This window comes from Allobosea sp. ASV33 (assembly GCF_016428755.1).
In the GTDB taxonomy this organism is placed as follows: domain Bacteria; phylum Pseudomonadota; class Alphaproteobacteria; order Rhizobiales; family Beijerinckiaceae; genus Allobosea.
In genome coordinates this window covers 1-41266 of the sequence record NZ_JAELTI010000042.1, presented here as the reverse complement: position 1 = coordinate 41266, position 41266 = coordinate 1, and the positions used below count along the sequence as shown (strand labels likewise).

Sequence of the window (41266 nt, the reverse complement as noted above, 5' to 3'; positions counted from 1 at the left end):
CCCCCCCCCCCCCCCCCCCCCCCCCCCCCCCCCCCCCCCCCCCCCCCCCCCCCCCCCCCCCCCCCCCCCCCCCCCCCCCCCCCCCCCCCCCCCCCCCCCCCCCCCCCCCCCTCTTTTCACGCAGAAGCCGGCATACGCGATCGCGCCTAGAGTCTCGTGGGCTCGGAGATGTGTATAAGAGACAGGCCTCGTTCGTCCGATAGTTGACGATGACGATCCCGCCCTCGGTCGCAAAGGCCTTCGCGATCGCGGCGCCGATGCCACGGCTCGCGCCGGTGACGAGGATGGCCCGGTCGCGGAACGTCACGGCGCGCCGTCCTTCGCGGGGATCAGGTCGCTTTTCACGACGGCCTTCATGTCGATCTGGCTACCGATCAGGCCGAGGCTGCGGAACGTGTCGGCGCCCTTCTGCAGCGCGTCGAGATCGAAGCGGCCGAGACCCTCACGCTCCGTCGTCTGCGAGATGCTGGACGCGTTGCGCAGCTTGATGATCTCAAGGTTCACAGCCTCGTCGCGGCCGTTGATCGCGCGGGTGACGGCGATGCGCGCGGCCTCGTCCGGCTTGGCAATCATCCAGGCAGCCGAGTCGCGATAGGCGGCGAGGAAGCGCTTCAGCAGCGGCTTGTTCTGCTCGTAATAGCTTGCCTTCACGACGAAGATGTCGCTCGGCAGATTGAGCTGGTCGCGGACCTCGATGACATTGGCCTCGCCCAGCCCCTTGGCGCGGGCGACGAGCAGGCCGGTGTCGGTCGCGGCGGTGGCGTCGACGGCGCCTTGCATCAGCGGCGCGAAGTTGAGCAGGCCGGTCGGCTGGATCGTGACGTCCTTCTCGCCCAGGCCGACCTGATGCAGCAGCACGAGCAGGTTCTGATAGGTGCCGCTGGCAAGACTGTAGACACCGATGCGCTTGCCCTTGAGATCGGCGGCTGTGCGAATGCTGCTGCTCTTCAGCGCGACCACGTTGAAGACGTTCTGCGGATAGATATTGTAGATCGTGACGAGCTTCTCGCCCTTGTCGAGCGCGAGATAGAGCGCGGCCGGATCGGTGAAGGCCACGTCAGCCTGCCCCGCGAGCATGTTCTGCAAGGCGGCGCCGCCGCCATTGCCGGGCACATAGTCGAGCGCGATGCCCTTGGCCTTGAAGAAGCCCTTGTCCGGCTCGGCCAGGAGGTTGGTGATCTCGCTGATCGGCTGGCTCCAGCCGGCGACGGTTACCTTGTCGAGCGGTTGGGCCTGAGCCGAAATCCAGGCGGACAGCAAGAGCGCAGTCGCGGCGACCACCCTCGCCGTCATCCCGGACAAGCTGCGAAGCAGCGCCGATCCGGGATCCATCGTAGAACGCGGCGCCCGCTGATGGGTCCCGGCGCTCCGCTTCGCTGCGGTCGGGATGACGAGCCCTGTTCTCGGAAGGCGGGCGATCGTGAGGAAAAGGGGCATGGGAATCTAGCCTTTCGAGAAGCGATGCAGGACGCGGCGCTCGATCAGGAGCACGGCCTCGTAGAGCAGCATTCCAAGGGCGGTGATGACGATGAAGAGCGCGAAGATCAGGCTCGAATCCATCACGCTCTGCGCCGCGATGATCGAGGCGCCGAGCCCGATCCGCCCGCCGATGAACTCGCCGACGACGGCTCCGACCAGCGCCAGCACGACGGCGACGCGCAGGCCCGCCATGATGACGGGCAGCGCCGCCGGCAGCTTCAAACGCAGCAGCGTCTTGAGGCGGCCGGCGCCGAGCATGCGGAAGAGCTCGCGCCGGGAGGCATCGACCTCGTTGATCCCGGTCAGCGTGTTCTCCATCAGCGGGAAGAAGCAGATCAGCGCGGTGATGACGACGGTCGGCGTCATGCCGAAACCGAACCAGATGATGAAGAGCGGCCCGAGCGCGAGCTTGGGCACGAGCTGGCTCGCCAGCACATAGGGCCGCAGCAACCGGCTGAGCGCCGGAAATTCCGCCAGCAGAATACCGGTGCCGAGCCCGACGACGGCGCCGATGCCGAGGCCCAGCGCCATTTCCGAGGCCGTCATCGCCAGATGCGGCCAGAGCCGTCCGGTGGCGATCTCGCTCCACAGCGTCGCGAATACGGCGGAAGGCGCAGGCAGGACGAGCGGCGAGAGCCCGCCCAGCCGGCACCAGGCCTCCCAGCCGGCGAGCAGGGCGACCAATAGCAGCAGCGAGGGCAGGCGCGCGATCATGCCGCCGGCCTCCGGCTGGCCGCGGCGGCGCCATCCATCGCGTCCCGCAAGCCGCGGCAGGCGGCGACGAAGCCGGGCGCATAGCGCATGTCGCGGTGGCGCGGGCGAACCAATTCGACCCGGCGCACATGCGTCACGCGGCCGGCCGCCATCACCGCGACCGTGTCGGCGAGATAGACGGCCTCGCCGATATCATGGGTGACGAAGAGCGCGGTCGTGCCGTTGAGCGCGCAGAGCCGCAGCAGGTCGTCCTGCAACTCCTCGCGCGTCAGCGCGTCGAGCGCGGCGAAAGGCTCGTCGAGCAGCAGCAAATCTGGATTACCAACCAGCGCACGCGCAACCGCGACGCGGCTCTGCTGGCCGCCGGAGAGCTCGGCCGGGCGGCGCGTTGCAAAATCCGCGAGGCCGACACGCTCCAGCAGGTCGAGCGCGGCATCCTTGTCGGGGATGGTGGGCCGGCGCTTCAGCGAGACCGGCAGCAGCACGTTGTCGAGTGCGCTCAGCCAGTCGAGCAGGGTCGGCGCCTGGAAGACGAAGCCGGCGCGCGGGCTCGGGCCGGTCAGCGCTTCGCCGCCGATGCGGATTGCGCCTTCGCTCGGCATCAGCAGGCCGGCGGCGAGCTTGAGCAACGTGGTCTTGCCGCAGCCGCTGCGGCCGAGCAGGCAATGGATCTCGCCGCGCGGGATCGTCCAGTCGACCGCGTCGACCACGGCCGGGCCGGTTGCATCGTAGCGGTAGCTGGCGCGCTCGATCGTGACGAAGCCGGTCTTGGCGGTATCAGTCGACATAGGGCGCGAACCCTTCTGCCGCGGCTTCGGCCGATTGCTCGATCTCGGTAAAGGTGACGAGGTCGAGCAGGCTGAAGCGCCCGTCATGATGCCAGCCGGCCTCGGGCGCGGTCATCCGGCCGAGGGGGGCGATACGGCTGACGCCGACTGCGCCGAACCTCTCCGCAAGCTGGAACAGCCGCTCGGGCGCGGCTGCGACGCCGACGGTCTGCAAGAAGCTGCGATAGGGCGCGACGAGGGCAGGGACATCGTCGAGGCTCTCGACCGCGACGAGCTTGAGCGTGCGGTTCAGGCCGGTCGGGCTCAGGGCTTCCGGCGCCTCGACATGGACGACGCTCCAGGGATCGGCGGGCTCGCCGAGAAGCTCCGCGGTGCCGTCCATCGCGCGGGTTTCCTGCGCGCCGCGCCACGATGCGATCGAGGCGGCCTCGCCTTGGGAAAGCGCACGCCGGGGATGGCGCGAGGCGAAGGCGGCGAGTTCCTGTGCGACGTAGCGGGAGAACTCCGAAGGACTGACCTTTCCGCCGTTTTCGACGAAGAGCATCTGCGGCGAATAGCAGCCCTGCTGCTCGTAACGCATGACATCATGGGCCGCGAGCCGGGCCAGCGCCGGCGCTTTGCGGCTGTCGAGCGCTTCACGCGCAATGACGCCGAGGCCGATCTTGTGGCCATGCGGCAGGAAGCGGGTGGTGATCGGCAGCTTGGCGCGCAACGCAGCCAGCGTCTCGTTACCGCCATAGGCCATCACCGTGTCGGCCTCGCGCAGGAAGACCGGCTCGGCCGCCGCTTCGCCGCCCTTCCACCAGGTGACGGCGAGGCATTCGCCGATCTCGGGATCGATCTCGGCGAGCAGGCTCGCGAACCATCCGGCCGTCAGCGGCTCGGCCGATGCGAGCTTGCCGATGCTGCCAGCCTTGACCAGCAAGCCGCAGATCAGGCTCCAGAGCGAGAGCGCGGGCACGTTGCCGGCCCAGACATGCAGCAGAAGCTCGGGGCCATGGGCGCGCAGGTAGCCGCCCTTGGGCGTCGGCTGGAAACCGTCGAGCAGGCCGGGATTGGCAAAATCCTCGGCGAGAAAGCGCAAGAGCTGCGGCTTACGGAAGGTCTTGAGATAGCCGGTCAGGCCGAGGCGGACGGTCTCGCGATCATAGCCGGTGACGATCGGCAGGAGATGCTCGGCCTTGCGTCGCAGCGGGTGCTGGCGGTCGAGCAGGCGCGCGATGGCGCCGTCGATCGCAGAGACGATACGCGCGGTCTCCATCCGCTTCAGCCGGGCGCGGGCATTATCGCGCACATGCGCTGAGAGTGCCGCCGCCTGCGTCGCGTCGAGCTCCGGCAGCGCGATCGTGGTGCTCTCGCCCCAGGCGCTATGGCCGATCTCGCGCCAGCGCAAAGCCTCGCGGTTCAGGCCCGGCAGATGGCCCGCATGCTCGATCACGGCGATCAGCCTCGCGCCGCTGCGAGGAATTCGGCGACCGCAACCGAGCAACCCTTCGAGGCCTCGCCATCGACCCGGCCGAGCAGCTTGAAGCCGCCCGGTACGATCTCCCCGGCATCCTCGGTCAGGATCGCCGCGACGCAGTTGAAATGGGCGAGGTCGTGATGGACGATCACCCCGCGCTGGCCTTCCAGCAGATCGACGCCGGTCAGCGGATCGACGACGCGGCTGCGGATCCAGTGCGGACCGGATTTCACGGATGGGCAGACGGCATTGCCGTCGTCATAGAGCTGCGAGCTTAGCTCTGTCATCCCGTACATGTTGATGCAGGACGCGCGTGTAACGCCGAAGGCGGCGCTAAGCCCATCATAGAACTCGTCCGGTCCCAGCTCGCGCGACTGGCCCTTGAAGCCGCCGGTATCGAGGATGCGGCTGCCTTCCGGCAGGGCAAAGCGCCGGCCGCTGGCGGCGAGGGCATCCAGCACGGGCACGAAGGAATAGCTCGCGCCGAGCAGGGCATAGGGCTCGCCGCTCTTTTCCGCCTCCTCCAGCGCCGACAGAAGGCCGTCCAGGTCGAGCCCGCCAGCGTTGATGAAGGTCTCGGATTCCGGCGTGCCGCACTCCTGCTTGGCGAGCGAGAGGTAGGTGGCGAGCGAGGAATTCGGCAGCTCCGTCTCGTCCGGGAACAGGATGCCCATGCGGATGCGCTCGCGGCCCCGCATGAAGCGCGCCCGGAAATTGACCAGCATCGAGCGCTTCCAGACATCGAGCGTCGGATGATAGCTGCGGCCGCGGATGCCTTGCGTCGTGCCGCTGGTCATGAACACGCGCTCGGCCTGCTCCGGCGGGCTGCAGCTCAGCGTCAGGTCCTTGAAGGCGGTGATCGGCACAGCCGGGATATCGCGCCAGCGCTTCACCGACAGCGGCGTGCGGCCGCGCTGCAGGCAGAAGCGCTTGTAGGGCTCGTTGTTGCGGAACTGATAGGCGAAGACCTTGAGCGCCATCGCCTCGAATTCGGCGTCCGACGCATCGGGAAGCGCGATGAATGCCAGGAACGCCGCGATGATCTCGGCTTGCGTCACTTAAACCCACTCCGTTCGGACGCTTACGGCCAAGCCGAGGCGTCGATCGCTGGAGGATCACGAGCGCAAGCTGGAATCAGGGCCGTACTGGCCGCATGTCCCGCATCCCTACGCCGGTATGATCCGGATCAGGTTCGGAGGGTCACCGCGTTGCCGAGCTTTGCAGCCCAGCCGGCGGAATCTCAGCCTCCTAGCGAGGCCCCCCTGGGAACGGGAGCAGATGACGAGCGGCGGGCCTCGCTGTCAAGCGATAACGGAGCGCGGCAGGTATCCGCCGCGAGCCGGGGCGTCAGCCGGCGATGTCGCGGGCCATGCGCAGGAGATACTGGCCGTAATCGCCCTTGGCGAGCTTTTCACCAAGCAAGGTGAGCATGGTCTTGACGAAGTTCTTGCCGAAGGGGCTGTAGATCCAGGCCGTGCGCAGGATGGCATGGTTGTCCGTTGCCGCCGCGACCGCCCGCTCGCCGGCAAGCTTGCTGGCGCCATAGGCCGAAATCGGGCCGGTCGGATCGTCCTCGCGATAGGGCCGATCGAGCCCGCCGTCGAAGACATAGTCGGTCACGATAAATCTCAAGGGCGTGAAGGGCAATCCTGGCGGCCGTGATCGCGAAGGTGCGGAGGATGAGCGGACGAGGCACACGCGCCCGGATTGGCGGTTCTGACCATCGGTCTCAACTCATATCCCCCTTTCGCCCTGCGGCGCTATCATGAGCTGCCTTCTCGCGACAGCGAAACGCCCGAACCGCGGCGAAACAAAGACCTCTTATGGTTAGGCGCTGGAACCTGCGGTTCGGGAGAAAGCGGTCGTGACGGCGCTTACGCTCTTTCGAGCGCGACCGCGATGCCCTGACCGACGCCGATGCACATGGTGGCCAGCGCGCGCTTCTTAGCCGTGAGCGACAGTTCGAGCGCGGCGGTGCCGGTGATGCGGGCGCCGGACATGCCGAGCGGGTGGCCGAGCGCGATCGCCCCGCCATTCGGGTTCACATGCGCGCCGTCCTCGGCGATGCCGAGCTCGCGCAGCACCGCGATGCCCTGCGAGGCGAAGGCCTCATTCAATTCGACGATGTCGAAATCGGTGGGCTTGAGGCCCAGCCGCTCGCAGAGCTTGCGCGTCGCCGGGATCGGGCCGAGACCCATCACCCGCGGCGCGATGCCGCCGGTCGCCCCGCCCAGAATGCGCGCGATCGGCGTCAGCCCGTATTTCGTGGCCGCCTTCTCCGAGGCGATGATCAGCGCCGCGGCGCCGTCATTGACGCCGGACGCATTGCCGGCGGTGACCGTGCCGCCTTCCCGGCGGAACGGCGTGCCGAGCTTGGCGAGCTTCTCCAAAGTGGTGTCGCCGCGCGGATGCTCGTCGATCTCGACACGAACGGGGTCGCCCTTGCGCTGCGGGATCAGGACCGGGACGATCTCCTTGGCGAGGCGGCCGTTCTGCTGGGCGGCGACGGCCTTCAATTGCGAGCGCAATGCGAAGGCGTCCTGGTCGGCGCGGCTGACATGGCAGTCGGCCGCGACGTTCTCGCCGGTCTCCGGCATCGAGTCGACGCCGTATTGCGCCTTCATCAGCGGATTGACGAAGCGCCAGCCGATCGTGGTGTCGTGGATCTCGGCATGGCGGGAGAAGGCGCTGTCGGCCTTGGGCATGACGAAGGGCGCGCGCGACATGCTCTCGACACCGCCGGCGATCATCAACTCGGCCTCGCCGGCCTTGATCGCGCGCGCCGCGGCGATGACAGCATCCATCCCCGAGCCGCAGAGCCGGTTGATCGTCGTGCCCGGCACCTCCTTGGGCAGGCCGGCGAGCAGCAGCGACATGCGCGCGACATTGCGGTTGTCCTCGCCCGCCTGGTTGGCGCAGCCATAGATCACGTCGTCGACCGCACCGAAATCCACCCCCGGATGGCGCTCGACCAGCGCCTTCAGCGGCACGGCGCCGAGATCGTCCGCCCGAACCGACGACAGCGAGCCGCCGAAACGCCCGATCGGCGTGCGGACATAGGCGCAGATGAAGGCTTCGGTCATATCGCGGGTCCTACGGTCTGGAAGGCAATGCGGATCGTCTCAGATACGATAGAATTCCCGATACCACGCGACGAAGCGAGCGATTCCTGTCTCGATCGGCGTGTCCGGGCGGAAATCGACATTGGCGGTCAGGTCCGCCACATCGGCATAGGTCGCGGGAACGTCGCCGGGCTGGGCGGGCAGGTGGCGCTTGATCGCCTTGCGGCCGCAGGCATCCTCGATCGCAGCGATGAAACGATCGAGCCGGACCGGCGTATGGTTCCCGATATTGTAGAGGCGCCACGGCGCTGTCGACGTCGCCGGATCGGACGCACCTCCCGTTTGCGCGCTTGTCCGCGGAGGTTTCCCGGCCAGCCTGACGATCGCTTCGCGGATATCGTCGACATAGGTGAAATCGCGGCTCATCGCGGCCTCGTCATAAACGTCGATGGGCCGGCCTTCGAGGATCGCCTTGGTGAACTTGAAATAGGCCATGTCCGGCCGGCCCCAGGGGCCATAGACCGTGAAGAAGCGCAGGCCCGTCGTCGGGATGCCGTAGAGATGGGCATAGGAATGCGCCATCAACTCGTTGGCGCGCTTCGTCGCGGCATAGAGCGAGACCGGATGGTCGGCGCCGTCATGCTCGCTGAACGGCACCTTCGCATTGGCACCGTAGACCGAGCTCGACGAGGCATAGACGAGATGGTCGACCGGGTTGTGCCGGCAGGCTTCGAGGATCGAGAGGAAGCCGTCCAGATTCGAAGAGGCATAGGCGCGCGGGTTCTCCAGCGAGTAGCGCACGCCCGCCTGCGCCGCGAGATGGATCACCACCTGCGGGCGGAAGCCGGAGAAAGCAGCCTGCACGGCGTCATAGTCGGCGATGTCGATCTGCTCGAAGTGAAAGCCGTTGCGCGACAGGAGCCGGTCCAGCCGGGCCTGCTTCAGAGCCGGATCGTAATAGGGCGTCAGATTGTCGATGCCGAGAACCTGCGCTCCGGCAGCGAGCAGGGCCTGCGTGACATGGAAGCCGACGAAGCCGGCGGTGCCGGTCAGGAGTACACGTTGGAAGAAAGTGTCGTGCATGCTTCGTCCTCGCCAATGCCGATCCGCGGATGGCCGGTGGTCTGCGAAAGCGGTGTGCCGCTGGTTCAGTGCGCTCTGGTGTGCGCTGCGGCGAAGTCCAGGTTCTCCTGCATCAGCCGCTCGGCGGCAGGAAGATCGTGGGCTTCGACATAAACGCGCAGCTCCGGCGCATTGCCCGAGGCGCGGAAATGGACGGTGGAGCCGCTGCCCAAGGTTAGCCGCAATCCGTCGCGCCGGTCGCGAGCCGCGACGCCGCCATGGGCCGCGAACGCCTCGTTGCGGAAAGCCGCATCATCGGCGTCGAGGCGCGCGATGAGGGCGGCCGTCCGATCCTGCGGAATCTCCTGCAGGCGGTTCGACAGGGCTATGGCGAAGCGCGCGTCGTCGGCGATCTCGCTCAGCTTCCGCCCCTCTTCCCGCGAAAGAGCGAGCGTCGCCAGGATCGGCAGCAAGGCGTCCCGTGTCGGCAGCGCCGGCAGCACCGTGCCGTCCCTCTCGACATCCGAGCCGAGCAACACGCCGCCATTGGCTTCGAAGCCGATGACGATCCGCGCATTGCCGTTCTTCGCTTCCTCCATGCTGGCGATGACGTAAGGCGAACCGACCTTCGTCCGGATCACGCGCTGAAACAGGCCGGCGCGGTCCAGGGCCGAATTCGACGTCACGGGCGTGACGATCGTGTCGGCCCCGAGGAAGCGGGCGGTCAGCGCGCCGACCAGATCGCCGCGCAGGAAACGGCCGGCTTCGTCGGCGACGAGCGGTCGATCGGCGTCGCCGTCTGTCGAGACGATCGCATCGAGATCACGCTGCTCGGCCCAGCCCTTCGCCAGTTCCTCGTCCTCGGCGCGCAGCGCTTCGGTATCGACCGGAATGAACCGGTCGCTGCGGCCGAGGCTGACCGGCTCGGCACCGAGCGCCGCCAGAACCTGGCAGATCAGGTCGCGGCCGACCGAGGAATGCTCGTAGACACCGACCGTCAGCCCTTCCAGGGAGCGGCCGAAAAACGCGGTATAGCGAGCGCGGTAGCCACTCAGGACATCGCGCGTCTGCGGCGCGACCGTGGCCTCGGGCACTTCCGTCAGAGTGAGCCTGGCATGCTCGGCCAGGATGCGCTGCTCGTCGGACTTATCGATCTCGCCCTGGGCGCGGTAAAACTTCAACCCGTTGCGGTCGTCCGGAATGTGACTGCCCGTGACCATAATGGCGGCGCTGCCGGCGCTCATCGCCGCCAGGGCCAGGGCAGGCGTGGGCACGGCGCCGCAGTCGATCGGGACGAGACCCGCATCGGCGACGGCCTGTGCGCATTGCGACGCGATCAGCGGGCTGGATGAGCGCAGATCGTGCCCGATCAGCACATCGCCCGCGACGCCATCCTCGCGCAGCATGGCGCAGAAGGCGCGGACATGGCTGTAGGTCGGAAGGCCGAGGAGCTCGGTGACGAGGCCGCGCAGGCCGGAGGTGCCGAATTTCAGGCTGGTCATCGCTGGGCCGTATCAAGGGGCTGGTGTTCGCAGGTGCAAAATAGACTGCAACCTTCCTGGATGTCACGTCCCGGCCCTGGGCTTGTTCGTTACCTGCCCGATCGATATTCCGGTTTCGGAAATGGTTTCAAATGGCTGCTGCCGACATAGGCCATGATGGCTGTGGCAGAGGCACATGGCGGAGTCGAAACCCGGCTCGTTTCGATCGAGCCGGGTCATGTCGATTGAACCCGTGCGACGGCGGTACGGTCAGAAGACCGGGGCCTTAACAAGCGCCTGTGCCTCGTCGGCATAGCCGGGCGGCTCCGAGCCTATGCGCAGTTGTGCAAGGCCGGCGTGCGGGGAGCTTGTTGATGATCTGTGCTCGATCTGAGTCTCAGTCAGGGGCTTATCCTAGGTTGCGGTGCGGGCGGCTGGAGTAACCATTTTGAAAGCAAACGCTTGATTCAGCAGGCGCCTACGGCTCCATTCGTTTCATGAAAAACTCTTCGTTCTGGACAGCCCCGGCCGGCGACTACAAGGGGCCACCCTATTGGACAAACCCGATCGTCTCCGTCACGGTCGGGGTTGTCGCAGCGATCGTCTTCATTCCGCTGACGATCGCGTTCGCGATCGCCGATCTGTCGATGCGGCTGCGCCAAACATCTTCTTCGGCGACTCGCTAGCTCGATATTTAGAGGCTTTCACTCCTGCGACGGGTGAGGGGTTCAGAAGACCAGGGCGTTGACAAGCGCTTGTGCCTCGTCGGCATAGCCGGGCTCGGTTTCATGGATGGCGTCGCGCATCAGGCCGAGCGCATTGGCACTGGCATAGCTGACGAAGCGAGCCGCGTGGTCGATGATCATGCAACCCTGCAAGGCGCCGAGGCCGATCAGGGCCTGCCGATAGGCCTCCCGCTGCGCATCCGTGCCATATCCTCCCGTATTGCCGAAGGTCGCGACCTCCAGCACCACATCGGCTCCGGTGGCCTTTGCCTTGGTAACGATGTCGAGGATATTGGCGGTATAGGTCGCGACGTCGACGCTCGTGTTGAGATCGTTCGAGCCGAGCTGGATCACGACGAGATCCGGGGCGACGACGGCCAGCGTGTTGGCTGCGCTCCAGACCCCGGCCGCAGAGGTGTGATAGGCTGAAACCGTGCCGAAAGCGCCGGCATTGAGCAGGTCGACAGCGGGAACGGTGCTGTCCTGTGCGACCAGGCCCATCAGGGAGAAGTAGCCGCCGCCGGTGCGCTGGACATTGACCGCATGAGTGCCACGGACCGGCGTCGCCACGACCTTGCCGATCGTCTCGCCGCCGGCGTTGCCGTTCAGCGTCGCGAGGACGGTGGGGTCGGCGTCCACCGTGAGCGTGGCCTGCCCGTCGCCGGCGTGAAGTTTGAAATACGCCTCTATCCGGTCGATCTGGCCTTCGGGAGTGAAGGTCAGCGGGCTCGTGTTGAGCGTCGCCCACATGACGCCGCCCAGCGTTTGGCTGCCGCCGGTCCAGCCCGACATGCCCGACAGGCGCAGATCATAGGCCTGCTTGATGGCTGGCGACGAGAAGGTCGACGAGGCCAGAAAGGACTGGCGGCTGGCCGGAATGCCTGCCGCGTTGAGGAGCTTGGCTACATAGGCGATCTTGGATCGGGGCTCAGCGGCCGTGGTCCAGGTATTCGCGGATGTGGTTCCAGCGCCCGCGCCCACCGTCTTGCTGTCGCCAATGAAAACGACACGCGCCCGACCGAGGCCTGCGCGAACTTTTGCGAGCGCCGAATGCCACCGGCGCAGATTGGCGGGTTTGCGGAAATAGGCCGGCGCGCCCAGCGGGGGCAGGACCGTCGGCAGCGCTGCTGCCATCAGAGGCGTGCGGGTGTTGAAATCTCCGTTCATGCCGGCACCTCACGCGTAGAAGGCGAGAGAACCCTTGCAGGCGTATGGCGCCCGCAGGATCAGATGAGTCGGGACGGTCGTACCGTCAGAGAGCGTTCCCGGGATGCGGCGGGCTGCCGGGTTCAGTTCGCTGCCGGATCCGTCGCTCGTCGTGGCACCGGGCAGGGCGAAGCTCGTCGAGCCGGTGCCGGGCTTGGCACGGAAGTCGCCGTCCATGGCGAACAGGACGAATTGGGCACCTGCCGGAAGCGCGACGCGCAAGAGTGTGTCGGCCGGGAGGACGATATCCTCGACGTAATCCGCCCAGGTCGGCGCCATCGACAGGCGCGAGGAGCTCAAAGGAAAGGTTTCGTAGAGATCGCGCATTGGCCTCACTCCATGGAAGGGAGGCGCAAAATAAGGCACGCCGGGATGCCGGGGATAAGTTCGGGGATGCCCTCCGCGAGGCGTCAGCTTTCGCGGAAGGCGCGCCTGATCTGGTCCGCCAGGGGGCTGGTGAGATAGGAGATCACCGAGCGATCCCCCGTCTGGATGAAGGCTTCAACCGGCATCCCGGAAACGAGCTTGTGATGTCCCAGGCGCGCTTGCGCATCGGCACCGAGGCGGATGCGCGCGGTGTAGAAGCTCATGCCGCTGCGCTCGTCGCGCGTGACATCCGCGCCGATCCGGACGAGTTCGCCCTCGAGCTCGGGCGTCGTACGCTGGTTGAACGCGGCGATTCGCACGAAGACGCGCTGGTCGGGATGAAGATGGCTCACCTCGCGGGGCGAAATCTGCACGTCGACGGCCATGGCGTCGCTGTCGGGGACGATCGACATGATCGCTTCGCCGGGAGTGACGACGCCCCCGACCGTGAAGACCGACAGATCGTGGACGATGCCGTCCTGCGGCGCGCGCAAATCGACCCGCGCCAGCTGGTCCCGGGCGGTGATACCGCGCTCGACGAGTTCGGCGGTCTTGTCCTGGAGTTCGCGCAGCTCCCTTGCGACTTCGCTCCGGAGATCCTGCTCGATCTGCAGGATCTGGAGGTTGATCTCGTTGACCTTTCCGGCGGCTGAAGCCGTGGCGGACATGAGCAGCCCTCGCTCGCCCGCCAGCCGCGCCGCGTCGCGCTCGAGGGCGTTGACGCGCGTGACCGGCAGCAGGTTCTTGGCGTAGAGATCCCGAACGCCCGTCAGCTCCGTCTTGATCAGCGCGATCTCGCTCTCCTTGGCCTGGCGCTGTTCGTTCTGGCCGAGAATCTCGTTTTCGAGTTGCTTGATACGCTCCTTCAGCTGCGCGACCTGACCGTCCCGCGCGGCCTTGCGCAAGGCGAAGAGGCGCTCCTCTCTGGCGACCAGTGCCGCACGTCCTTCATCGAGCGGGCTATCGCGGAAGCGGGCGGGAAGCGCGCCGGCATCGAGACCGTCCCGCTCGGCGATGAGGCGGGTCTCCCTGGTGGCGAGCTGGTCGAGAGAGTTCTCGATGATCGTCAGATTGGCGCGCGGCACCGTCGGGTCGAGCTTGAGAAGGATATCCCCCGCATTGACCTTCTGGCCTTCCCGCACCGCGATGGCGCTGATCACGCCGCCGCTGGGATGCTGGACCTTCTTCACATGGGTCTCGACGACGATCCGGCCCGATGCGACGACGGCACCGGCAATTTCGGTCGCGAATGCCCAGCCGCCGAGGCCGAAGACAAGCACTCCCGTCAACAGATAGCCGAGCCGCAGATAGCGCCGGACCGCATCCGCCGGATCAGAAGCTTCGTGCAATCGCATGGGTCACACCGCCAGACGGGAGAAATCGGCAGGGGGATGGCGCTGGGCCTCGGCCCGTCCGGTGACAGCGGCGAGAACCTCGTCGCGCGGGCCGATGACCTGCGCGCGGCCATTCGCCATCATCAGCAGGAGATCGCAGGCGGAAATCGCGGCCGGACGATGCGCGACGACGATGGCGATGCCGCCACGAGCCTTGATGCCGCTGATCGCCTGCTTCAAAGCGAGGTCACCCTCCTGATCGAGATTCGAATTCGGCTCGTCGAGAACGACGAGGAAGGGGGCGCCGTAGAGCGCGCGCGCGAGCGCGATCCGCTGGCGTTGGCCGGCGGAAAGCGGGTTTCCGCCGTCGCTGATCACCGTGTCGTAACCGTTGGGCAGCCGCAGGACGAGATCATGCACGCCAGCTGCGCGCGCTGCCGCGATCACCGCGTCGGGGGGGGCATCGGCCGCAAAGCGCGCGATGTTCTCGGCGACCGTGCCGGCGAAGAGCTCGCTCTCCTGCGGCATGTAGCCGATATGGGCGCCGAGCACTTCAGAAGGCCACTGGTCGAGCGCTGCCCCATCGAGACGGACCGCCCCTTTCGCCGGCGGCCAGATGCCGACCAGGGCGCATACCAGCGAGGATTTTCCGGATGCGCTACGACCGATCACGCCGAGCGCGGTGCCCGCTCCCAGTGTGAAGGAAATGTCGAAGACGTTGGCGGAGCCGGCGCCTGGCGGAACGAGCGTGAGGTGCTCCACCGCAAGCGACTGGCGCGGCGCCGGCAGCGCCATCGAGGCGGGCGGCTCGGCGCTTAGCGTGGTGTGAATGCGGCGCCAGGCCGATTCTGCGGCGACGAAACCTTTCCAGTGCCCGATGATGGCCTCGACGGGCGCGAGCGCGCGAGAGACCAGGATCGAACCGGCGATGATGATGCCTCCCGTCGCTTCCTGCCGGATGACGAGCCAAGCACCGAGCGCCAGCACCATCGACTGCAGGGCGGTGCGGAAGACTTTCGAGAAGGCGCCGTAACCGGCGACGACATCGGAGGCGCGCCCGCTGGCGGCGAGGTAGTCGTGGTTCGCCCGCTGCCAGCGCCGCCCCATCGCCTCGCGCATGCCTAGCGCATGGATCGCCTCGGCGTTGCGGCGAGACGATTCGGCGGCTTGGGCGCGCTGCATCGCATGGCCGTTGCTCGCCTGCGTTGCTTGCCGGGCACCACGATCGGTCAGCAGCGTCAGCGCCACCAGGATCGCGGCGCCCGCGACCGCTGCCAATCCGATCCAAGGATGAAACAGGAAGCAGATCAGGAGATAGATCGGAATCCAGGGAAGATCGAGGAATCCAACGGGGCCGCCGCTCCAGAGAAACTGCCTGACCTGATCGAGATCGCGCGTGGGCTGCTGTGGATCGACGCCGCGCCGGCGGACGGCCAGGTCGAGGCCCGCACGGTAGGCGAGCCCGGATAGTCGTGCATCGATCAGAGCGCCGATGCGCACGAAGACCCGGCTACGGATCATGTCGAGCAGCCCCTGGAACGCATAGATCACCAGCACGATGACGCAGAGCGCCCCGAGCGTAGGCATGCTGCGGCTTGGGATCACGCGATCATAGACCTCGAGCATGAAGAACGATGACGTCAGGTAGAGCAGGTTGATGATGGCGCTGAGGGCGGCGACGCCGAGCAGGGCGCGCTTGCACTCGCCCAAGGCCTGCAAGGGCGACGGTGGGTTCTTCGGCGCGAATTCGCGCTCGATCCTGTTCCTTAGTTCGGTAACCGCGCTTTGACTCACTATGACGACCTCCGCCGTCGACCATGGAGCGCGGCGACGGCGCGTTATTATGATCTATCGAGTCACCAGAGTTTTAACGCCACAGGCCTTATACGAACCGCGCGCCGCGATCGCAGGATCGGGTGGGGCGTTCCGGCGCGGCGAATGCGGATTGCCGGGGCGGAGTGATGCGCAAGGAGCGGCCCAGGATGAACAGGCGGCATCTGCTCAAGCTCGCCGCCGGCATGGCCTTGGCGGCATTCGGCGGGATCGGCTATGGGTTCGCCTGGGAGCCGCAGCGCCTGCGGGTGGCGCGCTATTCCGTCGTGCCGCTGGCGGGATGGCGTGGAGCGCGGCCCCTGCGTATCGCCGCGCTGTCCGACCTGCATGTCGGCGGGCCGACGATCCCGCTGGCACGGGTAGCGGATATCGTGGCTGCAATGGAAGCGCTCGATGCCGATCTCGTTCTGCTGCTCGGCGATTTCATTGCCAGCCGCAAGCCGCGCCTGACCGATCCGCCTCTCGACGCCTGGACGTCGCAGCTTGCGAAAATCCGCTCCCGGTACGGCATCTTCGCGATCCTCGGCAATCACGACTGGTGGCATGATCCAGAGGCGCTGCTGGCGCGCCGCGGGCCGACAATCGTGGAGCGAGCCTTGGAGGAGGCCGGAATCCAGGTTCTGAACAATCGCGCCGTGCGTATCGAGACGGCGGGCGCGCCGCTTTGGCTCGGCGGCCTGGGCGATCAGGTCGCCTTCGACACGGAAGGTTCGCGCCATCCCGGAGGCGCGGATGATCTGCCGGCGCTCTTGCGGCAGATCCCGGATGACGGGAATCCCGCCATCATCATGGCGCACGAGCCCGATATCTTCGTTCAGGTGCCGGATCGGATCGCGTTGACCTTGTCAGGCCATACCCATGGCGGACAGCTCAGGTTTTTCGGCTATTCGCCCTTCGTGCCGTCCCGCTACGGCAACCGTTTCGCCTATGGCCAGGTCCGCGAGAAGGGCAGGGATCTGATCGTGTCCGGCGGCCTCGGGACCAGCCGCATCCCCATGCGCCTCGGGGTTCCCCCCGAAATCCTGCTCGTGGAGTTCGGCGCCGGCGGAGAGCGCGCAAACGCCGCCTGACGATCGGGAGCGGCGCGCGATCTCCGCCCGGCCTCCCGGTGATGTGCCCGATCGGCGAACTTACGCCCGGGCGTAGAGATTCTCGATGCGCACGATGTCGTCCTCGCCGGTATAGGAGGCGACCTGGACCTCGATGAGCTCCAGCGGGATATTGCCGGGATCGGCGAGGCCCGGTTCGAGGATCGGGATTTCGCCGCGCCTCAGCGACGCGATCTTGCCTTCGTGCTTGTCAACACAGACGACATCGTGTCCGCAATCGGCGAAGCATGCCCCCGAAACCAGGCCGACATATCCCGATCCCACCATCACGATCTTCATCGAGCGTACCCAGCTCTTTTTGCTGGTGCGAAGCGCCACAGCCCGCTTGGCTGCGCAAGGCGAGCCTCGGCAAAAATCGGGATGTTGCGAAACGGGCTCTGGCGGATTAGGAAGCCGGGCCGGGATCCAGCTTCTTCGCGCAGCGCCGGCCGTCGCTCAAACGAACAGGAAATCCGCAGCGGTCACATGCGCCGCTCCGATGCCCTTCAGCAGAATCGAGTCGTGGTCGTTGAAGGCGACGAACGTGTCCGAGCCGACCTTGGTGATCTGCAGGGAATCGAAGTTTGCAGCGATGCTCTTCGAAACCTGGATCGCATCGTGATTCGATTGCGTCTCGTCTGCGTGGAAATTCACCATCGTGTCGTTGCCTCCCGTGAAGACGAAGGCACCCTGTCCGAACATCTGCACCATGTCGTCGCCATGACCTCCGGTCAGCGTCACCCCGCTCGTCTGGGCGTAGAGCTTGTGGGTCCCGTCGGGGTTGCTGACGTCGGTAATGGTCAGCTTGCCGGAGGTGTCATAGATCTCATGCTGCACGGCACCGGGCTGGCCCGCGAGCGCGAACTTGAAGACATCCTTCGAGGCGTCGGGGTGAGCGACCGTCTCCATGGTCCGGGTGCCGGTCGCGTCGTAATTCGTCGTCGTGCGCGTCCCGTCGCTACCCAAGGTCCAATGATAGTCGGGTGAGCCATCGGCGTGGGAGCGGATCACCTCGTACACCTTGCCCGAGGCATCAGTCTTCTGGGTTTCCGTAACGTAGCTCTGGCCCTGGATACCGTAAGAGGTGTTGTAGCCGGTCTTGTCGGGGTTGGTCACGAAAAGCCGGGTCTGGGCGCCGTCAGTATAGAGCTTCGTCTCGACATAGCCGCTGGTTTCCTGATGCGTGGTCCTGGTGACGGCCCCTCCGGCATCGTACCAGCTCATGTCACTGGATTTGTCGACGTGGTTGACCAGCGTCGTCGTATGGACGCCGCCGACATAGTCCTTGATGGTCGTCTCTCCGCTGGCTGATTGCATGATCTGGCGGCTCAGGTTGCCCGAAGCGGCATCGAAGAGCTCGGTCGCCCGGTCGCCATCGGCCTCGACGATGACCGTGTTCAGCTTGTGACCGGTCGCGTCATAGACCGTGGTGATCTTCGAGCCGTCCGCCTGGGTGACGGCATGATAGTCGAGCGTGCCGTCGCTGTGGGAGCGGATCACCTCGTAGACCTTGCCCGAGGCATCGGTCTTCTGGGTCTCGGTGACGTAGCTCTGGCCCTTGATACCGTAGGTGGTGTTGTAGCCGCTCTTGTCGGGGTTGGTCACAGTCAGCCGCGTCTGCACGCCACTGGTGTAGAGCTTGGTCTCGACATAGCCGTTGGCTTCCTGATGCGTCGTCTGCGTGGCGAGGCCCTTGGCATCGTACCAGGTCATGTCGCTCGACTTGTCGGCATGGGCGACGGAAACGCTGCTGAGGATGCCGCCGGCATATTCCTTCGTCGTGAAGTCGCCGGCCTTGTCCTGGCGAACCTGCTTGGTCAGCACCCCGCTCGCGAGGTCGAAGAAGTCGGTCGAGCGGTCGCCATTGGCGGCGACGGTGACGCTGTTCAGCTTGTGGCCGGCGGCATCGTAGACGGTGGTGATCTTCGTGCCGTCGGGTTTGGTGATCGCGTCATAGTCGAGCGATCCGTCGGCATGGGTGCGGACCACCTCGTAGACCTTGCCGGTGGTGTCGACCTTCTGGGTCTCGGTGACGTAGCTCTGGCCCTTGATGCCGTAGGTGGTGTTGTAGCCGCTCTTGTCGGGGTTGGTCACGAAGAGCCGGGTCTGGACGCCATCGGTGTAAAGCCTGGTCTCGACATAACCGTTGGCTTCCTGGTGAGTCGTCTTGGTGACGACACCCTTGGCATCGTACCAGGCCATGTCGTTCGACTTGTCGGCATGAGCGACGGTCATGCTGCTGAGGACGCCGCCGGCATATTCCTTCGTCGTGAAGTCGCCGGCCTTGTTCTGGAAGACCTGTCGGGTCAGCACGCTACTCGCGGGGTCGAAGAAGTCGGTCGAGCGGTCGCCATTGGCGGCGACGGTGACGCTGTTCAGCTTGTGGCCGGTGGCGTCGTAGACGGTGGTGATCTTCGTGCCGTCGGGTTTGGTCACCGAATGATAGTCGAGCGATCCGTCGGCATGGGAGCGGAGCACCTCGTAGACCTTGCCGGTGGTGTCGACCTTCTGGGTCTCGGTGACGTAGCTCTGGCCCTTGATGCCGTAGGTGGTGTTGTAGCCGCTGTTGTCGGCATTGGTCACGAAGAGCCGGGTCTGGACGCCGTCGACATAGAGCTTCGATGTGACAGAGCCATCCGGTGCCCAATCCTTGATGGTCGCAGCCTTGCCGCCGGCATCGTACCAGGTCACGATCTTGTGCCCGCCGGTGTAGAGTTCCGTATAGACTTTCGAATTGTCCGCGCGCAGTCGCTCGAAGGCTACGAGCTTGCCGCCGGCATCATAGGAAGCGTGCTCCGAGCTGTAGTCGGCGCCTTTGAGGCCGTAATTGTAGACTTCCTTCGAGCCGTCGACATGCTTGATCTGCTCGTTGACCTTCACCCCGTTGGTGTAGTTCGCGTTCTGGATCGACCCGTCGGCATATTTCGTCTGCTCGGTGAACACGATGCCATTCTTCAGGCCTTTGTCGGCTGTCGAGAATAGATGGCCGGAGCTATCATAGGTCTCGATCTTCTGCCAGGTCGGCGCGGTCTGGGTGATCGAGAATTGATAATCGCCGGCGATCTTCGACAGGGCATTCTGATAATGGTCGAGGATGTAGACCAACGTCGCCTTCGAGGACACGGGAATGACCGGCCCGTCCGTCAGGGTGATCTTCTGCAGCGTCGTCGAGACGTCTAGGGTCGCGAGTTCCGCGATGATGGCGGCTCCGCCGGCGATCACCACAGGTTCGGTGACAACGGGTTGCTCCACGCGCGGGCCGGGGCCGCCGATCTCCACGATCAGCGGATGATCGCTGATCGGCAGCACTACCTGCCCGACATTCTCATAGACCGCGACGGGGCTCGAGCCCTGCAGGGGATCATAGACATAGACCTTGGCCTGCACCATGCCGAACTGCACGGTCACGGGGATCGTGGCGTTCAAGATATCCTTGTCGCTGGCGTCGTCCCACACCTTGGGCGCGGACCAGATCACGAGATCGTAGGCGCCGTTGCTCTTGGCGAGCATCATGGCGTCGCCAGTGGTGGGCAGGCCGGAGATCGCGTAGCTCAGGTGACCGTCGGGTTGCGCGCCGCCCTTGCCGTCATCGGCGAGCACATAGGTCAGGTTATGGATCGCCGTTGCAGCCAGCTTCGGCGATCCATCGACGTCGAACAGCCCGAAATGGGCTTCTTTGTCCTGCATCGCCGGGTCAGAGCCGCGATCGAACAGCTCGTACAGATAGGTTTTCTCCACCCCGCTCTTGAAGGCCGAGACCACGGTGTTCAGCATGGACTTGGCCTGTGCGGCCTCGCTGGCGCCGACTTCCGGCGTGCTGGCGCGGGTCGTGTAGCCCGTCTCGGTGATGACGGTGGGCGCATCGCCCGCGCTCGGCCTTGCGACGCCGAGAGACGTCGAAAGCGAGGCCGATACCGTCGAATTCGTGCTCACATAGGCGTGCGCGTTGGCATAGTCCGACCAAGCCGACATGTCGCCGAGCGCTGCATAATCTGCCGCGCTGTTGTGGCCCAGCGTGAGATTGTAGACCGGGATATCCTTGAGGGTGCCGTTGGCCTTCAGCGTTTCGTAGAAATCGCGCTGGAACTGGCCAGCCGCAGCCATGCTCGACGAACCGTTATAGCTGAACTTCTGGATATTCGCCTCGTTGAGGCCCTCGACCGCGACGATGCTGCCGGGATGGGCTTTCTCGAAATCCTGAAGCGCTGTCACATACGCCTTGAGCGCAGCCGTGCCGCCGGCCGGCGTGCTGGACGACACCACGAAGTCGAACTTGTAGCCCGCTTCGGCAAGAGCGGAGACGACTGGCGAGGCCTGGGGCAGCGAGGACAAGGCGTCGCGCATCGTCGTCACGCCGAGGTAATCCATGCTACGGCTGACGAGCGCGGAATTGTCGTAACCGACCCAACCGAAGCCGACATGCCCGTTCACGGCGATGGAGCCGACGAACTGGCTGGCCGACAGGACCGGCGCATCCGAAGACGAAAATGTCATGAGGTCCCAAGTTTTTGCTGGAGTTGGGACGAAGGGTAGAGAGACTTCGTGGGGATCGGGTTGAATGGATCGACCGCATTTGAGCGATCGGTGCCGTGCCCGCGCCGGCTGCCCGTGACCGCTGCGCCGGAGCGCAGGTATGGTCGCATGACCGCCGGGTCGTTGGGCCCGCTCGCGCGCGTCAGCGCATGAAGATCGGGCGGCTTTCGTCGATGAGGCAAGGATGGTCCAGATCGCTGCGAAGCTTCTGAAGTTCGTAAGCGATCGCCGCTCTTTGTGTCCTCTGCAACGGGCACAGCTTCGCCAGCAGAGCTTCGCGCCGGGTGGCCGGGATCTTCACGAGAACGGCCGCGACGGCAGGATTGAGGTCCGCGGCAACGAGATCGTCGAAATCATTGAGCGCGGCCTTGCGGAGCGTTTCCGGCAGGCCGTTCCAGGCCGCAAGTGCGGCCGGCAGCCGCAGCATCTGCAGCCAAGCCTCGTGCGGCGCATTGCGATAGGCCGCCGTCAGCCGGGCGATGGCGGAAGGGCCGAGCCCGTCCTGGCGGATCGAGACGAGATAGAGAGCGAACCATGCGAGCGAATCCGAAGGCGTGCAGCGCAGTCGCGCCAGGGCCGCTTCGTTCAATCCCGCGAGCACATCGTCAGACCGGCTGCCGCCGGCCCAGGCCAGGTTGGCCGAGCGATCAAACAGCGCGAGATGTAGCAAGAGAACGCTCTGCCGCTCGCCGGCGCAGGACAGCGGCTCGACCTTCGCGAGCATCCCCTGCAACGCCGCGATCTCAAATGTCTGACCGACGCGGGCAGCCTGGGCCATGCCGAGCAGCCCGCGCGGCGGAAGATCGCGCAGGGCGAGGACTGCCCAGGCGGCAGCTGCGAGGCTCAAAGCCAGGCAGCACAATCGAAAGGCGACGAGGAAAACGGGCGGTTTCAGAGCAGGCTCCGCCCGATACCGGATCGCGCTTTGTCAGCTGTGCCGCGTGGAGCCGGACACCTTGCAGGCCAACGACAGATCCGCGTCGTGGCAGCGGGGCCGGCGGCGCTCATTTCTCCACGTAATAGCGGTTGTAGTAGGCGCCCTTATAGCCTTCGATGCGGCGCAGAGCACCGGTCTCGGCGCGGTTGAGCACGGCTCCGACGACTTTGTCGTAGACCTCGTCAGCGCCGCCGATCGACTCGATGACGGCACTGCGCCGAGTCTGCCCCCATTCGATGACATAGACCATGCCGTCGAGCAGGTGGTTGGTCGCCTTAGCATCCGTGACCGGCATCAACGGGGCGAGATCAATGAAGATGTAGTCGTAGCGCTCGCGCAGGTTGTGCAGTAGCTTCGCCATCGCATTGGAGGCCATCACATCGGCGGAGTTGATCATCCGTTGCGGGATCACGGCCGGCAATACGTGCAGTTTCGAGCTGCCGGCGGAGCACACGAACCGATCGCAATTGGCGGGATCGGCGAGGGCTTCGAGCAGGCCGACCTTGGCATCCGGCGCCAAGGTGCGCGTCAGGGAGCAGGTATGTAGGTCGCCGTCGATGACGATCGTGCGGTGTCCGGTCATTGCGACCAGATGGCCGAGATTGGCGGAGACCGTCGTCTTTCCTTCCTTGGGAAGGGAGGAGACGATGCCGATGACCTTCATCTGGCGGTTCATCTGCGCGACGTCGATGGAAACCTTGATGTTACGCAAGGTTTCAGCGTAGCGGGAGAACGGATTCTCGACCACGAAGTTCGACATCCGGCTGCGGCTGTTCGATCCGTCGCCGCCGCGTGGGTCGAGCGAGGCGGCGGCGGGCACCTTGGGCAGGATGCCGAGGCATTTCAGCCCGAGATTATCCTCGACATCGCCGGGAGTCCGAAACACGTCGTTCATGAGTTCCCGCGCGAATGCCGAGCCCGTTCCAAGAAGAAGCCCGATGACGCTGCCGACGGCGAGCAGGAGCAGCGTCTTCGGCGAACTCTTGCGATCGGGCGGAACCGCGGTCGTGATGATGCGCGCATCCGTGATCGGGAAGGTTTCCTGCTGGGTCGCCTGCTGGAGCTTCTCGAGGAAGTTGTTGTAGAGCGTGCGCGAGGTGTCGGCTGCGCTTTCGAGGTTGCGCAGTTCGACCTGGAGCTGGCTCGAGCTACTGGCCCTCTTCACCAGCGCGTCGAGGTCATTCTGGAGCGATTGCTCACGCGAACGCGCGATCTCGTAGTCGCTTTGGTAGGCATCGCTGATACGCTTCACTTCGTCCTGGATGGACTTGCGCAACTCGCCCATCCGGTTGGACAGATTGATCGCCGCCTGGTGGTTGGCGCCATAACGACCGGACCAGTCCGCATATTGGGCGGAAAGATCGAGATATTGCGCGCGCAGGCGGGTGATGACCGGGTTGTTCAGTGCGTCGCTGACGGTGGATTGCACCAAGTCCTTGTCGTTGACGACCTTGATACGATCGAGGCGGGCCTTGGCTTCGGCGGTCGCGGCTTTCGCCTGGGTGAGCTGGCTGGTGACGTCGGTCAGCTCCTGGTCGCTCATCAGACCGCGGCTCGTGCCGACGATGTTGTTCTGGGATTTGAAAGTCTGCACCGCGCGATCGGCGCGAGTGGCGGCATCGCGTAGCTCGACGCTGCGGGCTTGAAGCCACTGGCCCGCCCGCTTGGTCGATTCGTATTTCGCCTCGAGACCGCCGACGATATAGGCGTCGGCTATCGCATTCGCGATCAGGGCGGCCTTGCGTGCATCAAGCGCCGTGTAGCTGACCGAAAGCACATAGGTGGTTCCGACCCGGTCGACCTTGAGGTTGCGCTGCATCGCCTCCACGACCTTCTGGACGCGGCGCTCCTCGGAAGGCGGCCCATCGTCCGAAAACGAAAGGTAGGAGAGCAATGCGGCCAGCGGTCCGCGCGGCGGATTGAACTCGGGATCGGAGACCAGATTGTAGTTGCGGACGACTGCCGAAAGCAGGTTTTCGGACGTCAGCAGTTCCACCTGGCTGTCAACGATGCCGGTGTCGATGAGCGCCGAACCGACGATGTTCTGCTTCTCGAGCAGCTGGTTCTGGCGCGTATCCATCAGAATGCGCGCATTGGCGGTGAAGCGCGGCGACGCCGTCAGGACATAAGCCGCGACCAGCAACACGATAGCGCCGGCGATGCTGGCGATCAGGGGCCACTGACGGCGAAAAACGTCGAGGACCTGGCTGGGGGTCAGGATCGTCGGCAGGGCCGTCTGGGTGGCAGGACCCGCAGGTTGAAACGGCTCTCGCGGCTGGTACATCGTTTAGCTCTTGCCTCTCCTCGCCTCAGAAACTGGTCGACTACTGGATTTCGGGCTCGGAAAACGGGTCAGTCAGCTTTTCGCCGAACTCACCTTCGATCAGGGCGCTGCCCTGAGCCGGTTTCGGCTTCGTCACCTGGGGCAGCGTCACCGGCTGGACCTGTCGCATCGCCTGGAAGCCGCTCCCGACGTTGGAATCGTCCATTTTGCGAACATAGTCCGAGATGGCCACGGCGACCGACGGCCGGGTATTCGCACATTGCGCCGCCGCGCTGGCCAACCCCATGCCAATCGCTCGCCGCTGCGCCGTTCCTGCCGAGGCGATCATCTGCTTGACGGTGTCGAGCAATTCGGGGTCGCTCGCGACGAAGCTCGACACCAGGCCGCTGATCTTGGTGGAGTCGTTACGGATATCGTTGAGGAAACCCGTGGGGGCCTGTTTGAAGCGGTCCAGCTCGCTGCGGGGATTGCGCTTGCCGACGTTGACGCAGCTCTGCTCCGCAGCAAGCAATGTGACCGGCGAGGCAAGAACCCCCACCGCCAGCAAACTCGATACGATCTCAAAAGAGCTTATTCGCACGACAACCTTCTGCAGCCTCTATTATCTGCTGCTCCAGCAGCGCCACTCTATGGCATAGTTATGTCGCGGTGCAAAATAAATATCCTGGCGCGGAAGAGCGTCGAGTCCCAGTGCAGCGAGCCGCGCGGCAACGCACTGCTTACCAAGCTTGTATACCGGCTGGTCAGAGCTCCGCGTTATGACTGTGCCAGAAAATCGGGAAGCAGAAGATGGCCCAAATCTGGCTCAGTTATGACGAACTTGCCGAAACACTCGGATGCACGGCGCCCCAGGCGCGTCACGCCGCCATTCAGCATGGCTGGGCGCGGATGAAGGGCCGCAGCGGGACGTCTCATGTTCGATTGCCGAGCGAGATGACTGCGCGATATATGCTCCGGCAACTGGCGTTGGTGAAGGCGATGCTCGCCGAGGCGGACGGCTCGCGGGGCGAGATCACTCGCCCTCCGGGCTGGCTCGCGGCGGCCTAGTTGTTTCGTTCCGCAGTGCGATAGCGTGTCGTTATCGTCGTCGGAGAGGGACGCGCGAGGGGCAGGTTCCTCACGGGCGCGGCGCGATCACTCACGCCGTTCGAGCGGAGCTGCGGCGATCGTAGGCTTTGGTCGCGGAGTTCGCGCGGCGCTTCGGGCTCAACGAGCAGACCGTGAGGACGTGGCGGGCGACCGAAGGTGAGCCGATGGGCCCGAAGGAAAGCCGTAATTTCATTCTCTCCGCCATCGAGGTGTCGCGATCGTCGCTCTGGGTGCGCGGGCCCGCTTGCCGCTTGACGGCGTGTTTGTCACGCTGACGGGCGCCATCCCGCATCGACGCGCTCGCCACTGCAGCGCTGCCTTCAGCGTCACGAAATCTCTCGCTTACAAAAGGCCGATCGCGAAAATCTGAAGCGGTTCAAGGTCTACGAGATCGGCTCCCCCCATATCGACATCGCCGAGCTGCGCTATGAAGGCGGCAAGATCTGTCTGTTCGTGGCGGATGTCGCTGAAAAAATCGGCGTTGCCGCGGGTGTCATTCGCGGACCAACGGCCAGACGGAGCGAATGGCCAAACCATCCAGGACGCCACCGTCCGCGCCTTGCACGACGCCTCGATCAACGACCTGGGCGCCGCGTCTGGGACTGGTTGCTGGCCTATAATGACACCAACCAGATCAAGGTACTGAAGTTGCGGACTCCGCTCGAGGTCATCAGGCAAATCAGCGCCGAAGAGCTAGGGCTGTCCAGCCGTTGGCCAAACCATGGCATGCTGGGACTAAGCCACCTAGCACGTCTCTTGGCAGGCTCGAGGCATCGTCCCGGGCCGATAGGCAGTCGCTCAGCAATTCGGCGGTAAGGACGGCGCCCGCGCTTCACGTCCCGGGTCAGAGCCAGTCGCGCCGAGCCGCCTGCCGCCTTCGGTAGGATATGAAGGATCGAACCCCGTAGCCGGCCAGTGCGCCGAAGGCGACGATGATCAGGGTCGCAGGTTGGAGGGCCAAGGCGGTCAGCAGGCCGCCAAACAGCATTCCGCACAGAAACGTCAGCGCCGCGGAGATGCGCAGCGCTTTTCGTGCATCGTCGTTCGCCCACCGCGCGAGCCATCTCCGGGCTCCAGCAGCCAGCCATTCGCGAAACTGCTCCATGACGTCTGCTAGCAGCGCCGTCGGTCTCTGTGAAGCGCTTCCGCAGGAACCACGCAGCTATTCGCTGGGGATGCGGGCTGGCGCGGATCCCGATCCGCAAAAAATATCAGATTGTCGAGAGGGGTATTGTTTCGACGCTCTGTTTTCATTGCATTTTTAGGGATTTCAGTTTTTTCGGCGGCCGCGCAATTTTGCCTGTCTCCATGGTTAAAGACGTGTTAAGCGGTCGCGACGATTGCGCGATATCCGAAGAGACGCCTATGCAACCTGTCGGGAGCACGCTCAAGTTTGAAAAGACCGAGCGAAGCCGGCGCTTTTTCTCGCTGGGGTGGGCAGCCTTGAGCCCGATCGGCTGCTGCGCGGATGCATTGGTTCTGTTGTCTTCCGGCATTCTGGCGCCGTTCTTCTACAGCACATTGGTGGCAGGTGGTGATGCCGGGGCTGCCAGCAGCTTTTTCGGTTTCAGCCTCGTTTCGACGCTGATCTTCGTCGCGCTTTCCTATTTGACTGGAGCCTATGAGCCCCAAGCGGCACGCAGGCGGTATGGAGCCTGGAGCGGAGCGGTTGCCGCTCTCCGTCTCTGGATCGTCACTCTGAGTTTCATGGCGCTCTGCGCCTTCATGCTCAAGATGGGCGCTGATTTCTCGCGCGGGACCGTCGCGATCTACGCGACGACAGGCGGCGTCGCCCTCGCGGCGCTGCGGCGCTGGTGGCCGGAGCTCGTTCGCAGCGTCATCGATCGCGATCTGGTTTTCGTCACCAAGGTCTTCGTGCTGCGCATCGGTGGTAAGGCCGGGGCGGGCGATGCGGCGCGGCTGATGGATCTCGGAACGCGCGGTCTCCAGCCTTCCTACATCGACGACCTGCCGGCGCGGCCGAGCGAGGAGGAGTTGTCGCAGGCCGTTGCTCGCGCCGAGGCGCTGATGCGCCGGGGCGACATCCAAGAGATCATCGTCACGGCGACGGACGACGCCGTCTCGACGATGGATCCTGTTTTCGAAGCGCTGCGGGTGGTGCCCGTTCCGGTCCGGCTGATCCTGACGCCGCGCATGAACGCGATCTACGACCGCTCCATGACTCGCGCCGGTTCGCTTATCCTGGCCGAATACCAGCGCGCTCCCTTCGCCCCTTTCGAGCGCGCGTTGAAGCGCGCTCTCGACCTCATGGTCGCAAGTGCCGGCCTTCTCCTCCTCAGCCCCCTCTTCATCATGACGGCCGTCGCCGTGCGGCTCGACAGCGCGGGCCCCGTGCTTTTCCGTCAGCGGCGCAAGGGGTTCGGCGGGAAGACCTTCCATATCCTGAAGTTTCGCTCGATGACCGTCGCGGATAACGGCGCGGTCATTGAACAGGCCAAAAAGAACGATGCGCGCGTCACCCGCGTGGGCAAGCTGATCAGGCGAACGAGTATCGATGAGCTGCCGCAGCTTATCAACGTGCTGGCGGGGGATATGTCGATCGTCGGGCCGCGCCCGCATGCGGTCGCCCACGATGACTATTACGCGCGTTTTATCGAGACCTACGCATTCCGCCACCACGCTAAGCCAGGCCTCACAGGCTGGGCGCAAGTGAAGGGGCTGCGCGGGGAGACGCCGAAGATCGAAAACATGGAAGCCAGGATCGAGAAGGATCTTTGGTACATCAACAATTGGTCGATCTGGCTGGATATCTCGATCATCCTGCGCACGGTGTTGGTCGTGCTGCGCCAGAAGACGGCTTATTGACGGCTAGATGTTTCCGCGCGCCACCATCCGGCCGCTCAGAGCAGGCGCAAGCCGCAGTCTTCGATCACCAGACAGCTCAGGCGGCCCGTGACATAGGCGCCGGTGTCGATGTTCAGCTTGTTGCCGTCGAGCACGACCGTGTTCGTGGGCGTATGGCCATGAACGAGCACGACGCCCCTTTCGATCAGGGGATCCTCGGTGGCAGTTCGCGTCAGGGTAACGATGGCCTGGTCCTGCTCGGCGACCGGGGTGCCGGAGGCGATGCCTGCATGCGCGAAGAGATAGCCGCCGAGGCAAAATGTCAGGCCGAGCGTCGACAGGAAGTAGAAGTGCTCATTCGGCAAGACGTTCGCGAAGGCTTCCGAAACGGTCGTCAAGGCAGGGGGCGCCAGGTGCCACGGGACCGAGACGCCGTAGGACATCAAGGTCTCGCGGCCACCCACTTCGAACCAGGCCAGGCCTGTATGGGGGGCTTGGAGGAAGCGCAGTGCGTAGAGTTCATGGTTCCCGGCCAGACAGATTGTCGGAAGCTGTCGTTTCAGCATCAAGACAAGTTCGATGACCCCTGCCGAGTTCGGCCCGCGATCGATGTAGTCGCCGAGGAATACGGCCATCGGCATGCGGATCGGGTCATCGTTCAGGTCACGCGCGATTCTTTCGAGCAGGGCCTGTAGAAGGTCGGCCCGCCCGTGAATGTCGCCGATGGCGTAGATTCGCGTCTCGGGCGGGAGCCGTGTCGGGCTTGGCGTCCACCCGCTCGTCGTCAGCTCGGTCGCGATCAACCGATTACCTCCACATCCTGTCGGGGCAGCAGGCCGAGCCATGCGCGGCCGATGGCGGGCGGTCGAATTCCGTCGCCTATCAGCCTTGATTCTTGGAGCTGCGAAGGCGCACTTGCAAGGCGGTTCCGCGTTCAAAAGAGGGTTGTCCAGCCCATGTTGCATTGCCGCAAAAGCGGTTGATTAGCGTGGACTGGAAAAGCTAAGACGTCGGGATGCTGAAATTCGACACCAGCTCGTGGCCTTCGGGCGTCGACGTTCAACGTGGCTCGCCGGCTCCCGCGAGCCCGGTGTTGCCGGACCTGAAAGCGGCTTCCGCTTGGCCACGTGTGTCGGCCGGAGGGCGGCCGATGGATAAGGTGCTTCCAGCTTGAAACTGATGTTCGTCAATACGCTTTACCCGCCCAACATCATCGGCGGAGCGGAAGTGTCGGTTGCGCTGCTGGCCAAGGCCCTCGCAAACAGGGGCATCGATATCGGCGTCGTCACCTTTCACGACTCCGCCGAGGAAGCAACCGAGATAGTCGAGGGCGTTAAGGTTCATCGCGTTCCGCTCGACAATGTCTATTGGCCGTTCGGCCTGACGCATCGGCCGTCACCGCTCAAGCGCCTGCGCTGGCACGCGAACGATATCTGGAACGGGAGCGCGGCAGCGCGGTTCGGCCGGATACTCGATCGCGAGCGGCCCGAGGTTGTGCATACGCACAATCTTATCGGATTTTCCTCGGCGCTGTGGTCGGAGCCGAAGAAGCGAGGCATGCCGCTGGTCCATACGCTGCGTGACTACACGGCCATCTGCAAGCGCTCGACGCTCTTCACGCGGGGAAGGACCTGCGAGCAGCGCTGCGGGGCCTGCGCTGCGATGACGGCCGGTTTCAGGTTGGGGGCGCCCGAGGTCGATGCGGTGATCTCCAACAGTCGCTACATGCTGGAAACGCATACGCGGCGCGGCTATTTTTCCAACGCCCGGCAAGCCGTCATTCGCAACATCGTCAACATGGGCGAGGCGGGGCAGGGCGCGCAGGATGAGGATGTCGTCTTCGGCTATATCGGCCGCGTCGAGGACGAAAAGGGTATCGAGGTGGTGTTGGAGGCGACGCGCCGCCTGCCGTCCACCGGCTGGCGGCTGCGCATCGCCGGGCGGGGCATCGAAACCTATGTCGAGGCCCTGAAGGGCCGCTACGTCGACCCGCGCATCGAGTGGCTAGGCTTCACGCGACCGGCCGAATTCTATGCCAGCATCGATGTCTGCCTCGTGAGTTCGGTCTGGCCGGAGCCGCTGCCGCGAACGCTCATCGAGAGCATCGGAGCGGGGCGGGCAACGATATGCTCGACGGCCGGCGGGATTCCGGAGATCGCCGAGCAGTCCGCCCTCATCGGCACGTACGCGCCGCGCGACCATGCCCGCCTGGCCGAGCTCATGGCGACTGCGATCAACGATCGCGCCAAGTGGCGCGGGAGCCACCCCGCATCCCAGGAGGTTAGGCAGATGTTTTCGGCCGACACCATCGCTCGCGCTCATATGGACATCTACGATGACGTTAAGGTAAGGCGCTCGGGCTGAGATGTTGTTGGGCCTGACAACGGCGCCTCGTGTTGTTTCGATTTTGACCAGCCGGGGCCGATCATGCGTATCCTGATGAGCACCTCGCTGTATCCGACCCCAAGGGCATCCTATACGTTCGGGGGAGCTGAGCTGTTCGTGCGGCGCGTGGCCGAGCGGCTCGTCGCCGATGGGCACGAAGTCGAGGTCATCAGATCGCGGCCGAAGAGCGACGGCGCGGTCGAGACGGTCAACGGCGTGACGGTTCTCTCCGCCGGGCGGAACAACATCTACCTCCCTTATGGCCAGACGAAGCCGGCACTGGCCCGCCTCGCATGGCATGTGATCGACGATCATGTGCCGGCGAGCCGCCTTTTCGCACAGAGGATCGAAGCCTTTCGGCCGGATATCCTGCATTCCAATACGTTGGTCGGGCTCGGCACCGATATCTGGCGCGTCGCCCGCGCTCGGCGGGTGCCCGTGGTTCATACCTTGCACGATTACTATCTCACCTGCGCACGCGGCTCGCGTTTCGGCCGCGGCGGCATCTGCGAAACCACATGCGGCTCCTGCAAGGTGCTGACGCGGGGTCGGCGGCGCAAGACGCGCCATGTCACCGCGCTGGTTGGCGTGAGCCGGCGGATCGTCGAAATCCATGAGCGCGAGAAGCTCTTCCTCGATACCCCGATCAAGGCCGTGGTTCGAAACGCGTCGCCGGCTCTCGGAACGGTCGCCGGCGTCGCGCCGCGGGAAGCGGACAGGCCTTTCTCCATCGGTTTCATGGGCAGGCCGCATCACGAGAAGGGCATCCGCCAGCTGGCGCAGGCCGTAAATCGATTGCCGGCCGGCACCGTTCGGCTCGTCATCGCCGGCAGGCTGAACGAAGGGGAGATGGCCAGCCTGCGCGGGGACGCTCCGCAGGCCGACCTGACGTTTCTGGGCTATGTCAAGCCGGAGGAATTTTTCGGCCAGGTCGACATCGTAGTTGCTCCTTCGCTTTGGGAGGAGCCCGGTGCACTCGTCATCGAGGAGGCGTTGGCGGCCGGCCGGCCGCTGATCGTCTCTCCCTATGGCGGATCCCCGGAGGCGATCGAGCCGGGAGAAACCGGCTGGATCGTCGAGCCGGAGCCTGACGCGATGGCACGGCTCATCGCGTCGCTCGCCGAGCGGCCGGAAACCGTGCGCGCGATGCAGGAGCGGCTGGCGAAGAATACCGTCCACCGGACCATGGCCCACGTCAACGAGGCCTATCTCGATATTTACGGCCGCGCGATCGCGGCCCAGCGGAGCGTCGCCGGCTGATGCGGGCTTCTCTGCTGCCGAGGCCCGTGGAAGGCGCGGGCGCCAGGAAAGACCGATGACGAAGCTCTTCGTGCTTGGCGGCTATCTGTACCAGAGCCTGGCCGCCATCGGGCTCGTCTTCGCGGTCAGTCATCTGGTGGACAGCGCCGCCTATACCGCGTTCTCGCTCGTCGTCGCGTCGAGTCAGCTGGTCGCGGTGCTCGCCTTCGAATGGCTCCAGATCGCCGGCACCCGATTTCTGGCCGGAGCACATGAGGGAGAAAAGCTGCGTTTGCGCAGTGCGGTGCTGAGCGCCTTCGGTCTGAGCGCGGCCGCGCTGCTGGTGGTCGCTCCCGTCGTTTTCCATTTCACCGCGGCGCGCCCGCTCACCGCCGCGCTGGCTATCGGCGTCGCGATCGCGCAAAGCCTCGCCGATCTCCTGCTGACGATTCTGCGGGTGGACAACCGTCTCGTTCCGTCGGCCGGCCTCGCCATCATCCGCTCGACCTGCCTCATGGGGCTGGCCAGCCTTGGAGCATGGCTCCACCCGTCGGCCGAGGCGGCTCTCGCCGGCATGCTCTTCGCGCAGCTCTGCGGTATCGCGACGGTCGTCGCCTATGATCGCAGGCTGGTTCGCTGGAGCTGGCGCGACACGCACAAGGCCGATCTTCAGGCCTATTGCCACTACGGCATGAAGGCGGCTGCGGCCTCCGTCATGCATCTCGGAGCCTCGGTTTCGGTGCGCTTTCTCGTCGTCGGCAGACTTGGTCACGCCAGCACGGAGGCGGCCGGCTTTTCGCTCGCCTTCGACCTGCTGCAGCGGCCCTTTTCGGTCCTCGCCGCCGCGGTGCACATGGTGTCTTTCCCCGAGGTCGCGGCGAAGTACGATCGCTCCTCGCTGGCGGAGGCGCAAGCCGCAACTGCCAGGCTTTTCGAGTTCCTGCTGTGCAGTACTGCGCTGCTAATGGCGGGCATGATCACCTTCACCTCGGACATCGCTTGGCTGTTCGTTCCGGCCGCGGCCTTGTCGGCCTTTCTAGCCGTCGCTCCGGCAGTCACCTTCCTGGCGTTCGTGAACACGCATCTGCAGGTCACCGGGGCGGTCGTCATTCATCTGCTGAAGCGGACCCAACGGCTTGTCCTGGTTGCTTTCGGCCAGCTTCTGGTGACGGTTCCGAGCTGCTGGCTCGTGCTGGCTAATGGCGGCTCGGTCGGCACGGCGATCTGGGTCGCCGGTATCGCTACGTTTCTCTGGGGCGTGGCCATGGCCGCGCCGACCGTTCGATTTGCGGCCTTTCCCGATTTACGCCTGATCGCGTTATGCGGCGCGGTCGCGGTCGCCATTTTCGCCATGGGGTGGATCGGGTCGACGCCCCTGCTTCTGTTCGCCGCAAAACTTGCGGCCGCCGGCGCCCTGACGCTGTTCGTGCTGTGGCGTGGACGCTTTCTGCACTCGCCGCGACAGGCGTCATAAGTTGCGAACAATGTTACGCCATGCTTTCGTTGTGCAGTGCAATAGGGGTCTGATGAGGATCAGCCGGGGAGATTCGAGTGCCATGCGGGCGTTGAAGACGATTGCCGCCACCGCCATGCTGCTGACGCTCGCCCTGACGGGACGAGCGGGCGCCAGCGAATTCATTTTCGGGGCCGGAACGCATTTCGCCTTCAACACGAAGCGGGGCTATCTCGCCGAGACGCAACGGCCGCTGCTTGCCGGTCTTGGCGTCGCCAGCTTTCGCGACGATGTGCTCGAAGGCGCCTTCACGACCGCGGAGCCCGACCATCCCCTCGGCCGCCAGCTCGAGCGGCTGAACGCCATCCTTCTCGACCGTAAGCTTCGGCCGGTGCTGATCCTGAAGGGGCGCCAGCTTGCGGCCGCGCCGGTCGCACGCGACGCGCCGACTTCGCCGCGGGAACGCGATCTCTTCGCGAATTTCGTCTCGCGCGTCGTGGTCGGCACACAGGCCTACGATACGATTTACGAGATCTGGAACGAGTGGAACATGGGCTGGCGGCCGCGCAAACCCATTCTCGGGCCGTTGGGGGCCGTTTCGGAGAATCCCGATTATTCCCCCGAGAATTATGTCGAGACCGCCAGGGCGGCCTACAGGGCGATCAAGGCGGTCAACCCCAAATCGCTGGTGCTGACGGGGTCGATCGGCGACGATGACGGCTGGGCCTGGTCGAAGCGGGCTGTCGCGGCAGGGCTCGCGCAGACGGGCGACGGCGTCTCGGTCCATTTCTACAATCACTGCAACCGGCCGCCCGATCGCACCGCCGAGAACCTGATCGGGAAGGTCGAGGCGTTCCACGCGGCGATCAGCGCCGATCCCGCCGGCCGAAACCTGCCGATCTACATCACCGAATTCGGCTGGCCGAACGACAACGGCCCCTGCGGGCTTCCGCCCGACCTGGCCGCCGCGAACATGGCCCAATTCGCGCTGTGGGCGCCGACGCAGCCTTGGATCAAGGGCATATGGGCCTATGAGCTGCGCAACAGCGGCACCGATCCGGCCGACCGCGAGGATAATTTCGGCCTCTTCGGCTACGACAATGCGCCCAAGCCGGCTGCATGCATGTATCGCGAAGCGATCAAGCTCTCCCGCTCGCTCGCCGGCGCACAGTTCCGAAAGACGCAGCCCGGCCTGCGCTGGCTCGAAGGCAAGAATTCCCGGGGCCAACCCGTCTGGGTGATCTGGACCACGGCTCGCGATTCGAGCGGCAAGGTGGCATATCGGGACGGTACGCCGGTCGCGGGCCGGAATCTGTGCGGCGCGGAGACAGGTTCCTCCGGCAGCCTTTCCATGGTGCCGCTGGTGATCGAGCCCGGAGCGCGGACGGCCGACCAGCTCGCCATCCAGATCGCAACCCCCTGACCCGATCCGGCATCGCGTCGTTCCCCGCGACGACACCGGCCCGAAAGCTGCCCGAGACGCGTTGAATGACCCGCAAGCGTATCCTGGTCGTGACCTACGAGTTCCCGCCGCTTCTCGGCGGCGTCGGTACGTATTGCGTGGAAATCGCCCGCGCGGCGACTGCGCTCGGGCACGATGTGACGGTCGTCGCGCCCACACATGACAGCGACAACGCCAGCTACGACGCCGGGCTGCCCTTTGCTGTCGAACGTCTGCCGATCGCGCATTACACGCGCAATTCCCTACGTTGCCTCATGGTCTACGCCCGCCGCCTGATGCGTCGGGACATCGCGCAGTTCGATATCGTGCATCTCGCCGATTGGCCGCCGATCGTGGCTGCCCGCATGGTCGCCCTGCTGCGGCCGCTGCGCTTTCGCGTCATCCTCCACGGGACGGACGCGCTGCTCCTCAACCAGGCGCGGCTGCCGCGGCTGCTCGGCGCGGGGCGAGCTTTGGCGCTCGCGGAGAAGGTCGTCGCGAACAGCCGCTACACGCTGGCCATCGCACGGCGCGAGCACCCGGCCATTACCGATGCCAGTGCGGAGGTGGCGCTGCTCGGGGTCGGGCCTTCCTGGTTCGGGCCCGTCGCCGGCGAGGCCGATCTGCGCAGCCGCTACGGCATTCCGCAGGACCGGCGGATCCTGCTCAGCGTCTCGCGGCTGGACGAGCGCAAGGGGCATCGCCATGTGCTCGAGGCGCTGGCGCGCCTCTCGCCGGCCGAGAAGGCGCAGGTCGTCTATGTGGTCGTCGGCAAGGCCGGCGATCCCGCTCACGCCGAGACGCTCCGGCGGCAGGCCGCCGGGATCGGCCTCCCTGTCATCTTCACAGGGCCCCTGCCGGAAGACGATGTGCGCGCGCTCTACGCCGCAGCTTATCTGTTCCTGCTGCTGGGCGAGGACCGCAACGACAAGATCGAGGGGTTCGGTCTCGTCTATCTGGAGGCCGGCGCCCAGGGTGTGCCCAGCATCGCCTCACCCGTCGGCGGCGTGCCCGAGGTCGTTCTCGACGGGCGGACGGGCCGCCTGGTCGATTATCGCGATCCGGTAACGGTCGCGGGCGTCGTCGGCGCTTTGCTGGCGGACGAGACGGAACGCGATCGGCTGGGCGCGCAGGCCCGCGACTGGGCCGGCAGCCTGACCTGGGCACGCTGCGCAGAACTGACTTTCGGATGAGGGACGATGACCCGCAGCAGCGGCGGCCGGAAGCCCCGGATATGAGTGCGAGCGCGACCGAGGGCCTCGACAGGTCCGCCGTGGCGGTTTCGGTCGTGATCCCGGCCTTCAACGCGGCGGGCTTCATCGGGCGGGCGATCTCCTCCGTTCAGGAACAGATATTGCAGGATGTCGAGATCATCGTTGTGGACGACTGCTCCCGCGACGACACGGTCGCAGTGGTGCAGGGGCTGGCTCGGGCCGATCCGCGTATCAGCCTCGTTCGTTCTCCGCAGAATGCAGGGCCATCGGCAGCCCGCAATCGAGGGATCGCGGCGGCGAAGGGGCGCTGGATCGCCGTTCTCGATGCTGATGACGCTTATGCGCCCGACCGGCTGGCGCTCCTGATCGGCCTCGGCGAGGAGGAGGGCCTCGACATGGTCGGTGACGATATCCGTTACTTCGACGCTGTCGCCGGGGCCGAGACCGGGCGCGGCGGTGCCAACGAGACAGGTGCGGTGAAGGCGGTGACGCTGGACGGCTTCCTGGTGGCTTCGATGTTCAGACCCAGCGCGCTTGCGCTGACTGGCCGCCCGCCACTTCAATATGCCTTGCTGAAGTTCATCTTCAGGCGCTCATTCATCGAAGACTCGGGGTTACGCTATCCCGAGCATCTGCGTGACAATGAGGACTTTCATTTCTACGCCCGGTGCCTGATCGCCGGAGCGAAAGCGGCGCTGGCACCTTTCGCGGGTTATCTCTACACGCAACGCGTCGGCTCGCTCTCGGGCCGGAAATCCGGGCAGACCCGGACGCTCGTCGATCGCTCGCGGGTGGTCGTGGCCGTAGACGAGTTGCTTCAAGCTCACGGTCGCGATCTGTCCTCGCGTCAGCTCGCGCTGCTGCGCGCGCGCCGGTCGCAGGCCATGGGCCTTGGCGCATTCGAGAAGGCTCTCGCTCTGGTGCACGAGCGGCGTGCGTTCAGTGCGCTGCGGCTGCTGGCCATGACGCCACCCTCCTGGGGCTTCGTATCGCAGGCGCTCGTCCAGCGTGCACGCAGAACGACAACTGCCGGCTGAGCATGGAAAAGACATCGCATAGCCGAACCGTTTCCGGCATCGCCTGGATGATCTTGGGATCCGGCGGGCAAACCGTTTTCCAGTTCGTGCTGTTCATCGTGCTTGCTCGGGAGCTCGGGCCGCAGGCTTTCGGTCTCGTCGGGATTGCGGCCGTGTTCATCGAGCTCAGCGGCGCGCTCGGACGCGCCGGGCTGACTGAGGTCATCATCCAGCAGAAGAGCCTGCACGACGACGAGGCGAGCACCGCCTTCTGGTCGAGCATCGGGATCGGCACCGTCTTCACCGTCACTCTGTTCGCCCTGAGCGGGCCGATGGAGAGCGCGTTCTCCGCGCCCGGCCTCAAGCCGGTGATGGAGCTTCTGTCTCTGACCTGCCTCCTCTTCGCGGGGGGGGCCGTCTATGAGGCGATGCTGCGGCGGGAATTCGGCTTCAAGGCGCTGGCCGCGCGAAATGTGACGGCGACGCTGGTCAGCGGGGTCGTCGCGCTCGTGATGGCGCTGACCGGTTTCGGCGTCTACAGCCTCGTCGCGCAGCGCTTGATCTACATGGCCTGGCTTCTCGTCGCGATGGTCTATGCCACGCGCTGGTGGCCGCGCATGGTCTGGAAACCCGCCACGGCGCGGCGCCAGCTCGCGGGGGGCTCGACATTGGCGGTGGCGTCCGTGCTCGGCAGCGGTAACCAGCGCATCATCGATCTGATCGTGGGTTACGTGCTCGGGGCCACGGCCCTGGGATATCTGCGCATCTCCTGGCGGGCGCTCGATCTCCTGCAGGAGCTGTCGATCAGGCCGATCACAGCCGTCACCCTGACCTCGCTGTCGCGCCTCCAGGACGACCGGCCGGCCTTCGTGCGCGGCTATCTGCGGCTGGTGCAGATGACCGCGGTATTCGCCTATCCGATGTTCCTCGGCGCCGCCGTCATTGCGCCGGAACTGATCGCGGTCATGTTCGGTCCGCAATGGGCGCCGAGCGTGCCGCTCATGCAAATCCTGACGCTGACGGTGATCTTCGTGCCGCTGGTTTTCTACAAGTCGAATGCACTGATGGCCGTCGGCGCGATGCGCATGGTGCTGGCCGTCAATGTCTTCGAATTCGGGGCGAGCGCCATCGTCGCCTATGTTTCGGCGCGCTACGGGCTGGAAGCCGCCGCTGCCGGCAATATCGTCCGGCTCGCGGTCGTGACGCCGGTCATCTTCTGGTCGGTGGCACGGTCCGCCGGGATCAGCGCCATCGCAACGCTGCGGGCCGTGGCGATGCCGCTGCTCGCCAGCGCCATCATGATCGCTGTGCTGCTCCTGCTCAAATCAGCGGTTCCGGCGGTTCCGCCGATCGTGACGATAGCGTATCTGGCCGTGGCGGGGGTGGTCGTTTACGCCGGGGCACTCTCCCTGCTGCAGCCCGCATTGCTGAAGGAAATCTTGGGAATGGTGCTCGCCATGGCGGGCCGGACCGCCCGGTCCTGATCGAGGAAGGCGACCCGGACAATGTCATTCAACACTTTCCGCCGGAAGCTCGGCTGCCAGCTCGCCAATCTGGCGGCCAATCTGCTGCCGGCCGACAGCGCCAGCAAGCGGCTGCGCAACGGCATCTACCGGTTGATGGGCGTGCGCATCGGCGCCGGCACGGCGTTCGCCGGCGACAGCTACATCAATCTCGGCCCTGTCGCGAAGCTGACGGTCGGCAAGGACTGCTTCTTCAACCGGCAATGCTATTTCGACCTGTCTGCCGACATCCTCGTCGAGGACGGGGTCTATGTCGGCACCCACTGCGCCTTCGTCACGGCCGACCATGAGATCGGGCCCTCGTCGCGCCGCGCCGGGAAGGTCTTGGCCAGCCCCATCCGCATCGGCGCGGGGGCATGGATCGGAACACGCGTCACATTGCTGCCGGGCGTGGTGATCGGGCGCGGGGCGGTTGTCGCCAGCGGCGCGCTGGTCCGCGGATCCGTGCCGGACAACGTTCTCGTCGCCGGCGTCCCGGCCGTCCTGAAAAGGCGGCTCGATGACGGCGAAGCCGAGCGGACCTCGTCATGACTTCGGGGCTGCGGCGGCGCGAGATTTACATCAATGGCCGGTTTCTTTCGCAGGCGGTGACCGGCGTCCAACGCTACGCGGCCGAACTGGTGAAGGCGCTGGATCGGCTTGTGGCAGAGGGATCTGTCCCGCCCGGACTGGCGGAGGCGACCTTCACGCTCCTGCTGCCGCCCAATGCCGAGCGCGAGCTCCGGCTGACGGCGATCGGCCAGCGGCGGCTCGGCAGGCTGAGGGGCCATGCCTGGGACCAGGTCGAGCTTGCCCACGCGTCGCGGCAGGGCGTTCTGGTCAGCCTGGCGAATTCCGGGCCGGTGCTTCACCGCCGGCATCTCATCGTCCTGCACGACGCGCAGGTCTACCGCCATCCCGAGTTCTTCAGCCGCAGCTACCTCGCCCTGCATCGCACGCTCGGCCGGCTCTATGCCCGCACCGCCCATCTCGGGACGGTCTCGGCCTTCTCGCGGAAGGAGCTTGCCGCGGCGCTCAAGCTTTCGCAGGAGCGGTTCAGCGTCATCCCCAACAGCGCCGAACATATCGCCGCCACGGTTCCCGACCACAGCATCCTGGCGCGGCTCGGGATCGAGCCGCGGCGGTTCTTCCTTGCGGTAGGCTCGATGAATCGGAACAAGAACATCACGACGGCGATCGAGGCCGCCCGGCTGCTCGGCCGGGCCGACCATCCCCTGGTCGTCGTCGGCGGCGGGAACCACCAGGTCTTCGGCGGCAGCGATGGAGGAACCGGCGCGACAGGCGCGATCTTTGCCGGGCGTCTTTCGGACGAGGAGGTCGCGGCTTTGTATTGCCACGCGACCGCCTTCGTGTTTCCGAGCCTCTATGAGGGCTTCGGCCTGCCTCCGCTGGAGGCGATGACCTTCGGATGTCCCGTGCTGGCCTCGACGGCCGAGGCCGTGGTCGAGGTCTGCGGAGATGCGGTCCGTTATTTCGAACCCCATGATGCGGAGAGACTGAGCACGCTGATGCGGGAGCGGATCGAGGGGATCCCCTCCCTGGATCTGCTCGCCGCTGCGCAAGGCGAACGCCTGAAGCTGTACTCCTGGCAGCGATCGGCGCAGACCATGTTGGAGAAGCTCGCCCTCCTGGCCAATTCATGAAGGAGCGCGAGCGACGATGGCATCATGATCGATTTCCATCCACCATCAATGCCGAGGCAACGACTTCGCCCTTTGGAACTGCAGAGTCAGGTAAGTTCTTTTTGATGGATGAACCTGTATCTGAATTCAAGAGACTGTCGGAAGGTTAGTGGTAGATGGCATCGAAGCCGCCGCTCAGGATATTGCACGTCGCCGAAACCGTTCGTGGCGGGATCGCGACCTATCTGAACGAGTTACATCGTCATCATGCGCCCGTCTTCGGCGAAGCCAATCTGGCTTATGTCGTGCCCGGGGATCATCGCGCGGATCTCGACGCCATCGCCGACTCCAACATCTGGGCCTATGGCAGGACGGGGCGCAATATCCGCAGCCTGTGGAACCTCGTGACCAGCACCCGCGCGGCCGTTCGCCAGCTGCGGCCGGACGTCGTGCATTTGCATTCGACTTTTGCCGGTATGGTCCTGCGTCCGGCGCTCAAGGCGATGTTTCCAGAGCTGCGCCTGGTCTATTGTCCGCATGGCTGGGCGTTCCTGCGGGACGCGTCCGCTGTCAGCCATTTCACGACGCGAAGCATGGAGCGGCTCCTGGCGCCGTTGGCCAGCCGCATCATATGCATTTCCAATTGCGAATTTCGCGCGGCTGTTGCCGCGGGAATCGCGCCCAGGCGACTGGCGCTGGTCCATAACGGCATCGCGGCGGAACGGCCGAAGAGACAGGTGAAGGGCTGGCACGACCCGCGCCTGAAAGTCCTTTTCGTCGGCCGCCTCGACCGACAGAAGGGCTACGATCTGCTGCTCAAGGCCGCAGCGGCTCTGGAAGGCGACATCCATCTGCACATGATCGGCTCCACGGTGGTGGGGCGGGATCAGCCGCTGGAGCTGCCCTCCAATGTCGAGATGCAGGGGTGGCAGCATCACTACACCATCGAAGGCCAGCTCGACGAGGCCGACCTCGTCGTCATCCCTTCCCGCTGGGAAGGCTTCGGTTTCGTCGCGCTCGAAGCGATGCGGGCGCACAAGCCGATCGTGGCGTTCGCCGTCGGCGCCTTGCCCGAGATTATCGAGGATGGCGTGACCGGACTGCTCTGTTCGCCGGTCGAGGCAG

General features: G+C 65.3%; 33 protein-coding genes, 3 pseudogenes and 1 riboswitch. Of the genes and pseudogenes, 14 read left to right on the top strand and 22 right to left on the bottom strand.

All coding sequences use genetic code 11. The annotated features are described in order from the left end of the window. From JHD80_RS14155 to JHD80_RS14090, 14 genes and pseudogenes are all read right to left on the bottom strand, one after another. The coding region (locus JHD80_RS14155) for an SDR family NAD(P)-dependent oxidoreductase (RefSeq protein ID WP_199088381.1) at positions 1-307 on the bottom strand (307 nt) is incomplete at its 3' end. Further along, the gene (locus JHD80_RS14150) at positions 304-1293 is read right to left on the bottom strand and encodes an ABC transporter substrate-binding protein (protein WP_199088380.1); all 990 of its coding nucleotides are present in this window, start codon (positions 1291-1293) and stop codon (positions 304-306) included. The genes JHD80_RS14150 and JHD80_RS14155, both read right to left, overlap by 4 nt. Positions 1294-1443: 150 nt before the next feature. Continuing rightward, a complete protein-coding gene (locus JHD80_RS14145; protein WP_199088378.1) occupies positions 1444-2193 on the bottom strand; it encodes an ABC transporter permease in 750 nt (249 codons plus the stop codon). Further along, positions 2190-2981, bottom strand: coding sequence for an ABC transporter ATP-binding protein (locus JHD80_RS14140; RefSeq protein ID WP_199088376.1), 792 nt, complete (start codon positions 2979-2981; stop codon positions 2190-2192). Before JHD80_RS14140 ends, JHD80_RS14145 begins: the two co-directional genes overlap by 4 nt. Beyond that, entirely contained in the window at positions 2971-4419 is a 1449-nt protein-coding gene (locus JHD80_RS14135; protein ID WP_199088374.1) for an acyl-CoA reductase, read from the bottom strand. Before JHD80_RS14135 ends, JHD80_RS14140 begins: the two co-directional genes overlap by 11 nt. A gap of 5 nt (positions 4420-4424) precedes the next feature. Then, a complete protein-coding gene (locus tag JHD80_RS14130) occupies positions 4425-5501 on the bottom strand; it encodes a LuxE/PaaK family acyltransferase (protein ID WP_199088372.1) in 1077 nt (358 codons plus the stop codon). An 87-nt stretch (positions 5502-5588) separates the two neighbouring features. Beyond that, a riboswitch (TPP riboswitch) is annotated at positions 5589-5717 on the bottom strand. A gap of 112 nt (positions 5718-5829) precedes the next feature. Next, positions 5830-6063: pseudogene (locus JHD80_RS14125) on the bottom strand (sugar nucleotide-binding protein); the annotation flags it as partial. A gap of 254 nt (positions 6064-6317) precedes the next feature. Further along, positions 6318-7526: a 3-oxoadipyl-CoA thiolase gene (gene pcaF / locus JHD80_RS14120; RefSeq protein ID WP_199088370.1), complete on the bottom strand. Its 1209-nt coding sequence runs from the start codon at positions 7524-7526 to the stop codon at positions 6318-6320. A gap of 39 nt (positions 7527-7565) precedes the next feature. Beyond that, complete coding sequence (locus tag JHD80_RS14115; RefSeq protein ID WP_199088369.1) at positions 7566-8588, bottom strand: NAD-dependent epimerase; 1023 nt, start codon at positions 8586-8588, stop codon at positions 7566-7568. A 65-nt stretch (positions 8589-8653) separates the two neighbouring features. Next, positions 8654-10069 carry a phosphomannomutase gene (locus tag JHD80_RS14110; RefSeq protein WP_199088367.1) on the bottom strand — a complete coding sequence of 472 codons (1416 nt, stop codon included), beginning with the start codon at positions 10067-10069 and terminating at the stop codon, positions 8654-8656. Positions 10070-10776: 707 nt separating this feature from the next. After that, positions 10777-11940, bottom strand: coding sequence for an SGNH/GDSL hydrolase family protein (locus tag JHD80_RS14105; protein WP_199088364.1), 1164 nt, complete (start codon positions 11938-11940; stop codon positions 10777-10779). 9 nt (positions 11941-11949) lie between these two features. After that, positions 11950-12306, bottom strand: a complete 357-nt coding sequence (locus tag JHD80_RS14100) for a hypothetical protein (protein WP_199088362.1) — start codon at positions 12304-12306, stop codon at positions 11950-11952. 83 nt (positions 12307-12389) lie between these two features. Then, a complete protein-coding gene (locus JHD80_RS14095; RefSeq protein ID WP_199088360.1) occupies positions 12390-13700 on the bottom strand; it encodes an HlyD family type I secretion periplasmic adaptor subunit in 1311 nt (436 codons plus the stop codon). Between the two features lie 3 nt (positions 13701-13703). After that, positions 13704-15398 (bottom strand): type I secretion system permease/ATPase, encoded by a 1695-nt coding sequence (locus JHD80_RS14090; RefSeq protein WP_210339893.1) that lies wholly within the window; start codon positions 15396-15398, stop codon positions 13704-13706. Between the two features lie 263 nt (positions 15399-15661). Between JHD80_RS14090 and JHD80_RS14085 the strand changes: the two genes are divergently transcribed. Beyond that, positions 15662-16582 (top strand): metallophosphoesterase, encoded by a 921-nt coding sequence (locus tag JHD80_RS14085; protein WP_248311552.1) that lies wholly within the window; start codon positions 15662-15664, stop codon positions 16580-16582. Between the two features lie 60 nt (positions 16583-16642). Here JHD80_RS14085 and JHD80_RS28715 read toward each other — a convergent pair whose 3' ends face one another. The 6 genes and pseudogenes from JHD80_RS28715 to JHD80_RS14060 all read right to left on the bottom strand — a co-directional run bounded on the left by JHD80_RS28715 (position 16643) and on the right by JHD80_RS14060 (position 24901). Beyond that, positions 16643-16765, bottom strand: coding sequence for a hypothetical protein (locus JHD80_RS28715; protein WP_349237267.1), 123 nt, complete (start codon positions 16763-16765; stop codon positions 16643-16645). Next, positions 16748-16900 (bottom strand): annotated as a pseudogene (locus tag JHD80_RS28710) (UDP-glucose 6-dehydrogenase); the annotation flags it as partial. The pseudogene JHD80_RS28710 and the gene JHD80_RS28715, both read right to left, overlap by 18 nt. Before the next feature lie 156 nt (positions 16901-17056). After that, positions 17057-21094, bottom strand: coding sequence for an RHS repeat domain-containing protein (locus JHD80_RS14075; protein ID WP_199088354.1), 4038 nt, complete (start codon positions 21092-21094; stop codon positions 17057-17059). Positions 21095-21275: 181 nt separating this feature from the next. Continuing rightward, positions 21276-21980: a hypothetical protein gene (locus JHD80_RS14070; RefSeq protein WP_199088353.1), complete on the bottom strand. Its 705-nt coding sequence runs from the start codon at positions 21978-21980 to the stop codon at positions 21276-21278. A 157-nt stretch (positions 21981-22137) separates the two neighbouring features. After that, entirely contained in the window at positions 22138-24354 is a 2217-nt protein-coding gene (locus JHD80_RS14065) for a GNVR domain-containing protein (RefSeq protein WP_199088351.1), read from the bottom strand. A 40-nt stretch (positions 24355-24394) separates the two neighbouring features. After that, positions 24395-24901, bottom strand: a complete 507-nt coding sequence (locus tag JHD80_RS14060; protein ID WP_199088349.1) for a hypothetical protein — start codon at positions 24899-24901, stop codon at positions 24395-24397. 242 nt (positions 24902-25143) lie between these two features. Here JHD80_RS14060 and JHD80_RS14055 point away from each other — a divergent pair, with 242 nt between their 5' ends. Beyond that, positions 25144-25401 (top strand): hypothetical protein, encoded by a 258-nt coding sequence (locus tag JHD80_RS14055; protein WP_199088347.1) that lies wholly within the window; start codon positions 25144-25146, stop codon positions 25399-25401. Positions 25402-25421: 20 nt separating this feature from the next. Next, positions 25422-26187, top strand: a pseudogene (locus JHD80_RS29395) (transposase family protein); the annotation flags it as partial. Between the two features lie 100 nt (positions 26188-26287). Here the strand turns inward: JHD80_RS29395 and JHD80_RS14045 are convergent. Then, entirely contained in the window at positions 26288-26548 is a 261-nt protein-coding gene (locus JHD80_RS14045; RefSeq protein WP_199088343.1) for a hypothetical protein, read from the bottom strand. Between the two features lie 29 nt (positions 26549-26577). Between JHD80_RS14045 and JHD80_RS14040 the strand changes: the two genes are divergently transcribed. Further along, positions 26578-28269, top strand: coding sequence for an exopolysaccharide biosynthesis polyprenyl glycosylphosphotransferase (locus JHD80_RS14040; protein WP_199088342.1), 1692 nt, complete (start codon positions 26578-26580; stop codon positions 28267-28269). A gap of 35 nt (positions 28270-28304) precedes the next feature. On the opposite strand, the gene JHD80_RS14035 is transcribed toward JHD80_RS14040, so the two are convergent. Continuing rightward, positions 28305-29051: a metallophosphoesterase family protein gene (locus tag JHD80_RS14035; RefSeq protein ID WP_199088334.1), complete on the bottom strand. Its 747-nt coding sequence runs from the start codon at positions 29049-29051 to the stop codon at positions 28305-28307. 376 nt (positions 29052-29427) lie between these two features. Here JHD80_RS14035 and JHD80_RS14030 point away from each other — a divergent pair, with 376 nt between their 5' ends. From JHD80_RS14030 to JHD80_RS13985, 10 genes are all read left to right on the top strand, one after another. Then, positions 29428-30612 (top strand): glycosyltransferase family 4 protein, encoded by a 1185-nt coding sequence (locus tag JHD80_RS14030; protein WP_248311553.1) that lies wholly within the window; start codon positions 29428-29430, stop codon positions 30610-30612. Between the two features lie 63 nt (positions 30613-30675). Beyond that, on the top strand, positions 30676-31893 hold the full coding sequence (locus JHD80_RS14025; RefSeq protein ID WP_349237266.1) for a glycosyltransferase family 4 protein: 1218 nt from the start codon (positions 30676-30678) through the stop codon (positions 31891-31893). Between the two features lie 55 nt (positions 31894-31948). Continuing rightward, a complete protein-coding gene (locus JHD80_RS14020; protein ID WP_199088328.1) occupies positions 31949-33346 on the top strand; it encodes a lipopolysaccharide biosynthesis protein in 1398 nt (465 codons plus the stop codon). Between the two features lie 82 nt (positions 33347-33428). Next, complete coding sequence (locus tag JHD80_RS14015) at positions 33429-34748, top strand: cellulase family glycosylhydrolase (protein WP_199088326.1); 1320 nt, start codon at positions 33429-33431, stop codon at positions 34746-34748. A gap of 65 nt (positions 34749-34813) precedes the next feature. Further along, complete coding sequence (locus JHD80_RS14010) at positions 34814-35959, top strand: glycosyltransferase family 4 protein (protein WP_199088325.1); 1146 nt, start codon at positions 34814-34816, stop codon at positions 35957-35959. 41 nt (positions 35960-36000) lie between these two features. Then, positions 36001-37017, top strand: a complete 1017-nt coding sequence (locus JHD80_RS14005; RefSeq protein WP_199088322.1) for a glycosyltransferase family 2 protein — start codon at positions 36001-36003, stop codon at positions 37015-37017. Between the two features lie 2 nt (positions 37018-37019). Continuing rightward, positions 37020-38480, top strand: coding sequence for a lipopolysaccharide biosynthesis protein (locus tag JHD80_RS14000; RefSeq protein WP_199088320.1), 1461 nt, complete (start codon positions 37020-37022; stop codon positions 38478-38480). 21 nt (positions 38481-38501) lie between these two features. Next, a complete protein-coding gene (locus JHD80_RS13995) occupies positions 38502-39050 on the top strand; it encodes an acyltransferase (RefSeq protein WP_199088317.1) in 549 nt (182 codons plus the stop codon). Then, on the top strand, positions 39047-40162 hold the full coding sequence (locus tag JHD80_RS13990) for a glycosyltransferase family 4 protein (protein ID WP_199088315.1): 1116 nt from the start codon (positions 39047-39049) through the stop codon (positions 40160-40162). Before JHD80_RS13995 ends, JHD80_RS13990 begins: the two co-directional genes overlap by 4 nt. A gap of 155 nt (positions 40163-40317) precedes the next feature. Then, the coding region (locus JHD80_RS13985; protein ID WP_199088314.1) for a glycosyltransferase at positions 40318-41266 on the top strand (949 nt) is incomplete at its 3' end.

Bases quoted from the DNA above. Each gene is read 5' to 3' on its own strand.
- JHD80_RS14085 (WP_248311552.1), top strand. From the start codon at position 15,662: ATGAACAGGCGGCATCTGCTCAAGCTCGCCGCCGGCATGGCCTTGGCG.
- JHD80_RS14115 (WP_199088369.1), bottom strand. From the start codon at position 8,588: ATGCACGACACTTTCTTCCAACGTGTACTCCTGACCGGCACCGCCGGC.
- JHD80_RS14015 (WP_199088326.1), top strand. From the start codon at position 33,429: ATGCGGGCGTTGAAGACGATTGCCGCCACCGCCATGCTGCTGACGCTC.
- JHD80_RS14145 (WP_199088378.1), bottom strand. From the start codon at position 2,193: ATGATCGCGCGCCTGCCCTCGCTGCTGCTATTGGTCGCCCTGCTCGCC.
- JHD80_RS14110 (WP_199088367.1), bottom strand. From the start codon at position 10,069: ATGACCAGCCTGAAATTCGGCACCTCCGGCCTGCGCGGCCTCGTCACC.
- JHD80_RS14140 (WP_199088376.1), bottom strand. From the start codon at position 2,981: ATGTCGACTGATACCGCCAAGACCGGCTTCGTCACGATCGAGCGCGCC.
- JHD80_RS14030 (WP_248311553.1), top strand. From the start codon at position 29,428: ATGTTCGTCAATACGCTTTACCCGCCCAACATCATCGGCGGAGCGGAA.
- JHD80_RS13995 (WP_199088317.1), top strand. From the start codon at position 38,502: ATGTCATTCAACACTTTCCGCCGGAAGCTCGGCTGCCAGCTCGCCAAT.
- JHD80_RS14010 (WP_199088325.1), top strand. From the start codon at position 34,814: ATGACCCGCAAGCGTATCCTGGTCGTGACCTACGAGTTCCCGCCGCTT.
- JHD80_RS14100 (WP_199088362.1), bottom strand. From the start codon at position 12,306: ATGCGCGATCTCTACGAAACCTTTCCTTTGAGCTCCTCGCGCCTGTCG.
- pcaF (WP_199088370.1), bottom strand. From the start codon at position 7,526: ATGACCGAAGCCTTCATCTGCGCCTATGTCCGCACGCCGATCGGGCGT.
- JHD80_RS14005 (WP_199088322.1), top strand. From the start codon at position 36,001: ATGAGTGCGAGCGCGACCGAGGGCCTCGACAGGTCCGCCGTGGCGGTT.
- JHD80_RS14095 (WP_199088360.1), bottom strand. From the start codon at position 13,700: ATGCGATTGCACGAAGCTTCTGATCCGGCGGATGCGGTCCGGCGCTAT.
- JHD80_RS14075 (WP_199088354.1), bottom strand. From the start codon at position 21,094: ATGACATTTTCGTCTTCGGATGCGCCGGTCCTGTCGGCCAGCCAGTTC.
- JHD80_RS14065 (WP_199088351.1), bottom strand. From the start codon at position 24,354: ATGTACCAGCCGCGAGAGCCGTTTCAACCTGCGGGTCCTGCCACCCAG.
- JHD80_RS14105 (WP_199088364.1), bottom strand. From the start codon at position 11,940: ATGAACGGAGATTTCAACACCCGCACGCCTCTGATGGCAGCAGCGCTG.
- JHD80_RS14150 (WP_199088380.1), bottom strand. From the start codon at position 1,293: ATGACGGCGAGGGTGGTCGCCGCGACTGCGCTCTTGCTGTCCGCCTGG.
- JHD80_RS13990 (WP_199088315.1), top strand. From the start codon at position 39,047: ATGACTTCGGGGCTGCGGCGGCGCGAGATTTACATCAATGGCCGGTTT.
- JHD80_RS14000 (WP_199088320.1), top strand. From the start codon at position 37,020: ATGGAAAAGACATCGCATAGCCGAACCGTTTCCGGCATCGCCTGGATG.
- JHD80_RS14025 (WP_349237266.1), top strand. From the start codon at position 30,676: ATGCGTATCCTGATGAGCACCTCGCTGTATCCGACCCCAAGGGCATCC.
- JHD80_RS14020 (WP_199088328.1), top strand. From the start codon at position 31,949: ATGACGAAGCTCTTCGTGCTTGGCGGCTATCTGTACCAGAGCCTGGCC.
- JHD80_RS14055 (WP_199088347.1), top strand. From the start codon at position 25,144: ATGGCCCAAATCTGGCTCAGTTATGACGAACTTGCCGAAACACTCGGA.
- JHD80_RS14045 (WP_199088343.1), bottom strand. From the start codon at position 26,548: ATGGAGCAGTTTCGCGAATGGCTGGCTGCTGGAGCCCGGAGATGGCTC.